Origin of the sequence: Aeromonas sp. ANP5, from assembly GCF_963870295.1 — a bacterium.
Taxonomy (GTDB): Bacteria; Pseudomonadota; Gammaproteobacteria; order Enterobacterales; family Aeromonadaceae; genus Aeromonas; species Aeromonas veronii.
The window spans coordinates 1-56,629 of sequence record NZ_CAWMRY010000030.1; the positions used below are offsets into that span (position 1 = coordinate 1).

At 58.6% G+C, this 56,629-nt stretch carries 52 protein-coding genes and 1 pseudogene (1 of these 53 cut by a window edge); 34 read left to right on the forward strand and 19 right to left on the reverse strand.

Annotated features, from left to right (window positions below):
• Window positions 1-184: 184 nt before the first annotated feature.
• From AACT07_RS16115 to barA, 4 genes are all read right to left on the reverse strand, one after another.
• Window positions 185-652, reverse strand: coding sequence for a Dps family protein (locus tag AACT07_RS16115; protein ID WP_005362843.1), 468 nt, complete (start codon window positions 650-652; stop codon window positions 185-187).
• 154 nt (window positions 653-806) lie between these two features.
• Window positions 807-1,694, reverse strand: a complete 888-nt coding sequence (locus tag AACT07_RS16120) for an N-acetylmuramoyl-L-alanine amidase (RefSeq protein WP_069528877.1) — start codon at window positions 1,692-1,694, stop codon at window positions 807-809.
• 34 nt (window positions 1,695-1,728) lie between these two features.
• Window positions 1,729-2,208: a YehS family protein gene (locus AACT07_RS16125; protein ID WP_069528879.1), complete on the reverse strand. Its 480-nt coding sequence runs from the start codon at window positions 2,206-2,208 to the stop codon at window positions 1,729-1,731.
• A gap of 89 nt (window positions 2,209-2,297) precedes the next feature.
• A complete protein-coding gene (gene barA / locus AACT07_RS16130; RefSeq protein ID WP_069528881.1) occupies window positions 2,298-5,015 on the reverse strand; it encodes a two-component sensor histidine kinase BarA in 2,718 nt (905 codons plus the stop codon).
• 153 nt (window positions 5,016-5,168) lie between these two features.
• On the opposite strand from barA, the gene rlmD reads away from it, so the two are divergent.
• From rlmD to eno, 5 genes are all read left to right on the forward strand, one after another.
• Window positions 5,169-6,491, forward strand: a complete 1,323-nt coding sequence (gene rlmD / locus AACT07_RS16135; protein ID WP_069528883.1) for a 23S rRNA (uracil(1939)-C(5))-methyltransferase RlmD — start codon at window positions 5,169-5,171, stop codon at window positions 6,489-6,491.
• Window positions 6,492-6,802: 311 nt separating this feature from the next.
• Window positions 6,803-9,016 carry a GTP diphosphokinase gene (gene relA, locus AACT07_RS16140; protein WP_005335588.1) on the forward strand — a complete coding sequence of 738 codons (2,214 nt, stop codon included), beginning with the start codon at window positions 6,803-6,805 and terminating at the stop codon, window positions 9,014-9,016.
• Between the two features lie 73 nt (window positions 9,017-9,089).
• On the forward strand, window positions 9,090-9,887 hold the full coding sequence (mazG, locus tag AACT07_RS16145) for a nucleoside triphosphate pyrophosphohydrolase (protein ID WP_043821669.1): 798 nt from the start codon (window positions 9,090-9,092) through the stop codon (window positions 9,885-9,887).
• A 141-nt stretch (window positions 9,888-10,028) separates the two neighbouring features.
• Window positions 10,029-11,666, forward strand: coding sequence for a glutamine hydrolyzing CTP synthase (pyrG, locus tag AACT07_RS16150; protein ID WP_005335584.1), 1,638 nt, complete (start codon window positions 10,029-10,031; stop codon window positions 11,664-11,666).
• Window positions 11,667-11,755: 89 nt separating this feature from the next.
• Window positions 11,756-13,057 carry a phosphopyruvate hydratase gene (eno, locus tag AACT07_RS16155; protein WP_005335583.1) on the forward strand — a complete coding sequence of 434 codons (1,302 nt, stop codon included), beginning with the start codon at window positions 11,756-11,758 and terminating at the stop codon, window positions 13,055-13,057.
• A gap of 123 nt (window positions 13,058-13,180) precedes the next feature.
• Here the strand turns inward: eno and AACT07_RS16160 are convergent, their stop codons facing one another.
• Window positions 13,181-13,666, reverse strand: coding sequence for a GNAT family N-acetyltransferase (locus tag AACT07_RS16160; protein ID WP_047437842.1), 486 nt, complete (start codon window positions 13,664-13,666; stop codon window positions 13,181-13,183).
• Window positions 13,667-14,047: 381 nt separating this feature from the next.
• Between AACT07_RS16160 and AACT07_RS16165 the strand changes: the two genes are divergently transcribed.
• Both AACT07_RS16165 and AACT07_RS16170 read left to right on the forward strand, forming a co-directional pair.
• Window positions 14,048-14,710 carry an HTH domain-containing protein gene (locus tag AACT07_RS16165; RefSeq protein WP_136501700.1) on the forward strand — a complete coding sequence of 221 codons (663 nt, stop codon included), beginning with the start codon at window positions 14,048-14,050 and terminating at the stop codon, window positions 14,708-14,710.
• Between the two features lie 14 nt (window positions 14,711-14,724).
• Complete coding sequence (locus tag AACT07_RS16170) at window positions 14,725-15,438, forward strand: DUF3307 domain-containing protein (protein WP_290438963.1); 714 nt, start codon at window positions 14,725-14,727, stop codon at window positions 15,436-15,438.
• Window positions 15,439-15,741: 303 nt separating this feature from the next.
• Here the strand turns inward: AACT07_RS16170 and AACT07_RS16175 are convergent, their stop codons facing one another.
• Together AACT07_RS16175 and AACT07_RS16180 are read right to left on the reverse strand one after the other, a co-directional pair.
• Window positions 15,742-16,215 (reverse strand): hypothetical protein, encoded by a 474-nt coding sequence (locus tag AACT07_RS16175; RefSeq protein ID WP_204524414.1) that lies wholly within the window; start codon window positions 16,213-16,215, stop codon window positions 15,742-15,744.
• Window positions 16,216-16,314: 99 nt separating this feature from the next.
• Window positions 16,315-16,743 carry a VOC family protein gene (locus tag AACT07_RS16180; protein ID WP_047439466.1) on the reverse strand — a complete coding sequence of 143 codons (429 nt, stop codon included), beginning with the start codon at window positions 16,741-16,743 and terminating at the stop codon, window positions 16,315-16,317.
• 481 nt (window positions 16,744-17,224) lie between these two features.
• On the opposite strand from AACT07_RS16180, the gene AACT07_RS16185 reads away from it, so the two are divergent.
• Window positions 17,225-18,400, forward strand: a complete 1,176-nt coding sequence (locus AACT07_RS16185) for a retropepsin-like aspartic protease (RefSeq protein ID WP_069528885.1) — start codon at window positions 17,225-17,227, stop codon at window positions 18,398-18,400.
• A 39-nt stretch (window positions 18,401-18,439) separates the two neighbouring features.
• Here the strand turns inward: AACT07_RS16185 and AACT07_RS16190 are convergent, their stop codons facing one another.
• Window positions 18,440-19,036 carry an MliC family protein gene (locus AACT07_RS16190; protein WP_069528886.1) on the reverse strand — a complete coding sequence of 199 codons (597 nt, stop codon included), beginning with the start codon at window positions 19,034-19,036 and terminating at the stop codon, window positions 18,440-18,442.
• Window positions 19,037-19,222: 186 nt separating this feature from the next.
• A complete protein-coding gene (locus AACT07_RS16195) occupies window positions 19,223-19,588 on the reverse strand; it encodes a DUF2061 domain-containing protein (protein ID WP_069528888.1) in 366 nt (121 codons plus the stop codon).
• Between the two features lie 191 nt (window positions 19,589-19,779).
• Between AACT07_RS16195 and AACT07_RS16200 the strand changes: the two genes are divergently transcribed.
• A complete protein-coding gene (locus tag AACT07_RS16200; protein WP_069528890.1) occupies window positions 19,780-19,986 on the forward strand; it encodes a hypothetical protein in 207 nt (68 codons plus the stop codon).
• 104 nt (window positions 19,987-20,090) lie between these two features.
• Here the strand turns inward: AACT07_RS16200 and AACT07_RS16205 are convergent, their stop codons facing one another.
• Genes AACT07_RS16205 through AACT07_RS16215 form a run of 3 tightly spaced genes read right to left on the reverse strand, consistent with a single transcriptional unit; the run spans window position 20,091 to window position 23,303 of the window.
• Window positions 20,091-20,945, reverse strand: coding sequence for a 23S rRNA (adenine(2030)-N(6))-methyltransferase RlmJ (locus AACT07_RS16205; RefSeq protein WP_069528892.1), 855 nt, complete (start codon window positions 20,943-20,945; stop codon window positions 20,091-20,093).
• Window positions 20,939-21,400: a DUF2390 domain-containing protein gene (locus AACT07_RS16210; protein ID WP_069528894.1), complete on the reverse strand. Its 462-nt coding sequence runs from the start codon at window positions 21,398-21,400 to the stop codon at window positions 20,939-20,941. The genes AACT07_RS16205 and AACT07_RS16210 overlap by 7 nt, the downstream gene beginning before the upstream one ends.
• Entirely contained in the window at window positions 21,393-23,303 is a 1,911-nt protein-coding gene (locus AACT07_RS16215; protein WP_069528895.1) for an ABC transporter ATP-binding protein, read from the reverse strand. The genes AACT07_RS16210 and AACT07_RS16215 overlap by 8 nt, the downstream gene beginning before the upstream one ends.
• 154 nt (window positions 23,304-23,457) lie before the next feature.
• On the opposite strand from AACT07_RS16215, the gene AACT07_RS16220 reads away from it, so the two are divergent.
• Entirely contained in the window at window positions 23,458-23,871 is a 414-nt protein-coding gene (locus AACT07_RS16220; protein WP_058056643.1) for a CBS domain-containing protein, read from the forward strand.
• 117 nt (window positions 23,872-23,988) lie between these two features.
• On the opposite strand, the gene AACT07_RS16225 is transcribed toward AACT07_RS16220, so the two are convergent.
• From AACT07_RS16225 to AACT07_RS16235, 3 genes are all read right to left on the reverse strand, one after another.
• Window positions 23,989-25,650 (reverse strand): hypothetical protein, encoded by a 1,662-nt coding sequence (locus AACT07_RS16225; RefSeq protein ID WP_069528897.1) that lies wholly within the window; start codon window positions 25,648-25,650, stop codon window positions 23,989-23,991.
• 168 nt (window positions 25,651-25,818) lie between these two features.
• Window positions 25,819-26,286, reverse strand: coding sequence for a hypothetical protein (locus AACT07_RS16230; protein ID WP_069528899.1), 468 nt, complete (start codon window positions 26,284-26,286; stop codon window positions 25,819-25,821).
• A 54-nt stretch (window positions 26,287-26,340) separates the two neighbouring features.
• Window positions 26,341-27,717, reverse strand: a complete 1,377-nt coding sequence (locus AACT07_RS16235; RefSeq protein ID WP_069528901.1) for an aminotransferase-like domain-containing protein — start codon at window positions 27,715-27,717, stop codon at window positions 26,341-26,343.
• 116 nt (window positions 27,718-27,833) lie between these two features.
• On the opposite strand from AACT07_RS16235, the gene AACT07_RS16240 reads away from it, so the two are divergent.
• The 8 genes from AACT07_RS16240 (at window position 27,834) to AACT07_RS16275 (ending at window position 35,922) form a co-directional block, all read left to right on the forward strand.
• Window positions 27,834-28,430: a LysE family translocator gene (locus tag AACT07_RS16240; RefSeq protein ID WP_005335536.1), complete on the forward strand. Its 597-nt coding sequence runs from the start codon at window positions 27,834-27,836 to the stop codon at window positions 28,428-28,430.
• A 125-nt stretch (window positions 28,431-28,555) separates the two neighbouring features.
• Entirely contained in the window at window positions 28,556-29,146 is a 591-nt protein-coding gene (locus AACT07_RS16245; RefSeq protein WP_021229517.1) for a LysE family translocator, read from the forward strand.
• Window positions 29,147-29,272: 126 nt separating this feature from the next.
• The gene (locus AACT07_RS16250; protein WP_069528904.1) at window positions 29,273-29,971 is read left to right on the forward strand and encodes an aspartate/glutamate racemase family protein; all 699 of its coding nucleotides are present in this window, start codon (window positions 29,273-29,275) and stop codon (window positions 29,969-29,971) included.
• A gap of 130 nt (window positions 29,972-30,101) precedes the next feature.
• Window positions 30,102-31,208 (forward strand): 1-acyl-sn-glycerol-3-phosphate acyltransferase, encoded by a 1,107-nt coding sequence (locus AACT07_RS16255; RefSeq protein ID WP_005362790.1) that lies wholly within the window; start codon window positions 30,102-30,104, stop codon window positions 31,206-31,208.
• Window positions 31,209-31,522: 314 nt separating this feature from the next.
• Window positions 31,523-31,993 carry a YhcH/YjgK/YiaL family protein gene (locus AACT07_RS16260; protein ID WP_019445320.1) on the forward strand — a complete coding sequence of 157 codons (471 nt, stop codon included), beginning with the start codon at window positions 31,523-31,525 and terminating at the stop codon, window positions 31,991-31,993.
• A 221-nt stretch (window positions 31,994-32,214) separates the two neighbouring features.
• Complete coding sequence (locus AACT07_RS16265; RefSeq protein ID WP_069528906.1) at window positions 32,215-33,414, forward strand: acetate kinase; 1,200 nt, start codon at window positions 32,215-32,217, stop codon at window positions 33,412-33,414.
• A 143-nt stretch (window positions 33,415-33,557) separates the two neighbouring features.
• Window positions 33,558-34,799, forward strand: coding sequence for a mechanosensitive ion channel family protein (locus AACT07_RS16270; RefSeq protein ID WP_040068363.1), 1,242 nt, complete (start codon window positions 33,558-33,560; stop codon window positions 34,797-34,799).
• A gap of 187 nt (window positions 34,800-34,986) precedes the next feature.
• On the forward strand, window positions 34,987-35,922 hold the full coding sequence (locus tag AACT07_RS16275; RefSeq protein WP_069528908.1) for a L,D-transpeptidase family protein: 936 nt from the start codon (window positions 34,987-34,989) through the stop codon (window positions 35,920-35,922).
• Window positions 35,923-35,991: 69 nt separating this feature from the next.
• Here AACT07_RS16275 and AACT07_RS16280 read toward each other — a convergent pair whose 3' ends face one another.
• Window positions 35,992-36,885 carry a VirK/YbjX family protein gene (locus AACT07_RS16280; RefSeq protein ID WP_069528909.1) on the reverse strand — a complete coding sequence of 298 codons (894 nt, stop codon included), beginning with the start codon at window positions 36,883-36,885 and terminating at the stop codon, window positions 35,992-35,994.
• 326 nt (window positions 36,886-37,211) lie between these two features.
• Here AACT07_RS16280 and putP point away from each other — a divergent pair, with 326 nt between their 5' ends.
• From putP to rpoS, 10 genes are all read left to right on the forward strand, one after another.
• Window positions 37,212-38,729 carry a sodium/proline symporter PutP gene (gene putP, locus AACT07_RS16285; protein ID WP_005354514.1) on the forward strand — a complete coding sequence of 506 codons (1,518 nt, stop codon included), beginning with the start codon at window positions 37,212-37,214 and terminating at the stop codon, window positions 38,727-38,729.
• Between the two features lie 208 nt (window positions 38,730-38,937).
• Window positions 38,938-39,255: a cell division protein FtsB gene (ftsB, locus tag AACT07_RS16290; protein ID WP_005335520.1), complete on the forward strand. Its 318-nt coding sequence runs from the start codon at window positions 38,938-38,940 to the stop codon at window positions 39,253-39,255.
• Window positions 39,248-39,940: a 2-C-methyl-D-erythritol 4-phosphate cytidylyltransferase gene (ispD, locus tag AACT07_RS16295; protein ID WP_069528911.1), complete on the forward strand. Its 693-nt coding sequence runs from the start codon at window positions 39,248-39,250 to the stop codon at window positions 39,938-39,940. Before ftsB ends, ispD begins: the two co-directional genes overlap by 8 nt.
• Window positions 39,941-40,086: 146 nt before the next feature.
• Window positions 40,087-40,563, forward strand: coding sequence for a 2-C-methyl-D-erythritol 2,4-cyclodiphosphate synthase (gene ispF, locus AACT07_RS16300; RefSeq protein WP_005335518.1), 477 nt, complete (start codon window positions 40,087-40,089; stop codon window positions 40,561-40,563).
• Entirely contained in the window at window positions 40,563-41,621 is a 1,059-nt protein-coding gene (gene truD, locus AACT07_RS16305; RefSeq protein WP_069528913.1) for a tRNA pseudouridine(13) synthase TruD, read from the forward strand. Before ispF ends, truD begins: the two co-directional genes overlap by 1 nt.
• Window positions 41,602-42,363 (forward strand): 5'/3'-nucleotidase SurE, encoded by a 762-nt coding sequence (surE, locus tag AACT07_RS16310; RefSeq protein WP_069528915.1) that lies wholly within the window; start codon window positions 41,602-41,604, stop codon window positions 42,361-42,363. The genes truD and surE overlap by 20 nt, the downstream gene beginning before the upstream one ends.
• A gap of 7 nt (window positions 42,364-42,370) precedes the next feature.
• The gene (locus AACT07_RS16315) at window positions 42,371-42,988 is read left to right on the forward strand and encodes a protein-L-isoaspartate(D-aspartate) O-methyltransferase (protein ID WP_005335507.1); all 618 of its coding nucleotides are present in this window, start codon (window positions 42,371-42,373) and stop codon (window positions 42,986-42,988) included.
• Window positions 42,985-43,566, forward strand: a complete 582-nt coding sequence (locus AACT07_RS16320; protein ID WP_021229508.1) for a YqaA family protein — start codon at window positions 42,985-42,987, stop codon at window positions 43,564-43,566. Before AACT07_RS16315 ends, AACT07_RS16320 begins: the two co-directional genes overlap by 4 nt.
• Window positions 43,567-43,575: 9 nt before the next feature.
• Window positions 43,576-44,646 carry a LysM peptidoglycan-binding domain-containing protein gene (locus tag AACT07_RS16325; protein WP_069528917.1) on the forward strand — a complete coding sequence of 357 codons (1,071 nt, stop codon included), beginning with the start codon at window positions 43,576-43,578 and terminating at the stop codon, window positions 44,644-44,646.
• Between the two features lie 45 nt (window positions 44,647-44,691).
• Complete coding sequence (gene rpoS, locus AACT07_RS16330; RefSeq protein WP_005335504.1) at window positions 44,692-45,675, forward strand: RNA polymerase sigma factor RpoS; 984 nt, start codon at window positions 44,692-44,694, stop codon at window positions 45,673-45,675.
• A gap of 77 nt (window positions 45,676-45,752) precedes the next feature.
• Here the strand turns inward: rpoS and AACT07_RS16335 are convergent, their stop codons facing one another.
• Window positions 45,753-46,790, reverse strand: a complete 1,038-nt coding sequence (locus tag AACT07_RS16335) for an alkene reductase (protein ID WP_069528919.1) — start codon at window positions 46,788-46,790, stop codon at window positions 45,753-45,755.
• 199 nt (window positions 46,791-46,989) lie between these two features.
• On the opposite strand from AACT07_RS16335, the gene AACT07_RS16340 reads away from it, so the two are divergent.
• Entirely contained in the window at window positions 46,990-47,556 is a 567-nt protein-coding gene (locus AACT07_RS16340) for a TetR/AcrR family transcriptional regulator (RefSeq protein ID WP_005335495.1), read from the forward strand.
• 58 nt (window positions 47,557-47,614) lie between these two features.
• Here the strand turns inward: AACT07_RS16340 and AACT07_RS16345 are convergent, their stop codons facing one another.
• Window positions 47,615-48,568 carry a LysR family transcriptional regulator gene (locus AACT07_RS16345; protein WP_069528920.1) on the reverse strand — a complete coding sequence of 318 codons (954 nt, stop codon included), beginning with the start codon at window positions 48,566-48,568 and terminating at the stop codon, window positions 47,615-47,617.
• A 155-nt stretch (window positions 48,569-48,723) separates the two neighbouring features.
• Between AACT07_RS16345 and aguA the strand changes: the two genes are divergently transcribed.
• Window positions 48,724-49,821, forward strand: a complete 1,098-nt coding sequence (gene aguA / locus AACT07_RS16350; protein WP_069528922.1) for an agmatine deiminase — start codon at window positions 48,724-48,726, stop codon at window positions 49,819-49,821.
• Window positions 49,822-50,087: 266 nt separating this feature from the next.
• A complete protein-coding gene (locus tag AACT07_RS16355) occupies window positions 50,088-51,791 on the forward strand; it encodes an amidase (protein WP_069528924.1) in 1,704 nt (567 codons plus the stop codon).
• Between the two features lie 200 nt (window positions 51,792-51,991).
• Here the strand turns inward: AACT07_RS16355 and AACT07_RS16360 are convergent, their stop codons facing one another.
• Window positions 51,992-53,236, reverse strand: a complete 1,245-nt coding sequence (locus AACT07_RS16360) for a hypothetical protein (protein ID WP_069528926.1) — start codon at window positions 53,234-53,236, stop codon at window positions 51,992-51,994.
• Between the two features lie 1,048 nt (window positions 53,237-54,284).
• Here AACT07_RS16360 and AACT07_RS16365 point away from each other — a divergent pair.
• The 3 genes and pseudogenes from AACT07_RS16365 to AACT07_RS16375 form a co-directional block, all read left to right on the forward strand.
• On the forward strand, window positions 54,285-54,494 hold the full coding sequence (locus tag AACT07_RS16365; RefSeq protein ID WP_253182271.1) for a hypothetical protein: 210 nt from the start codon (window positions 54,285-54,287) through the stop codon (window positions 54,492-54,494).
• A gap of 192 nt (window positions 54,495-54,686) precedes the next feature.
• A pseudogene (bla, locus tag AACT07_RS16370) lies at window positions 54,687-55,313 on the forward strand (subclass B2 metallo-beta-lactamase); the annotation flags it as partial.
• A gap of 215 nt (window positions 55,314-55,528) precedes the next feature.
• A protein-coding gene (locus AACT07_RS16375) for a hypothetical protein (protein ID WP_069528931.1) crosses the window boundary here: on the forward strand, window positions 55,529-56,629 show its 5' portion. It continues 171 nt past the right edge of the window; 1,101 of the gene's 1,272 nt are visible here — the first part of the coding sequence; the start codon lies at window positions 55,529-55,531; its stop codon lies off the right edge, out of view.

Consider the following 56,629-nt stretch of genomic DNA (forward strand, 5'->3'; position numbering starts at 1 on the left):
CGGGACACAAAAACAAAAAAAGCCGCCCAAACAGGGCGGCAAGCGGGTGGATAAAAGGAGAGACAACTCAGGTTTGCAACAGAACATAACAATCAGACGGATTGGGCCGTGGTCTGGTCAGGAGCTTTCGGCCCGGTACTTACTCAAGCCAGCATACGTACGCTGTAGCTGGCTTGGTTCACTATCAGGCCAGATAAGCGCGCAGCATCCAGACCAGTTTTTCCTGCTGCTGCACATAGTCGGAGAGGATAGAGGCAGTGCCCTCATCACCAGCTTCGGCGGCCTGACCCAGAATACGGCGCTGGGCGACCAGCAGTTCGCGGAAGCTATCCAGCAGGGATTCGACACAGGCGCGGCCATCGTGCAGCCCTTTTTGCTCTGGGATGGCAGAGACTTTCAGGTAGTCGCTGAAGCTGTGCATGGGCACGCCATCCAGGGTCAGGATCCGCTCGGCCAGCGCATCGACTTTCAGCAGCAGGTCGTTGTAAATCTCTTCAAATTTCAGGTGCAGTTCGAAGAACTGGTTGCCACGGATATTCCAGTGGAAGCCGCGCACGTTCATGTAGAGGATCTGGTAGCTGGCCAGCAATTTGTTCAACTCGGCTGCCAGGGCTTGTGATTGAGCAGTATCAAGACCAATCGGGCTTTTCATCATTCACCTCCAGATTTGGAAATCGGTTTGAAATTCTCTTTCGGAACGCAGTCAGAGTAACGCCTTGCAAAATGCAGGGACAATTGCTTGTACCTAACTGTTTGATAGCTAATGGCTATCAAACAGTACGCAGCAACGGGGCAATGGATGAGGATTAGGGGAAGTATTTTTCGAGTAGCGCCATCAGGATGGCCTGACACTCGCGGTCCGGTTTGCTATCGACCTTGCTGGCGCGAAAGTGGAGCTGAAAAGCGCCCATGACGGCGCGGCTCTGCTCATCCCACTGGCCGCTCCGGGGCAGGCCATAGCCATAGCGGGCCAGCTGCTGCTGCCACATGGCCGCATCCCAGTCGGGCAAGGGACTGGCCAGCAACTCGGCCACCCGACCTTCATCGGGCCAGGCGCCGACCCCGTACGTCAGATAGAGCTGGCGCCAGGGGAAGTGAGGGCCGGGATCCTGCTTGCGCTCGGGGGCGACATCGCTGTGGCCCAGCACCTGGGTCGGTGGAATCTGGTAGCGAGCGATCAGCTCCCGACTGAGTGCGCCGACGGCGGCAATCTGCTGCGGGGTATAGGGTTGCCAGCGGCGGGCATCGGGGGCCAGCGGCTCATCTTCTGCTGGATAGCCGAGGTTGACGATCTCGATGCCAAGGGAGCTGGCATTGAGCCCGGCATATTGGTGCCAGCGGCTGCGTCCCGCGTGCCAGGCGCGCGCGCTGTCCGGCACCAGCTGATAGACCGGTAGCGGGGTCTCCTGGCTGTCGCGGGGGATCAGGTAGTGGGCGCTTACCTTGTGCTCCGGCTCGGTCAAGAGGCGCAGGGAATTGGCATCATCTTCATCGGTGTAGTGGAGGATCAGAAAGGCGATCCGCTCGTTCTGGTTGGCGCTTTGATAGCGGGTCGAGAGCTGGTACTTGGACGGGGTACAACCACCCAGCAGCAGAACCAGTGGCAGAAAGAAGAGGGGAAGAAGACAGCGCCAGCGCCATCCCCCTGCCGCAGCCAGGCTGCTGAACGTGGGAGGTGTGAGTCGCTGGCACATGTCGAAGGCTCTGTCTGGTCAGTCGCGCGGCTGGTTAGCCGCGGTATTTGGCAGTGAGACCGAGCAGGAAGTTGCGCAGGATCTGATCCCCGCAATCCTGATAGTGCTTGTGATCCTTGGAGCGGAACAGGGCACTGAGCTCGGACTTGGAGAGGTTGAAGTCGGCGAGCTTGAGGGTGCCGAGCATATCCTCTTCCTTGAAGTTGAGACCGATGCGCAGCTTGCGCAAGATCATGTTGTTGTTGATCCGGTTCGGGATCACCTGGGCCGGTGCATCTTCGCGCACGCCGCGGCGGGCGATGATGAAACCGTCGAGGAACTGGCTCAGAGCCGAGTCGGGACAGGCGACATAGCCTGCCTCTTGCTCTTCACCTTCCGCCGCCTCTTTCATCAACCAGCTGTGCAGCTGGGCGTGTGTGACCGTCAGGTTGCCCTTGGCAAACATCTCGACCATCTGGTCGTTGCTGATGGTGAGGGCGTAGCGCAGACGGCGCAGAATATCGTTGTTGGTCATGCTGACTCCTGTGTAAACGGCGCAACTTTACCATCTGGCGGCTCTCGCGTCAGAAAAAGCGGGGGCCGATACAGTTCAGGTCAAGCTCATCAAGCTTTGCCGAGATAGCGGGGCGCCTCATGGCGCACCAGTTCCAGCGCATCTTGCAGCTCCAGCAACTCGGGTTCCAGCTCGCTGACCGGCACGCCGTCGCGTAGCTGTTGCTCCAGCTGGGAGAGCAGCCGTTGCAGCCCCGGCACCCCGGAATAGGCACAGCCGCCGTTGAGGCGATGGAGCTGGGCCAGCACTTCGCTATCTTCAATTTGGCCAGCCAGCGCGCTATCCAGCACCGGCTCGACCTCGTCAAAACTGGCCAGCAGCATGGTCAGCATCTCTCTGGCGAGATCCTCTTTCCCCGCCGCCTGCCGCACAGCCAGTGCCCAGTCGATCTGCTGGGCACCATCATTCTGGTGGCGACGATGGGCAAAGTCGGTGATGAGCTGGGCCAGCATGCTCTCGTCGATGGGCTTGGCCAGATAGTCGTCCATCCCCTGCCGGATCAGCCGCTCCCGTTCGCCGGGGATGGCGTGGGCGGTCACCGCCACGATCGGGGTGGTGGTGTTGAGGGATTGGTTGCGGATCGCCTGGGTGGCGCTGATGCCATCCATGATCGGCATCTGGATATCCATGAAGATGATGTCGAACGGCTGGCTCTGGGCCTGCTTGACCGCCTCCTTGCCGTTTTTGCACACCACCACCTGACTCACCATCTCCTTGAGCATGGCGGCAATCAACTTGAGGTTGGCGGCGTTGTCATCCACCGCCAGCACCTTGATCGGCTGCAATTGGCGCGGTGCAGGCTGGGCGGGCAGCTTCTGGCGGCTCGATTCCGGCGAGAGCAGGGCGTGCAGCAGCTTGCGGTGGTTGACCGGTTTGGAGAGACAGTGCTGGGCGCCATGGGCCAACATAGCTTCATAGAGCGCCGGCTCGTGGCTGCTGAGCAGCACTATGGTGTTCTGCTGCTGGCCGTTCAATCTGTCGAGACGGCCGATCACCTGCTGCGGCGTATGCAGGGTGCTGCTGCCGATGATCACCATCTCCTGCTCGCTCATTTCGGGCCAGGGATCATCGCTAGTCAGTGGGTGCACGTCGAGGTGCCACTCCGCCAGCAGGGCGAGCAGAGAGGCTTGCGCGAAGGGATCCGGTTCCAGCAGCCAGAGCCGTTTGCCACGGATCCGATCCAGCGGCAGTTGATCGGTCTGGGGCAGGGGGGAGACCTCCACATCCAGACTGAAGGAGAAGATGGAGCCCTTGCCGAGCTCCGATTCGAAGCGGATCTGGCCGCCCATCTGCTGCACCAGCTTCTGGGTGATAACGAGGCCCAGGCCCGTGCCGCCATAACGGCGGGAGATGGAGGAGTCGGCCTGATTGAAGGCCTGGAACAGCTGATGTTGCTGCTCTTGGGAGATGCCGATGCCGGTATCGCGGATCTCGACGTTGAGCCTCACCTTGTGGTTGCCACTGCCGGTCTGCTCGATATGGACATCCACGTTGCCCTGTTCGGTGAACTTGATGGCGTTGCCGGTGAGGTTGGTCAGCACCTGTTGCAGACGCATGGGGTCGCCGGTGAGGTAGTCCGGCACATCGGCATCCACCCGCAGGGAGAGCTCCAGTTGTTTGTCGTGGGCGCTGGGGCCGAGCAGGTGCATGGTCTCGTTGAGGGTGTCGCGCAGGCTGAACGGGATATGCTCCAGCTGCAGCTTGCCCGCTTCCAGCTTCGAGAAGTCGAGGATGTCGTTGATGATGCCAAGCAGGTTGCGCGCCGACTTCTCGATGGTCTGCATGTAGTCGGTCTGGCTCGGGGTCAGGCTGGTTTTCAGCAACTGGCGGGTAAAACCGATGACCCCGTTGAGCGGGGTACGCAGCTCGTGGGACATGTTGGCCAGAAACTCCGACTTGACCCGCGCCGCCTCTTGCGCCCGTTTCTTGGCCATGTCGAGTTCGACGTTCTGGATCTCGATCTGCTCCAGCGTTTCGCGCAGGTCAGAGGTGGCCTGATCGATATTCTGCTGCATCTCTTCGTGATATTCGGAGAGCGCCTTGGCCATGGCGTTGATGCCGTTTTTCAGCATATCCAGCTCGCCGGTGAGCTGGCCGCTGACCCGGGTATCGAGCCGCCCCTCCCTGATCTTGTGCACCGCCTGCACCATGTTGGTGATGGGCTGGGTCACGCTCTTGACCAGCCGGAAGCCAAACAGGGTACTGAAGGCGACCCCGATGAGCACCATGATCACCGCAAAGAAGGTGTCGCGGTACTGCAGCAACATGGCCCTGTCGGTTGCCATCTGCATCGAGATGTAGCCGATCATCGGCGGCTCCACATCGCTTGGTAGCGGAAAGCCATCCAGACTGGTTTCAGCCTGGATCGGGGTGCGCAAAATGATGTCGTCCCCCTGAAACGTCACGCTGGTCAAATCCGGAATTGGTTCGCCATCGGGCAGCCTGAGCCGGGTGAAATCCCGGTGGTAGTTCGAGGTAACGAACAGCTGGTTGTCCTGGGTGAAAACCGCGATGGACTTGATGAAGGGGGAGTTCTTGCGATGGGTCAGGCCAATCAGCCGCTTGAGGGATTCTCGGCTGTGCTGGGTCATCCCGTATTCACTGGCGATCGCCAGCGGTTCGATGATGTTGATCCCCTGATCAATGAGGTTGTTTTCCAGCTGCTGGTAGCGGTGGAAGGTGAAGTAACCGGCCATCAGGCCACCGATGATCAGGGTCGGCAGGATGGTGAAGGCGAGAACGCGTGCTCTCAGGCCATATTTGGTCATACGAACAGGCCACCAGTGAACAGTGTTGGCGATAAGGTTGATGGCAATACACGGGCTCTGTGGCCGTATTTGGTCATACTATTATTCTTGTGGGACAATACCCGGCAGCAGATTCCACAATCATGACATAGCCACCTATAGGCACCAAGTTTTATGGCCCAGTTTTTCAAGCCCCAAAAGAAGTCCACCCAGCTCCAACGCATTGAATTTACGATAGACACCCTCGATCACCACTGCGTCGGTATCGGTCGCCATCAGGGCAAGGCGATCTTCGTCGAAGGGGCGCTGCCCGGCGAGACCGTCAAGGCACGCATCACCGAAGAAAAAAAGCAGTATGGTCACGCCGCCTTGCAACAGGTGGTGACCCCGGCGGCCAATCGTATCGCCCCCTTTTGCAGCCACTATCGCGAGTGCGGCGGTTGCAGTGCCCAGCACATGTCGGTTGCCGATCAGCAAGCCGCCAAGGCGGCCGGACTGGTCAGCCTGTTCGAGCGGTTGGGCAACATCAAGGCGCCTGCGCTGGAGCCAGTACTGACCGGTGAAGATCGTGCCTATCGCCGGGTCTGTCGTCTGGCCATCAAATTTGACAAGAACGGTCGCTGCACCCGGGTTGGTTTCCGCCGTCGCAACAGCAACGATCTGGTGGAAATCGAAGGGTGCCCGGTACTGGCCGAACCGCTCTCGGCGCTGATTGCCCCGCTGCGTGAGTGCCTCAATCGCTTGAAGAGCCAGCGCGAGCTGGGCCATGCCGAGCTTATCCAGGCCGAGCAGGGGATCATGATGCTGCTGCGTCACACCGGCCGCCCTAATGAGGCGGATCGCGCCCTGCTGGTGGAGTTTGCAAAAGCGCAGGGGATCGACCTCTATCTGCAGGCGGCCGATGATCGCATCGAAGCGCTGCAGCAACAATTTTCCCCATCCTATTCGCTGGATGGCCTGTCTCTTGCATTTGCTCCCGGTGATTTCATTCAGGTCAACGGCCCCATCAACCAGAGCATGGTTGAGCAGGCGCTGACATGGCTCGGGGCGAGCAAGGATGACAAGGTGCTCGATCTCTTCTGCGGCATAGGCAACTTCACCCTGCCGCTGGCCCGTCAGGCTCGCGAAGTGGTGGGTGTGGAAGGTGAACTGGCCATGGTGCAGCGGGCCGAAGAGAACGCCCGTCGCAATGGCATCACCAATGCCCGTTTCTACAAGGCCGACCTGAGCGATGACATCGTCGGCATGTCCTGGGCGCGGGAAGGGTTTGATCTGGTGCTGCTGGATCCGGCTCGTCCCGGCGCGCTGGAAGTGATGGGACACGTCGTGAAACTTTCACCCAAGCGGGTGGTCTACGTCTCCTGTAACCCGGTCACCCTGGCGCGGGACAGTCAGGTACTGGTGAAAGGGGGTTACCGTCTGGTGCGCCTCGGCATGCTCGACATGTTCCCTCACACCGGTCATCTGGAGTCCATGGCGCTGTTTGAACGGGAGTAAATGACTCATCAGTTCGGCGATGCCGGATAGGTCATCCGGCATGTTCGTTACTCTTTGAGCAGGTGTGTATATGAAGTAATCCTGCTCATCGGTACGGCGATGCGGATGTGTAATCTGGCATGTCTGCGGCTGTTTGAGCTGGTGTGATTGGGGTAATCTAGACCCTCGTCGTTCGGCAGGGCCTGTTGGTGCGCTCTATTGTCTTTCTGGACAATATGCCTTGAAAAGTGCGCTGGATATCCCCATTTGAGGCAATCTCATGAGGGGAGAAAGTGACAGCTTTCGGCCCGATAATTTAAAGGATTGATACCATGGTTGCGGTTCGCGATATTCATTTGAAAGACAACTTCACCCTGGAAGAGTGGGTCAGCTCGCTCTCCTTGAGTGACAGTGAAAAGGATCAGCTGCGAACCGTCTACCAGTATTGTCTGACGCTCGGTGACGAGGCGCTGACCAGCAAGCTGCTGGTACGCGGCATCGAAATGGTGGGCATCCTGCAGATGCTCAGCATGGATATCGGTACCCTCAAAGCCGCCATCATCTACCCCTTCGTCGAAGCCGGTCTCATCAGCCAGGAGCGGATGGACGAGGACTTTGGCTCCAAGATCGCCAAGCTGGTGGAAGGGGTGCTGGAGATGGAGGCCATCCGCTCCCTGCAAACCCTCCATCGCAGCGAAACCTCGCCGGAGCAGGTCGACAACGTGCGTCGCATGTTGCTCGCCATGGTCGAGGATGTGCGCGCCGTGGTGATCAAGCTGGCGGAGCGGATCGCCTGCCTGCGGGAAGCGAAGACGGCAGATGAAGAGACCCGGGTGCTGATGGCCCAGGAGATCACCAACATCTATGCGCCGCTCGCCAACCGTCTGGGCATCGGCCAGCTCAAGTGGGAGCTGGAAGATCTCGCCTTCCGTTACCTGCACCCGGATACCTACAAACAGATCGCCAAGCAGCTCGACGAGAAGCGGCTCGACCGCGAGCGCTATATCCGCGAGTTTGTGCAATCCCTGCGTAATGGGTTGAAAGAGGCGGGAGTTGACGCCGAGGTGTACGGTCGGCCGAAACATATCTACAGCATCTGGCGCAAGATGCAGAAGAAGCACCTCGAGTTCAACGAGCTGTTCGACGTGCGCGCGGTGCGGGTAGTGACCAAGCGGCTGCAGGATTGCTATGCGGCGCTCGGTATCGTCCATACCCAGTTCCACCACATTCCTCGCGAGTTTGACGACTATGTCGCCAACCCCAAACCCAACGGCTACCAGTCAATTCACACCGTAGTGGTGGGGCCGGAGGGCAAGACCGTCGAGATCCAGATCCGTACCGACCAGATGCATCAGGATGCCGAACTCGGCGTCGCGGCGCACTGGCGCTACAAGGAAGGGGCACAGGCAGGCGGCAAGGCCAACACCTTCGAAGACAAGATCGAGTGGCTGCGCAAGCTGCTCGCCTGGCAGGAAGATCTCTCCGAGAGCGGCTCCCTGCTGGAAGATCTGCGCAGTCAGGTGTTCGAGGACAGGGTCTACGTCTTCACCCCGAAAGGGGATGTCATCGACCTGCCGGCAGGCGCCACCCCGCTTGATTTTGCCTATCACGTCCACAGCATGATCGGCCACCGCTGCATCGGCGCCAAGATTGACGGCCGCATTGTGCCGTTCACCTACGCGCTGCAGACCGGCGATCAGGTGGAGGTGATCACCCAGAAGGAGCCGAACCCGAGCCGCGACTGGATGAACCCCAACGCCGGCTTCCTGCGCTCCAGCCGGGCGCGGGCCAAGGTGGCGACCTGGTTCAGAAAACTGGATCGGGACAAGAATATCGTGGCCGGTCGCGAGCTGTTCGAGAAGGAGCTGGATCGCCACAACCTCAGCATGTCCAAGATCGACAAGGGCAACATGCTGCGCCGCTTCAATCTGGAGAGCACCGACGATCTGCTGGCCGGTATTGGCAGCGGCGATATCCGCATCAACCAGGTGCTCAACTATCTCGACACCTGCTACAACAAGCCGACGGCGGAAGAGGAAGATCGCCGCCTGTTGGAGAAGCTGGAGCAGAAGGCCAATGCGCCGATGCGCCACAAGCCCAAAGACCACATCGTGGTGGAAGGGGTCGGCAACCTGATGACCCATATTGCCCGCTGCTGCCAGCCCATTCCGGGGGACTCCATTCAGGGTTTCATCACCATGGGGCGCGGGGTGTCCATCCACCGGGAAGATTGCGAGCAGTTGAAAGAGTTGTCACGGCGCAACCCCGAGCGGCTGATCGATGCGGTGTGGGGGGAGAACTACTCCGGCGGCTATGGCCTCACCATCCGGATCATCTCCAACGATCGCTCCGGCCTGCTGCGCGATATCACCACAGTACTGGCCAACGAGAAGATCAATGTGATGGGGGTGCGCTCACGCTCCAACGTGCGCGAGCAGACCGCCGAGATCGACATGGAGCTGGAGATTTACAACATCAACGCCTTCAACCGGGCGTTGGCCAAGCTCAGTCAGCTCAACGATGTGATCAGCGCCAAGCGGCTTTGATATCGAACCGACCGGCCCCAGTGGCCGGTCTGCATTTACGACCCTTTTTGAATAAATCGAAAGCGAATATCCCATGTCCCAACGTTACGATCTGCCCCAACTGCTCGACATCATGGCTCGTTTGCGTGACCCGCAAAACGGCTGCCCCTGGGATCTGAAACAGGACTTCCAGACCATAGTGCCGCACACCCTGGAAGAGGCCTACGAGGTGGCCGATGCCATCGAGACCGAGGATTGGCAGGGGCTGAAAGGGGAGCTGGGGGATTTGCTATTTCAGGTGGTGTTTTACGCCCAGCTGGGTAAGGAGCGTGGGCTGTTTGACTTTGCCGATATCGTGGATACGGTGAGTGAAAAGCTCATTCGTCGTCACCCCCACGTTTTTTCCGATGCAGATCTCTCCAACGAGCAGGCGGTAAAAGCGAACTGGGAGGCGGAAAAGGCCAAAGAGCGGGCGGCCCTCGACAAAGAGAGCGTGCTGGACGACATTCCGCAGGCGTTGCCTGCCCTGACCCGCGCCGCCAAAATTCAGAAACGCTGCGCCACCGTCGGATTCGACTGGAAGACGTTGGGGCCTGTGGTGGACAAGATCCACGAAGAGATCGACGAGGTGATGGAAGAGGCATTGATGGCCGATGTGGACGAGGCGCGGGTGAGCGACGAGCTCGGCGACCTGCTGTTTGCTACCGTCAATCTGGTGCGTCATCTGGGCAAGGATCCGGAGCAGGTACTGCGCGGCGCCAATGCCAAGTTCGAACGTCGTTTTCGTCAGGTTGAGCAGATAATCGCCGCAGAAGGCTTGAAAATGACCGATTGCACCCTCGAAAAGCTCGATGCCGCCTGGGATAAGGCGAAGGAAACCGAGCAAAGTTGATTTGGCGCAAGATGGGGGGGCGGTGAGCCTGATAGATTTTTGCTCATTGTTTGGGAGAGGGGTTTTTGGTATACTGTTTCCCCGTCCTGCTTCATCCCCGAAGCACCCCTTAAAATTCCCTAAACTTCTTTCAGGTTCAGCATGACGACCAAATATATTTTTGTTACTGGTGGCGTTGTTTCATCCCTCGGCAAAGGCATTGCCGCAGCTTCTCTGGCAGCCATTCTGGAAGCCCGTGGTCTGGATGTGACCATCATGAAACTGGACCCGTACATCAACGTGGATCCGGGCACCATGAGCCCGACCCAGCATGGTGAAGTGTTCGTAACCGAGGACGGGGCCGAAACCGATCTGGATTTGGGCCACTACGAGCGTTTCATCCGCACCAAGATGACCCGTCGCAACAACTTTACCACCGGCCGTATCTACGCCGACGTACTGCGTAAAGAGCGTCGTGGTGACTATCTGGGCGCCACCATTCAGGTTATCCCGCACATCACCAACGCCATCAAAGAGCGGGTGATTGCCGGTGCCGAAGGCCATCAGGTTGCCATCGTCGAAGTGGGCGGTACCGTAGGTGACATCGAGTCCCTGCCGTTCCTCGAAGCCATTCGTCAGCTGGCTGCCGAAGTGGGCCGCAACAACGCCATGTTCATGCACCTGACGCTGGTTCCTTACCTGGCTGCTGCCGGTGAAGTGAAGACCAAGCCGACCCAGCACTCCGTGAAAGAGCTGCTCTCCATCGGTATCCAGCCGGATGTGCTGATCTGCCGCTCCGACCGTGCCATTCCGGCCAACGAGCGCGCCAAGATTGCCCTGTTCTGCAACGTGCCCGAGCGCGCCGTCATCTCCATGAAAGACGTCGACTCCATCTACAAGATCCCGGCACTGCTCAAGTCCCAGAATCTGGACTCCTACTTCACCGAGCGTTTCGGTCTGGAGTGCAAAGAAGCTGACTTGTCCGAGTGGGAACAGGTTATCTACGAAGAGGCCAACCCGACTGGTGAAGTAACCATCGGTATGGTCGGCAAGTACGTCTCCCTGCCGGACGCTTACAAGTCCGTCAACGAGGCGCTCAAGCACGGTGGTCTCAAGACCCGTCACTCCGTCAACATCAAGTACATCGACTCTCAGGATATCGAGACCCGTGGCGCCGAGCTGCTGGAAGGTCTGGACGCGATCCTGGTGCCGGGTGGCTTCGGTGAGCGCGGTGTGGAAGGCAAAATTCTGGCTGCCCAGTATGCCCGCGAGAACAAGATCCCCTACCTGGGTATCTGCCTCGGCATGCAGGTTGCCATGATCGAATTCGCTCGCAACGTGGCGGGCATGGAAGGGGCTCACTCCTCCGAATTCAAGAAAGATTGCGCGTATCCGGTCGTCGGCCTCATCACCGAGTGGGTGGATGAAGAGGGCAACGTCGAGACCCGTACCGAGAAGTCTGATCTGGGCGGTACCATGCGTCTGGGTTCCCAGCTCTGCCACTTGGTCGAAGATTCCAAAGTGCGTCAGATGTACGGCAGCCCGACCATTTACGAGCGTCACCGTCACCGTTACGAAGTAAACAACAAGCTGCTGCCGCAGATTGAAGCGGCAGGTCTGAAAGTGACCGGTCTCTCCGCCGACAAGAAGTTGGTGGAAATCATCGAGATCCCGGATCACCCCTGGTTCGTGGCTGCGCAGTTCCACCCGGAGTTCACCTCTACTCCTCGTGATGGCCACGCTCTGTTCGCCGGTTTTGTGAAGGCGGCAGGCGAGTATCAGAAGCGTAATTTGAAGTAATTGAAAATAAATGCGGTTGGGGCACTGTGCCACAGCCGCTTTTTTTGGCATATTTTTGTTGTTTTTTTACGAAACCTGAGGAAATACACATGTCCAAGATCGTTAAAGTGATCGGTCGTGAAATCATCGACTCCCGTGGTAACCCGACCGTAGAGGCCGAAGTTCACCTGGAAGGTGGTTTTGTTGGTATGGCAGCCGCTCCGTCTGGCGCGTCCACCGGTTCCCGCGAAGCGCTGGAACTGCGTGACGGCGACAAGAGCCGTTTCCTGGGTAAAGGCGTGCTGAAAGCCATCGAAGCCGTAAACGGCCCGATCGCTCAAGCTCTGCTGGGTAAAGATGCCAAGGACCAGGCCACTGTCGACCAGATCATGATCGACCTCGACGGTACCGAGAACAAATCCAAGTTCGGCGCCAACGCCATCCTGGCTGTTTCCCTGGCTAACGCCAAAGCTGCCGCTGCTGCCAAAGGCATGCCGCTGTACGCCCACATCGCCGAGCTGAACGGCACCCCGGGTGTTTACTCCATGCCGCTGCCGATGATGAACATCATCAACGGTGGTGAGCACGCCGACAACAACGTCGACATCCAGGAGTTCATGATCCAGCCGGTTGGCGCCAAGACCCTGAAAGAAGCCGTTCGCATGGGCGCAGAAGTGTTCCACAACCTGGCCAAAGTGCTGAAGTCCAAGGGCTACAACACTGCAGTTGGTGACGAAGGTGGTTTCGCTCCGAACCTGAAATCCAACGCCGAAGCGCTGGAAGTTATCGCTGAAGCCGTTGCCGCTGCCGGTTACAAACTGGGCACCGACATCACCCTGGCTATGGACTGCGCTGCTTCCGAGTTCTACGACGCAGAGAAGAAAGAGTACAACCTGAAAGGCGAAGGTCGTGTCTTCACCTCCAACGGTTTCTCCGACTTCCTGGCTGACCTGACCACCAAGTTCCCGATCGTCTCCATCGAAGATGGCCTGGACGAATCTGACTGGGAAGGCTTCGCCTACCAGACTGCTGAACTGGGCAAGAAAATCCAGATCGTTGGTGACGACCTGTTCGTAACCAACACCAAGATCCTGAAGCGCGGTATCGACAACGGCATCGCCAACTCCATCCTGATCAAGTTCAACCAGATCGGTTCCCTGACCGAAACTCTGGCTGCCATCAAGATGGCCAAAGACGCTGGCTACACTGCCGTCATCTCCCACCGCTCCGGTGAGACCGAAGACGCGACCATCGCCGACCTGGCTGTTGGTACCGCTGCTGGCCAGATCAAGACCGGTTCCATGAGCCGTTCTGACCGTGTTGCCAAGTACAACCAGCTGATCCGTATCGAAGAAGCTCTGGGTGCCAAAGCTCCTTTCCGCGGTCTGAAAGAAGTTAAAAACCAGGCTTAATTTGCTGGTTTGCCAGCCTCGGCTGGAATGAAAAAAACCGGAACCCCTGGGTTCCGGTTTTTTTATGCCTGCTCCTTGCCGCAACGCCCTGAGAGGCGAGGGCGTTGTGCCTCTGGTCTCGGGTCAGATAAAGGGGAGCGTGCGCTGATAGCGCCCTGCATGCGCCTTGAAGCCCAGCTTTGCAAACAGGGCGATAGAACGGACATTATCTGCATCGATATCTGCGGTGAGGCTGGTGACTCCCAGTGTGCTGGCGTGGGCGAACAACAATCCCAGCGCTTCCGACATAAACCCTCTGTGCCAATAGGCCGCATTGAGCAGGCAGCCCACCTCGCAGCAATGGCCCGCCTCACTGAAGCTGTGCAGGCCACAGGTGCCGATCACCTTGTTGCCCTCCCGCTCGACAATCGCCCACTCCAGTGACTCACCTGTTTGTTCCAGCCGCACCACGCTCGCCATCATCTGCACCACCATGGCGGGAGAGGTAAAGCAGGGATCAGAGGCAAACGCCATGGTCAGTGGATTGCCATAAATCTCGAACAGATCGGCGGCATCCTGCGGGCCAATGGTACGCAGTACAATCCGAGAGCCGGTTAAGTCTGGCTTCATAAATCTCCTTTGGATGTGTTACACCAGCAAAGCTACAGGTGAATAGAGATGCCATCTGAAAGTCGGCTCAGAAAGGTGGGTGTCCCAGATTTGTTGCTACTAGAAGAAGTAAAACAAACACGTTACCACTAGAGGAAGTAACGTAAACACGTTACTACTAGAGAAAGTAACACAATCACGTTACTACTAGAAGGAGTAACACAAACACGTTACCACTAGAAGAAGTAACACAAACACGTTACTACTAGGGGAAGTAATACAAAAACGTTACTACTAGGAAAGGTAACACAGACACGTTACCACTATAAAAAGTAACACAAACACGTTACTATTGAAGCTAAGTAGCAATACAGCACTACTTATGTATATGAGAGTTTAGATATGGAAGAAATAGAACAAGAAGAACGAGTCAGACCTATAGCAGTAATAAGTGGAGACATTGTACGCTCTACTGAACTAGAGCACAGTATGTATGAAGACCTACTCTATACTTTGCATAATCAGCTATCATTGATTCGTTCTCTAAATCCAAACAACAAGTTCGAAGTTACTAGAGGCGATTCTTTTCAAGTTCTAGTCCAAGATATCGAAAATGCAGCCACATACGCACTATTACTGAGAACTAGCTTAAAAAGTAGAAATAGTAATTATGATTGTAGAATAAGTCTTGCTATAGGACATGATGTATCTATACGACATACAATAGGTAGTTCAACAGGTGATGCTTTCACTTTATCAGGAAGAGCACTAGACAAGATGACCACAGACACATTGAAAGTGTCGACCCCAGTGCAACCGTTCAATGAACATTTTGATCTACTAACTAAATACTTAGATAACCAGGTATCAGGGATGACAGAACGCCAATGCGCGATAATATATATTGTCCTTAAAAATCAACACTCCCTTACACAGAAAGAAATAGCGGAGTTATTGGGCGTGAATAGAGTATCAGTGAACCGCTCAATAAAATCAGCAAACCTAAATTTAATAACTGAATATACTCAATTATTCTCGCAAAAAGTAAGAGAGTTTTTCCTTTGAATACATTCTTCATTTTGTTCCTATTTCTTGTCATTGTACATGTAATGGTCGACTTCTATTTTCAACCTGAATCATGGGTTCAAGACAAAAATGATAATAAAACAAAATCTCACAAGCTATATATTCATTCAGCAATACACGCTTTAGTTTCCTGCATCCCAGTATTATTTATCACAACAGATTGGCGTTCTATTAGCTGTATGTTAATTATTATTGGAGTTTCTCACTGTCTAATCGATCTTGCGAAGACATACTTAGGAAAAGACTTACGTTACTTCATTCTTGATCAAATACTACACATAGCAGTCTTGGCTGCGGTCGCTTTACATATATCTCAATTAGAGCTGCCTTTATCAGTAATGAAGGATATTGTTATTACTAAAAGCACTCTAGCAATTGCACTTGCTTATACTGTAATTTTTAAGCCCACTTCGATTATCATTTGTTCTATTTTATCTAAGTATACGCCAGATGCGAATGAGGAAAATAAAGGCTTGATTTCCGGAGGGGCTATTATCGGATATTTAGAACGAACGTTAATTTTAACTTTCACTATAGCTGGGCAATTTTCAGTCATTGGATTCGTATTAGCTGCTAAGTCGATATTCAGATTTGGTGAATTAAACAACGCAAAAAATCATAAACTAACAGAATACGTTCTATTAGGTTCATTACTTTCAGTAGCGATTACATCGATTATTGGATTGGTCGTAAAGAACTTTATTTAGGGAGCCTAACGCCTGCATTTGCGGCTGGTTTGGAGTGCAGCGGAAAACCAGTCCGCCAACGTGCGTTTGTTAGGTATTTTTTAAATACTCTTTTTGCAATGAGATACCTTGGACACCCATCCTTTGGGTTCTGGCTATGCTGCGCCTTGCTCAGAAAGGTGGGTGTCCAAGATTTGTTACTACTGGACGCCGATCCCGGGGGTTGATCTCATTGCTGAATGGTCAATAAATAGACTGGTGAGTGTCCCAGATTTATTTGTAGCGCAGCGAAAAATTTGTCCGGATGCAGCGCCTTGTTATGTTTTATTTCAGCAGCGACTTCCAATCTATAAAATCTACTGTATTTTCAAATAGCTCTTTATCCAAAAAACGATTCTTCCTTTTCAATCGGACTTCGCAGTGCTCCACGGCACTTCGCATACTTTTTGCAAGATCTATATTTGATGACGATACTGAAAAAGGTTCGGCGCAATAGCTATCCGATATTTGTTCGAATATCTTTTTCCTCGTTCGAGTCTTTTTTACAGCATCAGTCTCTGTATAGTCGCACCTAATCTGGTTGCTCCCGTATCTATAAAACCGCAAGAAACCTATTATTTCGTTGTATCTCCAATCGCCGCCAAACTGCTTTTTCAGATATGCGTCACTCATAGGTGCTTGCATCTTGGAGTTTATTTCATTCTTATAGTCGCTTAATTTTTTGTAATAATCGTTTTCAGTTAGCCGGTATACGGGTATTTCAAATAGATATTTAGTCGTTAACACCGCTTTCCCCATCAATGTAGATACCTTGGACACCCATCTTTTGGGTTCGGGCTATGCTACGCCTTGCTCAAAAAGGTGGGCAAAATGGTGGGTGTCCCAGATTTGTTAGTCTCAAAAAGTAATTACTACAGATCCCGCACTACGCTTTGCCTCACCGTGATAAACCGCTTCGATATTATTGCCGTCCGGATCAAGGACAAAGGCGGCGTAGTAGCCGGGGTGATAATTGCGCTCACCGGGGGCGCCGTTATCTTGGCCACCATGGGCCAGCGCGGTTTGATAAAAGCGATCCACCATAGCGCGATCTTTTGCCTGAAAGGCGAGATGGTGGCGACCAGTCAAGACCCCCAGCGCGGCGGGGCTGTCGACAGAGGTGACAAACAGTTCGTCTGCCCAGAAGTAGCCCTCACCTGTGCCGCCCAGCGGAATATCGAGGGTGGTGAGAATGGCCGTATAAAAGCGCTGGCTGGCGACCAGATCTTTGACCACCAGCTGGATATGGTCGATCAAGCGACCACGATGCAGGGTTTGTGTTTCCATACACCACCTTGATTTGCATGTTGTGGATGAGCCAGCGGCTTGCCGGTCAGTTTGTTTGGATCAAAAAGGGACCGGGCGAGATATGGCATGGCTACCGCCCTGAATTTCAGCCTCCAGTCTGCTGCGTTTAACCAACGGGATGGGGTTGGCATGGCTCATGGGAGACTCCGACGAGGCAAATGTTGCCAAATGGCAATATTAACCATGGCGCTGTGGAGAGAAAGCTCAATATTGAGAATTTCTGTGCAAGATCAATAAATTAATCAAATGTCACCCACGATTGATGACGCGCCGATATAGCGTGAACAGCCATTCTTTATCAATCCCCATAGAATATTCATGGTCATATCTGGCTTGAACCAGCATAAAACTCTTTGTTATTGTCCGCGCTCCCCGCTGAAACAGCTTATTTATCTATAAATCAACAAGATAGCATTATGCGGTGGCGTCGCGGGGGCATCTGCTATCGGGAAGGAGAGTTATGAAGTCGCAGTTCAAAGTGGCGCTGGCCATGTTGGCCCTGTTCGTCGTCCAAGGCTGCACAGCCCCGGATTCATCCGCCAAACGCAATGCACCCGGCCCGGTGCTGACAGTGCATTACGAAAGTGCGCCCCTGATCCCCGTCACCATTGCGGGTGAGCAGTACCAGTTTTTGCTGGATACCGGGGCCAGTATCACCTTTATCGATCGTCGTCTGGCCAGCCGCTTCAAGGCGCTGACCTTAAGCGAATTGCCCAGGGCCTATCAGGCTGATTTTGCCACTGTGAACAGCGTTTCGAGCCAACTGGGCAGCGAGCAGCTTGGCTTTGTTGAGCCGCAGCCCTTCTCGGTGGGGTCGGTCACCATTGATGACAGCGAGCTGTGGGCAACTATTGATTTCGATCTCTTCTCCCAGTCTCTTGGCAGCCGTATTGATGGCATCCTCGGGATCGACACCATCCGCCGTTTCAACTGGGTGTTTGATCGCGACAGGCATCAGCTCACGGCTTCGCTGACGGCACCGTCGGCAGCCACGTTCGAGCGTTGCATCGGCTATGAAGACAGCTATAACCGCTCCCCGGCAGTGTATCTGACCCACGGTGAGAGCAGCGTGCGCATGTATCTGGATACCGGGGCCGATCAGAGCTATGCCGACCATGCCTTTATCGACTTTATGGCGAGCCAGAAGGCGATCTCTGGCGAAGATGCGATGCCACGCAAAGGGGTGGACGCCAGCGGTATGGTGGAGGGGCGTGAACATATCCTCACCGGCCTGCATTTTGATGAGCGCCAGCTCGGTGAGCTGCGCGTGTCGGAAAACAGCAATGAGCAGTATGGTCTGGGGCTGGATTTTGTTAACCGCTTCAATCGCTTTGCGATCATGCCCGGGCGGATGATGCTCTGCTACGACGCCGACAGCCTAGCGCGCAAAGTGCCGCCAGTCCTGCGCAATATCGGGGTGCGTTTTGATGGCGAGCATCTGCAGGTCTACTACAGCGACGAACGGGATCTTGCCCCCTATGGTCTGGCCAACGGCGACATTCTGGAACAGATCAACGGGGTGGCTTATCGTCCCCTCGAGATCGACAAGGTGCGTGAGCTGCTCAGCACCAGCAAGCCGGGGTCGCTCAAGTTGCGGATTGTGCGGGAAGGAAAACCGCTGGATATCGCCATCTAGTCAAGGTGGGGGCGGCAAGACGAGCCGCCCCTATGAGCCTCAGCCCTTGGTCGGATTTTCCATGCAGGTGAGGGTTGGCTGGCCGTAACGCTCCAGCGTGGCGTCGTCCCCCTTGGTGAAGAAGGTGAGGTTTTGCCCTTCATAACGGGCGCCGCTGGCGCTGGGGGCTTCATAGGCGAGCACTTGTTGCTGCTTGTCGCCCTCACTCAGGTTGATCACCGCGGCGGGCAGCTTGGCATCGTTATAGAAGTAGGTAGAGAGAGTGACGTTCTTGCCACATTGGTAGTTGACCGGAGCCGGCACCATCAGCTGGCCGCCGCTGATCTGCAGTTCGGTGATCCGCAGCAGGTAGTTATCTTCCACACACTGGCGCAGATCCTGCCCCTTCCAGCAGTCGTTACGCCCCTTGATCCAGCCGCGCTGCATGGCGCGCTCTGTCTTGAGCTGTTCGGGAGAGAGCGCAGCAATCGCCTTGGGGTAGAGGGCCGCCAGTTCGTTATCAAGGGCGGCCAGTTGGGCATCCTTGCAGATCAGAGTTTCGACCGACCCGGAGGCTTTGGTGCAGTCAAAGGAGGGGGTTGCGGCACTGGCCAGCAGAGGGGCAAACAGCAGGGTGGCAAACAAGGTCTTGTTCATCGATAGATTCCAGCAATGAGGAGGGCATATCTGCCTACTACAGCACACTCTTCAGGGCAATGCAGCAGGGGAGCTGAGCCCACTTGCACTGCTGAATGGCTGCCAAACGGAAAAACCCGACACTCCTGGCCGGAATGTCGGTTTTTTTGTGGCCGCGATAAAGGGGGCGGCGGATTGCCCGGTCGATCAGACCAGCGCCAGTTGCTGACTGCGGGCGCGCCACAGCCGCTCGTGGAAGAAGAACACCACGGTATTGATGGCCGGTTCGATCATCGCCATCACGCCGCCGGTGAGCAGCTCGCCGCTCAGCAGGAAGGCCACTCCGAAGGCCACCGAGAAGTGGACCACCGCGAAGCTGCTGGTCTTGGCCTGCAGGCTGTGATTTGGCTTGAGTTTGTGCCAGCCAAGGTCATGAAAGTAGAAGGCGACCGTGTTGACGGCGGGCTCGATCAGGGCGATCAGGCTGGCGGTCAGCAGCTCACCGGTCAGCAGGTAGGCCACGGTAAAGGCGACACCGAAGTGCAGGATGGCAAAGCTGATGGTCTTTTTCATGATGGCGGCTCCCTCTGTTGATGATGAGAGTATCCGCCGAAATGAGATTAAATGAAAACTATTCTCATCTATTGCCTGAATAGAGAGAACCTATCAACGGGCGAGTGGCCGGTGCGGTTCAGCGGTTGCCAATCGCAACCAAGGCGATAAAGTACAGGTTCTTCACACTTGCCCATGAAAAAGGATCTTTCATGAATATCAATGCCACTCTGCTTGGCCAGTTCATTGCGTTGCTGATGGTCATCGTCGGCCTCATCGCCTGGCGACTGGCGCGCCGCAAGAGCGAGCATCCGGCGCTGATCACCCTTATCTGCTCCCTGCTCTGTCTGTTTCCGCCCTTTGGCCTGCTGGCCCTGTTGCTGGTTGCGCTGAAACAGGATCTGCCCGTCCGCTCATAGGACGCGCAGGTTCAGGCTGCCGCACACACCGGCCGCACCAATAGAAAAAGCCCCGTGATGGGGCTTTTGCTATTGAACTCGGTGAGCGCCGTGTGGGCGGGGGATTAACCTTCGGCCTTGTTGAGCCACTCCACCTTGTACCGGGCGCCTGTGCCCTGTGCCAGCTTGGCACACAGCGGTTTGAGGAAGGCTTCAATCTGCTCGTCCAGCATCCAGGGCGGGCTGATGATCAGCATGCCTGAGCCGTTCATACCCCAGTCGGCGGTCTGACCGGCGACTTCCAGCTCGGCCACCAGCACGTTACCGAAGTTTTCCCGCTTGATGGCGCGCAGCATGTCTCGGGATTTGTCCGCCTCCTGCCCGAGGATCGGATACCAGAGGGCGTAGATGCCGGTCGCCCAGCGTTTCTGCGCCTTTTTCAGGGTATCGACCACGGCGAAGTAATCTTCCTTGAGCTCATAGGGCGGGTCGATCAGCACCAGCCCGCGGCGCGGGGTGGGTGGCAGCAGGGCGATCAGCCCCTCGAAGCCGTCACGGTGGTGTACGGCGACGCGAGGGTCATAACCCATGTTGGCGCGCAGATCTTCGACCTCGTTGTTGTGCAGCTCCATCAGTGCCAGCTTGTCCTGCTCGCGGGTGAGGCGACGGGAGAGCTCCGGCGAGCCGGGGTAGTAGTGCAGCTGGCCATCGCTGTTCATCTCTTCGATGACGCCGAGATAGGGGGCCATGGCAGACCACTGGGCCCGATCGTCCCACAGGCGGCCGATGCCGTCGGCATACTCGGCCTTCTTCTGGGACCAGTCGCCGCGCAGGTCGTAGAGACCGCCACCGGCATGGGTGTCCAGTACGATGAAGGGTTTCTCCTTCTTCTTGAGGGACTCGATGATCAGGGCCTGAACGGCGTGTTTCAGCACGTCGGCATGGTTGCCGGCGTGAAAGGCGTGGCGGTAGCTCAGCATATTAGATCTCTGAGGGGGCCCTGCTGGGCACCCAGTAACGATAGATAGTTCAACAAATTGCGGCTGTTGCCGCGAAACAGGGAGAGGCTGCGCAGGGTCTGCAGCAGGACGCCCTGTTGCAGCCGCTCCAGCTCCAGTTCGTGGGCCAGCATCGACTGATATTGCTGCTCGTCGAGTCGCGTCTTGGCGCTCTGGCGCAGGGCGCGCCACGGGGTCAGCACCGCCTCGGTCTGCACCAGCGCCGGTTGCAGGTCGGTCAGATCGACCACGATGCCGAGTTGATCGAGCCGGTGCAGCAGCAGCGCCAGATTGACGTTGCCCCCCTGCTCCTGCACGGTGAGCCAATCCTGGCTGCGCTCACCATAGACCTTGCCGCTCCAGTGCCAGAAGCCGATCGGCGTCGGCAATTCGTGGACCGCGATTCGCTCGCTAGCCATCAGCTGTTCGTCACGCAAAGAAGGCTTGCTCCATGGTTTCCAGCTCTTCGGAGAGGCTCATCCACTCCAGCTCCACTTCTTCCAGCTGCTCCTTGAGGGGGCCCTGGGATTTGAGCAGCTCGGAGAGCTTGGTTTTAGCGCTCTCTTCGTAGATGGCGGGGTCGGCCAGCTGGCTCTCGATGTCGCCAAGCTTGCCTTGCAGCTTCTCCATGCTCGCTTCGAGCTTTTCCAGCTTCTGGCGCAGGGGACGGGTTTGCTGGCGGAACTCCGCTTCGCGCCGTTTCTGATCCTTGCGCGCCACTGCCGAGTTGGCAGAGACGGGGCCATCCGCCGGTTTGGCGTTGGCCTCTTTCTCCTGCTCGCCGAGCCACTTGTGGTAGTCGTCCAGATCGCCGTCGAACGGCTCGACCCGGCCACCGTGCACCAGATAGAAGTCATCTGTGGTGGTACGCAGCAGGTGACGGTCGTGGGAGACCACCACCATGGCCCCTTCGAAGCCTTGCAGCGCCATGGTGAGGGCGTGGCGCATCTCCAGATCCAGGTGGTTGGTCGGTTCATCCAGCAGCAACAGGTTGGGCTTTTGCCAGGTGATCAGCGCCAGCACCAGCCGCGCTTTTTCGCCGCCGGAGAAGGGGGCCACCTTGTCGAGCGCCTTGTCACCGTGAAAACCGAAGCTGCCCAGATAGTTGCGCAGCTCCTGCTCGGTCTTGTCCGGCGCGAGGCGGGCCAGATGATCGAGCGGGGAATCGTCGAGACGCAGGGTCTCCAGCTGATGCTGGGCGAAGTAGCCGATGCTCACCCCGGCGCTCACTTCGAGCTTGCCCGACAGCGGCGGGTTGGAACCGGACAGCATCTTGATAAAGGTAGACTTACCGGCGCCGTTGCGACCGAGCAGGCCGATGCGCGAACCCGGTACCAGATTGAGTTTGATCTTCTCCAGGATCACCTTGTCGCCGTAACCGGCAGAGAGGTTCTCCATGGCGATGAGCGGGGTCGGCAGGGCCGACGGCTCGCGAAACTCGAAGCTGAACTCGGAGTCGGCGTGGGCGGGCAGGATCTTCTCCATCCGCTCCATGGCTTTCAGGCGGCTCTGGGCCTGACGGGCCTTGGAGGCCTTGTAGCGGAAGCGGTCCACATACGCCTGCATGTGGGACATCTCTCGCTGCTGCTTCTCGTACATCGACTGCTGCTGGGCCAGCTGTTCGGCGCGCTGCAGTTCGAAGTCGGAGTAGCCGCCGGTGTATTCGTTGAGCTTGCCGTTCTCGATATGGATGATGCGGCTGATGACCGAATCGAGGAAGTCACGGTCGTGAGAGATGAGCACCAGCGTGCCCTGATAGCCCTTGAGCCACTTCTCCAGCCAGATCACCGCATCGAGATCCAGGTGGTTGGTCGGTTCATCCAGCAGCAGCAGATCGGAGCGGCAGAGCAGCGCCTGGGCGAGGTTCAGGCGCATGCGCCAGCCACCGGAGAAACTGCGTACCGGCGAGCTCAGCTGCTCGTCGCTGAAACCGAGGCCGTGCAGCAGTTCTGCGGCGCGGGCGCGAATGCTGTAGGCACCTATGGTATCGAGGCGACCGTGCAGCTCGGCCACCAGCAGACCATTGTCATCCTGCTCGGCCTGCACCAGCTGAGCCTCCAGCGCGCGGAACTCCTTGTCGCCGTCGATCACATACTCGAGCGCGGAGCAGTCGAGCGCCGGGGTCTCCTGCGCCACGCCTGCAATCTGCCAGCCAGCGGGCAGGCTGAAGGTGCCGCTGTCGATGGCCAGCTCGCCCCGTACCAGTGCAAAAAAGGTGGACTTGCCACAGCCGTTTTTGCCCACCAGACCCACTTTGTGGCCGGGGTGAATGGTGGCGGAGGCGTTGTCCAGCAGCTTGCGGCCGCCGCGGATCAGTTCGATTTGACTGGCAACTATCATGGGTGGGATCTGCTTGCTCAAAATGGAGGAGAAAAACTGGCGCGGATCTTACGTGAAATGGCGCTGATTTGCACTGTAGCGAAGGGCTGGCCACTGGCTGGCGCTGCAAAAACATGCCATAACAGAGAAACCAGTTTGGTTACGGGAGGTTAGCATGCATATCAGGGATATTATGACGACCCGGGTCGCCACCGTTTCAATGGATGATCGACTCAGTGTCATCAAGGATATCTTCGAGCAGGCTCACTTTCGCCACCTGCTGGTACTGGAAGAAGGGGAACTGGTAGGGGTCATCTCGGATCGGGATCTGTTCCGCGCTATCAGCCCCTATCTCGACTCCGAAGCCGAGATGAGCCGCGATACCGAAACCCTCACCAAGCGGGCCCACCAGATCATGAGTCGTCAACCCGTTACCATCGCCCCCCATCTCACCGTGCGCGACGGCGTCAAGCTGATGCTGGAGAAGGGGGTCTCCTGCCTGCCAGTGCTGGAGAATGGCGCCCTGGTCGGCATCATCAGCTGGAAGGATTTTCTCAAGGCTGCGCTGGAGAGTGATGCGCTGGTTTGAGTTTGGCACTAAGCACCATCAGCTGACAGAGAACCAACATAGAGAGAGGGGAGCCAAGGCTCCCCTCTCTCTATATTGGCTTTGCCGACAATGCCGGTTTGCACGCCGCCAGCATCATCATGGCTCGGGCTGCCCTGCGACAAGGCAGGAGGGGCCGCTGCCGGAGAGGTGCGGCTGAAGATGGGTGCGGATCTCCTGCAGGGTGCGCTGGTACTGCCGGGCATGCTGATCGAGAAACGCGGGGCTGTGCTTGAGGCGCCGCTCCAGGGTATCAACCAGCAGCGCCACCCTGGGGGCGGCCATACCCGCTGGCCAACAGTGTTGCAGCAGCTCCAGCAGTTGCCAGGCATCGCCCGGCAGGGCGGGGAACTCCTCCAGCAGTTGCAAGCCCGCTTGCAGGGCTGTCTGATACTGGCTGGCCTGCATCGACTTGTGGCGCAGTTGGCGCAGTTCGTTCAGCCGTTGTTCTCTCGCCGTCAGACGCTGGCCCAGCTCGGCCACCAGATGGTGGAACAGCTGGCGGGTCAGCGGGTGGGGCGCCACCCTGACGCGGTAGTGGGTCAGCTGGGTCAGATAGCGCTGGGCGTGGTGGGGCAAACCGCAGAACTGGCTGACCGCAAAGCCGAGCAGCAGGGTGAGGTGGTTGTTGCTCCCCTCATCCGGCTGGTGGTGGGCAATCAGGATCAGCGCCTCGTCGAAGCGGTAATCCAGCCCCAGCATCAGCGCCTGCAGCAGCTCATATTCGTGGGGTTGCAGGTGGACGGTGCGCTTGAGGTGCTCCCACTCCTGTTGCAGGGAGCGGATCCGGTTGCTGGAAGGGGCGTGCCACAGCACCGCCAGACTGGCATTGAGCATGAAGCTGTCGATGGCGAGCCGGACGCGCTGCTCGCCGAAGTGGCGCAGGGTCAGGCTGTTGGCCTGCTCCAGCACCTTCTCCTCATCTTGCAGCACCAGCCCGAGCAACATCGCCAGTTGATGCCAGCGCGGCTGATGGGGGTGGATCTGCAGCAGCTCTCCCATGGTCTCCCACGCCGCCAGCCAGTGATGCTGGTGCAGCTCGCTGGCGAGTTGCAGCTCCAGCCGGGTGGCCATCGAGACGCTGGCCTGATGGCGCTGCAAGTCGGTCCGGGCGCTTTGTAATTTGCCGAGCCCCAGCATGGCGTAGAAGAGCCCGGCCCTTGGCCAGCTCGCCTGATACTCGTTGGCACAGAGGGCATAGTGCTGGGCGGCGGTGATCCGCTCGGCTGATTGCAGCAGCAGGTAGCCCTTGAGTCGATCCAGCCAGGGGGTCAGCGAGCGATTCTCCCGTTGAAACAGCAAGTCTTCACAGAGGGCGGTAGCCAGTTGCCACTCCCGCAGCAGAATGGGGGCGGCCAGCGTATGGGTCAGGTTGCTTAACTTCACCAGCTGGCCGAGCACCGCGGTGAGCTGCTGGGTCATGAAGGGGAGAGCCAGATAGAGGGAGAAGTAGAGATCCGAGGGGAGAAACTCCTGCTCATTCTGATCGGCATCGAGCAGCAGCAATACGCAACCGGGTTGCAGCAGGCCGAGATAGTGCGCTTCGTGCAGCAGCCGGGCTCCGTCAAGATCCTGCTGCTTGTCCTGCTGACAGATGATGGCGTCGAAGGCGTGCTGTTGCAGCAGGGCCAGCAGGCCGCTGCGCTCGTGGTTTGGATGGCTGTGGTAGTGGATCCGGTCGGCGGGCACCCCCTGTTCGGTCAGTTCCCGGGTGATGGCGCTACGGAGCAGGGGATCCTCTTCGAGCAGCAGTATCGTCATGCAGGTACTTCCTGTGAGCAAACCATTAGGTTGATTATGGTAGACCCAAGAGGAACATAGGCACAGCACTCGCTGAGTGAAAAGCTGACAGTAGCCAGCAGGGTGCTGGAGGGCGCACTATGGGCTGTTATTTCAATCGGTTATGCCATCTATCAGGGCTGCAACCTGTTATTGACGAGGGCGGATCTGCGCCCCGAAGGGGCAGTCGCTCTGGCGGATCAGCCGCGACCCCTTGCCCTGTTCCCCCAGCCAGCTTAATTCCAGTTTGCCAAGGCGGCCCAGATGGCGCAGCTCGAACTCGTAGCGCTGGCAGAGGTTGTCCTGGGGCAGACTCGCCATACCCGCAGGCAGGCGATATTGATAGCGCAGGATTGGCCCATCTTCCAGCTTGCTGGTCACCGGCACCAGCCCCTCTGGGGTGGGCAGCGGCGCCCCGAGCGCACGGCGCAAACTGAGCGGCGCATCGATCGCTTTTTGATAGTGCAGGCCGTTCATCGCCGCCAGCTCCTCTTCCAGTCGTTGCAACTCTCCTTCCAGTCCATTGAGCGCGGCCCCCAGCTGCTGGTGGGTCGTTGACGAGGCGCAGCCACCCAGCAACAGGGTGGCAAGCAGCAGGGCGGCTCTGATGGGGGGCACGGCATCTCCTTGGCAATGACGATGAAGCGTGAAGGTCAGGTCGGCTGGCCCTGACTATAGCAGGGGATTGCTGGGGGGCGTCCCCTGCAGCAGTTGGGCCAGACGGGCCAGCCCCTCGCCGACCCGGGCGTCGGTGGCGGGTTGGCTCAGGCTCAGGCGCACCCCCTGCGGAGCGGCAAACTGACCGGCGGCGAAGTGTTCCCCGCTCGCCACGCCAACGTCAAGGGCGTCGGCGGCAGCAGCAAACTGCTGGCTGCGCCAGGGCTCCGGCAGCGGCAGCCAGGCGTGCATGCTGCCCGGCTGCCAGCGGGCGGCGGGCAGCAGGTGGCGCAGCAGTTCGCCACGGCGTTTGAGGATCTCTCGCTGCTGCTCGACCAGCGGCATGATCTGGCGCTGACTGACCATTTTGCAGGCGAGCTCGATCAGCAGTGGGCTCACCATCCAGCTCGACAGCCGCATGGTCTGGGCGAAGGCGCTGCGCAGGGCAGGGGGCGTCAGCACGAAGCCCACCCGCAGGCCGCCGCAGGCGATCTTGGCCAGACTGCCCAGATAGATGACCCGCTCCGGCGCCAGATTGACCAGAGGGATCACCGGTTGCTGGGGCAGCAGGCCGTTGACGTCATCCTCGATGATCAGCAGATCGTGGCGACGGGCGATGGCGACGATGGCCTCCCGCCGCGCCAGACTCATGATAGCGGTGGTGGGGTTTTGCAGGGTCGGGGTGAGGTAGAGCAGCTTAGCCCGGCGGGTACGGCAGGCGGCGTCCAGCGCTTCGGGCAGCAGCCCCTCCTCATCCATCGCCAGTCCCACCACCTGATTCTTCAGCTGGCGAGCGTTACCCAGCATACCGGGGTAGCTCAGCCCCTCGCACAGGATGGTCTCCCCCACGCAGCCGGTCGCCAGCAGCGCCAGCATGATGCCGTGCTGGGCGCCGTGGCTGAACAGCAGGCGATCCTCACTGCAGGCCACCCCTTGCTCCGCCAGCCAGTTGACGAACTGCTGGCGCTGATCCGGCCGTCCCGCTTCCTTGTCGTAGCCGAGCAGGGCGTTGAGATCCCCGTCCGCCACTTCCCCCAGCATGGGGCGAATGATGGCCGCCCGATCCAGCTGCACCGGCAGGTTTTGCCACAGCTCGATGCGGTGCCCCTCCTCCTGGCGGATCACCCACTCATTGGCGGGATCCGTGTTCGCTCCCTTGACCCAGGTGCCGTGACCCACCCGGGCGGCCAGCAGGCCGCGCCGCTCCGCCTCGCTGTAGGCGCGGGTGACGGTGCCGACGGTGACACCCAGACGATCCGCCAGGGATCGGTGGGTAGGCAATCGGGTCTGCGGTGGCAGCTCGCCATTCACGATCCCCTGTTCGATCGCTTTGACCAGCTTGAGGTAGAGGGGGCCATCGAAGGCCGTAAGGTCGGGTGTCCAGATTGTCATGGTGACAATAAATCCATTGATCAAAATTTGCTGTCAATATAGCGTGAATTTCAACCTAATAACAACCAAATAGCACACATTGTATCGATACAATGTGTCAAGCAAGGAGTCACAATATGACGATGGAGTGGTATGTCACCCTGTTCGGTTTTGCCGTACTCACCTGCGGTACGCCGGGGCCCAACAACCTGATGTTGACGGCCTCCGGTGCCAACTTCGGGGTGCGTCGCACCCTGCCACATCTGCTTGGGGTCGGATTGGGGCAGCCGGTGCTGCAACTGGTGCTGGCGCTGGGGCTTTATCCGCTGTTCGAGCGCTGGCCCTTGTTGCGGCTCGGTTTGCAGATTTTCGGCAGCCTCTATCTGCTGTGGCTGGCGTGGCGTATCGCGGTGGCCGGGGCGCCGGGGGATCCGGCCCGACGTGCCCGTCCGCTGACCATGCTGGAGGGGCTGGGCTTTCAGTTCCTCAATCCCAAGGCGTGGATGATGGGGATCTCCGCCATCAGTCTGTTCAGCCTGCCCGGTGCCAGTTACTGGTCGAGTCAGCTGGCGGTGATGGTCATGTTTGTGCTGGTGGCCCTGCCGGTCTGCTTTGTCTGGGTACTGTTCGGCCATCAGCTGAGCAACTGGATCAGCTCGGATCGGGGCTGGCGCCGACTCAACGGTTCTCTCGGTCTGCTGACGGCGCTCTGCGTGGTGATGCTCTGGTATTGAGCCGTGCTGCGCTGATGGGGAAGGTGGCCGAGAAAGAGGCATTTCTGACTTGTCGCCACGGGGTTGGCTCTGCATATTAGAAGGCTTTCCCCATAACGGGGGCGTTGCATCGACAAGAGGTTGAGATGGATCTGAACTGGTTACTGCCCCTGGCGGGGTTTGCCCTGGTCACCTGCGGCACGCCGGGGCCCAACAATATGTTGCTCACCAGCGCCGGGGCGGCGCAGGGGTTTCGCCGCACGATTCCCCTGCTGGTGGGGGTGGTGGGGGGGATCAATCTGATGATCCTCGCCACTGCGCTGGGGCTTGGCGTGGTGTTCGAGAAGGTGCCGCTGCTGCACGACGGCCTCAAGATTATCGGCTCGGCCTATCTGCTCTGGCTGGCGTGGAAGGTGGCGACCGCCAGCGGCCCAGCCGAGGGCAACCGGCCGCTCATTCCCGCCCATCAGGGGGCCATGCTGCAACTGCTCAACCCTAAGGCGTGGATGATGGCGCTCTCCGCCATCAGCGGTTTCACTATGGCGGGGGAGGCTTACTGGCCCTCCGCGCTCTGGGTGCTGGTGATCTTCTTTATTACCGGCCTCTACACCGGGGCGTTCTGGGTGCTTTTTGGTGCCCAGGTGCGGCAAATCATCCGCACTGCCCGGGGTTGGCGGCGTTTCAATCTTGGCATGGGGCTGGCGACAGCCGCCTGTGTCGGGATGATCTGGATTTAGCCCGGGGTTGACCCGGGCCTTTACCGGCTGTCTTGTTGGCCCTGCGGGGCCTTTTTTATCTCGTCAGCGTGGCCTTGCCTGCAAGGTGGCGTGGTTCTGCCCTCTCTTAGGATGAAAGGAGTTCATATGAAATGTATCGGTCTGCTGGGTGGCATGAGCTGGGAGTCCACCGTCAGTTACTATCAGGCGCTCAATCGCGGGGTGCGGGCGCAGCTTGGCGGTTTGCACTCGGCGCGGGTGCTGCTCAATAGCGTCGACTTTGCCGGTATCGAGCGGTTGCAGCATGCCGGTGACTGGCCCGCTACCGCTCGTCAGCTGGCGGCGGAGGCGCGTAAGTTGCAGGATGGCGGCGCCGATTTCTTGCTGATCGGCACCAATACCATGCACAAGGTCGCCCCCGAGATTGAGGCGGCCATCGATATCCCGCTGCTCCATATCGCCGATGCCACCGCGGCCAAATTGCGGGCGGACGGGATAACCCGGGTCGGCCTGCTCGGCACCCGCTTCACCATGGAGCAGGATTTTTACAAGGGGCGCTTGCAGGATCGCTTCGGGTTGGCGGTGCTGGTACCCGATGAGGCCGGGCGGGAGCGGGTACACAGGATCATCTATGACGAGCTCTGTCTGGGGGAGATCCGTGACGCGTCGCGCGCCGAGTATCTGGCCATTATCGCCGGGTTGGCGGCCGCCGGCGCCGAGGCGGTGATCCTCGGTTGCACCGAGATTGCCCTGTTGGTGGGGGAGGCGCAGGCGGCCGTGCCGCTCTACGACACCACCGCCATTCATGCCGAGGCTGCTGTCACCCTGGCTCTGACATCCGATTAATTAACTGGTCAGATCTCACTATTCATGCTTGTCTCATACCCCTTGCCACAAAAGCGTGTAAAATTGCGCCCTGAATTTTCCCCGGCCAACGCGGGTTGGCTGCGGTTTCCTAGCATGCAAGGCTGACATTGTGACTGAAGTAGATAGATTCGCGGATATTCGCCCCTACCGCGATGAAGAAGTGCCGGCAGCCATCGAACGGCTGATCCAGGATGATGAATTTATCGGCGCCATCGCCAAGTATCGTTTCGGTTCCCTGATGAGCTGGCTGGGTTGGGCCATCCGCCCGATGATCCGCCTGTTCCTGCGCCGCAAATGGTCAAAAGTGACCACTGTGCATCAGGTCCAGATGGGGGTCACCCGGTACATGTCCCGCATGATCGCCACCTCCACCAAGGGGGTGACCTTCTCCGGGATCGAGCATCTTAAGAAAGAGCAGGGCTATCTGTTTGTCTCCAACCACAGAGACATCGCCATGGACCCGGCGTTTGTTAACTGGGGGCTGCACACCCACGGTTTTGATACCGTGCGTATCGCCATCGGTGACAACCTGCTGCGCAAACCCTGCGCCACCGAGCTGATGAAGCTCAACAAGAGCTTTATCGTCAAACGCTCTGCCAAGGGGCCGCGAGAGATGATGAAGGCGCTCGGCGAGCTGTCTGCCTATATTGGCAACTCGGTTCACGAAGGTCACTCCATCTGGATCGCCCAGAAGGAAGGGCGCGCCAAGAATGGCGATGACAAGACAGATCCCGCCATCCTCAAGATGTTCTACGTCGACGGCAAGAAGCAGAAGATCGACTTCGTCGACTACATGCGCAGCCTCAATATCGTACCGGTCAGCATCAGCTACGAGCTGGACCCGACCGACAAGGCGAAGGCGCGCGAGCTCTACGAGAAGTCGGTCAACGGCAGCTACGAGAAGGGCGAGTTCGAGGATATCGAGAGTATCGTCGCCGGTATCGTCGGCATGAAGGGGCGGGTACACGTCTCCTTCGGCGCGCCGATCACCGAGGGTTTCAGCGATCCGGACGAACTGGCCGCGCTGATCGACAAGGCGATCTGGAGCAGCTACCACCTCTTCCCCAGCAACTATCTGGCGGCCGATGTCTCCGGCAAGGCCAATACCATCGAACAGGCGGCCTTCCTGACTCGTCAGTCAGAGGTGCCGGAAGAGCACAAGGCGATCTGGCGTGCCATGTACGCCAAACCGGTAGAAAACGCCAAAAAGGCTTGAATGAAACCGGTTGTTAAACGGTTTTGCGAAAAAAACGGGCGCTGATGCGCCCGTTTTTGCGTCTGGTCAAAGTCGAGGGGGAAAGGGTGGTGAATAATATGGTTTCAGCTGGTACGATCACTATGAAAATGGGATTATGTCTCTTGGCAAGGTGCTGACGAGTGTGTAACAGTGCCCATATAGCTGAACATGAGCAAAAGCTCTAAACCGGTTTGCACGGATTGCAGACGGCATTATTGAAGGACCTGTCACAGGTCCTTTTTCATTGGCTGGCAAAGATGCCGCCCAGATATACCTAACAGGAAACAGACGCCATGATCACCGGTAGCCTGAACACCCTGCAGCGGACGCCGCTGCCCGCCCCGCTGGCCCGCATCATGGCCGAGGTGGTGAAGAGCGTGGCTCACTGGGGTGACGCTCCGCTCGGCAAGACCGAGATCGATGGCCTGAACCTGTTCTGTCTGGTGAGCGAGGATCTGACCGAGCCAGCCGCGGATCGCCGTGGCGAATTCCATCAGCAGTATCTCGATATCCAGCTGCTGCTGCGCGGTGAAGAGTGGATAGGTGTGGGCCCCCACGACTACGTGAGCGACGGCGCCGACCATCCCCATCCCGACCTCTGGTTTGTCGATGACGAGCAGACCAGCTATCTGGCGCTGCAACCAGGCGATTTCGCCATCTTCTGGCCGGGCGAGCTGCACCGCCCGCTCTGTACCTTCAACCAGCCCGCCAAGGTGAAGAAGCTGGTGGTCAAGGTACACAAGGATCTGCTGGCTATCGCCTGAGCATTCCCATTGAGGCGAGCCCTGCGCAGCTGATGCGTTGAGACTCGCAAGCATTGAAACCAGTGATACGCACCACAAGTTGCGATGACTCTTTCAAGAGCAAGAATTGAAAAATTGGACGCACCCTCCTGCGACCATAAGCCCCCGGCAGGGGAATCCCATCCTCTTTTGGATGACACGACACTGTCGGCATAAAGCCGAAGCACAGGAAGATGTAGAAAATGAGCAAGTTGGTATTGATCCTTAACTGCGGTAGCTCTTCCCTGAAATTTGCCGTAATGGACGCCGAAACAGGTGAGGACATGCTGTCCGGCCTGGCCGAATGCTTCAATCTGGATGATGCACGTATCAAATGGAAACTCCACGGGGTCAAGGGCGAAGCCATGCTGGGAGCGGGTGCCGCTCACCAGGAGGCCCTCGACCATATCGTGGGTCACATCCTGCCGCAGGATCCGACTCTTGCCGAGCAACTGGTGGCCATCGGTCACCGAATCGTACACGGTGGCGAGCAGTTCTCCCGCTCCGTGCGCATTGATGACGGCGTGATCGCCGGTATCGAAGCCGCCATTCCGTTCGCCCCGCTGCACAACCCGGCGCACCTCATCGGTATTCGCTCCGCGCTGAAAGTGTTCCCGCAGCTGTCCGAGAAGAACGTGGCCGTCTTCGACACCGCCTTCCACCAGACCCTGCCGCAAGAGGCCTACCTCTATGCGCTGCCGCACAAGCTCTACCGCGAACACGGCATCCGTCGTTACGGTGCCCACGGTACTTCTCACCGCTACATCGCGGAAGAAGCGGCAAAAGAGCTGGGCAAGCCGTTGAATGAACTGAACATCATCAACTGCCACCTGGGTAACGGTGCCTCTGTCTGCGCCATCAAGAACGGCGAATCCGTTGACACCTCCATGGGGCTGACTCCGCTGGAAGGTCTGGCGATGGGTACCCGCTCCGGTGATATCGATCCGGCCGTGGTCTTCTTCATGCACGACCAGCTCGGTTACAGCGTGGAGCAGATCAACCACACCCTGACCCGTGAGTCCGGTCTGCTGGGGATGACAGAAGCGAGCAGCGACTGCCGCTATGTCACCACCAACTACGCCACCGACGCCGGTGCCAAGCGTGCGCTGGATGTCTTCACCTACCGTGTGGCCAAGTATGTCGGTGCCTACGCCGCTGCGATGGACGGTCGTCTGGACGCCGTGGTCTTCACCGGCGGTATCGGTGAGAACGCCGCCATGGTGCGCGAGATGGTGCTGAACCGCCTGGCTCTGTTCGGCTTCAAGGTGGACAAAGAGGCCAACAACGCCGCGGTACTGGGTGGCGAAGGTCGCATCACCACCGCCGACAGCCGTTGCGCCATGGTGATCCCGACCAACGAAGAGCTGGTCATCGCCCGCGATGCCCTGAGCCTGGTCTGCTAAGTCAGCCTCGCTTTGAAACAACGCCCGGCCTGTGCCGGGCGTTGTCATTTCTGGCGTTCACCGATTTGACATGGGGGAGGGGAGCGGTACCCTGACCACCACTGTTTTTGCAGCCAGCGGGCTGCCCGGTTCGGGAGAGAGCAATGAAAGAGGCGTTTTTTAACTGGTTGTCGGGTCTTGGGGTGGAAGTGACCAACCTGATGGCGCTGGTGATCGCGCTGGGCTTTATCGTCATCACCTCGTTGCTGCTGCACATGGCGCTGCACCGGGTGCTGCTGGTCCGGCTGGTGGGGATCCTCGGCAAGGCCAAGCAGGTGTGGCTGCCGCCCCAGCTGCAACAGCGCCTCTTCAACCGGCTCGCCTTTGTGCTGCAAGGGGCCGTGCTGCTCGGTCAGGCGGAGATCTGGCTGCCCCGCCAATCGGATAGCCTCAAGCTTATCGAGATGGTGGCCCAGCTCTGGATTTTGCTGTTCCTGCTGCTGGCCTTCTTCGCCCTGCTCGACTGCCTGTTGTCGGTGAGCCGTTACACCCGCCTTGGTCGGGATTTGCCCCTGCGCGGCATCTTCCAGGGGGCCAAGCTGGTAGGCAGCATTCTGGTGGGCATCCTGATGATCGCCCTGCTGCTCGGCAAGTCGCCGCTGTTCCTGTTCAGCGGTCTGGGTGCCATGACCGCAGTGCTGATGCTGGTGTTCAAGGACCCTATCCTCGGGCTGGTGGCGGGGATCCAGCTCTCCGCCAACCGGATGCTGAGCGTCGGTGACTGGCTGCAGATGGACAAGTACGGCGCCGATGGCGAGGTGACCGACATCGGGCTTACCACGGTCAAGGTATCGAACTGGGACAAGACCATCACCACCATTCCCACCTATGCCCTGATCTCCGACTCTTTCAAGAACTGGCAGGGGATGACCGAGTCGGGGGGCCGCCGCATCAAGCGCAGCGTCAATATCGACATGACCAGCGTGCGTTTTCTGACGGCCGAGGAGCAGTTGCAGCTCAAGCAGGCGCAGCTGCTGGCACCCTATCTAAGCCGCAAGGAGCAGGAGCTGAGCGCTTACAACCAGCAGCTGAGCGATGCCCTGAGCTGCCCCATCAACGGCCGTCACCTCACCAACCTCGGCACCCTGCGCGCCTATCTGGATGCCTACCTGCGCGCCCACCCCGGCATTCGCAAGGACATGACCCTGATGGTGCGCCAGCTGGCACCCACCTCAGACGGTTTACCGCTGGAAATTTACTGCTTCACCGCGACTACCGCATGGGCCGATTACGAAGGGATCCAGGCCGATATTTTCGACCATATCTTCGCCATCATTGAGCAATTTCATCTGCGGTTGCATCAATCTCCCACAGGTTACGATATGCGTGCCTGGCAACGGGGATAAACAGGGAAATGGGGCGGGTCGGGGATGCGGAAAAAACCGCATATTAATCATCGACCCGTCGCCACTTGTCAGTTGAAATTTGCCGTGCAGAGGAGAAAAATGGCGGCCTTCTCTTCGCGCCCCTGATCCCCTCTTGATCAGCTGCCAGCCCAGAGACGTCACTTCAAGTCATCATCATGGGAAAGTTATGAAGCTCCTTCGCAATAGTGTGGCAACACTCTGCTACAGCCTGCTGCTGACCGCTGCGCCGGTTTTCGCTGTTGAAGCTGTTGAATATGCTCTGCCTGCGGCCAACAGCCGTCTGGTAGGGGAAAATCTGGAATACGTGGTTCCGGCCGAAGAGAACGGCCAGCCGCTGGAGGCCATTGCGGCCAAATTCCAGCTGGGGCTCACCAACATGACCGAAGCCAACCCCGATGCGGATCCCCTGCTGGTACAGACCGGCGAGAAGCTGGTGATCCCCCAGCAACTGATCCTGCCGGATGCACCCCGTGAAGGGATCGTGCTGAACGTGGCCGAGATGCGCCTCTACTACTACCCCAAGGGTAAAAAAGTGGTGGAAGTGCTGCCTATCGGCATCGGCCAGCTCGGCACCGACACCCCGGAAAACTGGGTGACCAGCGTGCAGCGCAAGAAAGCGGGCCCGACCTGGACCCCGACCGCCAAGATGCATGCCGAATATGCCGCCCGTGGCGAGAGCCTGCCTGCGGTATGGCCGGCCGGCCCTGACAACCCCATGGGTCTGTTTGCCCTCTACATCGGCAAGATGTATGCCATCCACGGTACCAACGCCAACTTCGGCATCGGCCTGCGGGTGAGCCACGGCTGTGTGCGCCTGCGCAACGATGACATCGCCTATCTGTTCAAGCAGGTACCGGTCGGTACCCGCGTCCAGTTCGTCAATCAGCCGATCAAGGCCTCTCTCGAGCCCAACGGCGTCCGCTATCTGGAAGTGCACCAGCCGCTGTCGCGCAGCGAAGAGGAGTTCAACTCCAAGCTGCCGGCACCGCTGCCGATGACCCCGGCGGTGACCCGCTTCATTGCCCACGCCGACAGCGACTCCCAACTGGTGAAGCAGGCGCTGGAGCAGCGCAACGGCATGCCGATGGCGATCAACCGCTAACGGCAAATTCCCGTCATGACAAAGGGCGAACAGCATGCTGTTCGCCCTTTTTGTTTCTGCTGCATTGACTCAGCTTCGCAGCAGATTTGCCTGCAGCTCGCTGCCGAGCTGATCGAGCAGATGGTAGCGAGCCTTGTAGCTGGCCCGCTTGCGGGAGGGGATCTCCTCCAGCGTCTTGCGGGGCACTTCCAGCGGCAGGCTCATCCAGAGTTCATCCTGCACGCAGCCCTGATGCTCCTGCCACAAGCCGTCGAGGTCGAACTTGACCCGATCGGCAGTGCGTTTGCTGCTCTGATAGACGTGGCTTTGGGTGCGGATCCCGAGCAGGCTCTTGCACGCCAATCCCCGGGCCAGCTCGGCGGCCATATAGACCAGCAGGGACATGGGGCGCAGCCCGCCGCACGCCTTGGTGACCAGCTTGATCTCCTCGCTCTGCCCCTTGCCGCCCTGCAGCGAGCAGATTTCGAGGGTCGGGTTCGGTGCGGGGCGCAGATTGAGGGCCATGTAATAGAGCGCCGCGTCACCCAGCTTGAGGGTCAGGCTCATCTCCCCCTCTTTGCCCATGTGGGTTTGGTAATCCAGTTGCAGGGTCAGGGGGGCCGTCAGCTTGTCGCTCTGCCACTGGGCCAGCAGCAGGCCGCGCCCGCTGTAGATCGCCAGCTGTTGCGCCTTGGGCAGCTGGCGAGCCAGCTGCTGGTAGTGGCCGCTGATAAGCCCGGCTCGCAGGCGCTTGCTGAGCCCCTTGTGGCGATAGGGGTGGATCGGCTTTTCCAGAATATCGGGGAAGCGGCTGATCGCCTGCGCTAGCAGCGGTTGCTCCTGCTGCTGGCGATAGAGGGCGCGGGCGCCGGGATTGAGCCAGAGACGCCCCACATACTTGGCCCGTCGGATGAGATGACCCGACTCCTCCACCGGATGAAGGCGGCGGGCGAGGGTGCGCAGGTGTGACAGATGAGATGACATGGTGCCGACCTCTGACTGGTGTGATGAGACAGGGCGGGGAGTGTAGGAGCGGGGCGCCGGCTTGTAAAAAAATGGATAGTAACAAAATGTGAAAACATAACGCTCAGTAGCGGCGGGCGCTGCGAGGTGACCGTCACGGCCACGGCAGGAAATCTGGCGCCATCCTCTTGATGCGGCAGATGATTTGATGCGCAAAGGTTTTTATTGTGTTTTGTGTTTGTTAAAAGTGGTTGAGCTGGCGCGAACGGCTGATTAAGCTAGGCCGGTTTTTTAGGGATGAGCCCGTCACCAGAGCGGGCAGAAAATGACACAAAACGGAGTTTTGCATGACAGCTAGCACACCCATGTTAATCACCTTCCTGGTGTATATCCTCGGAATGGTGTTGATCGGCTTCGTCGCCTATCGCGCCACCCGCAACTTTGATGACTACATTCTGGGCGGTCGCCGGATGGGGAGCTGGGTGACCGCTCTCTCTGCCGGCGCCTCCGACATGAGCGGCTGGTTGCTGATGGGCCTGCCCGGCGCCGTCTTTGTCAGCGGCATCTCCGAGAGCTGGATCGCTATCGGTCTGGTCATCGGTGCCTACCTCAACTGGCGCTGGGTAGCGGGCCGCCTGCGGGTACATACCGAGAAGAACCGCAACGCCCTGACCCTGCCGGACTATTTCACCTACCGCTTTGAAGATCACAGCAAGGTGCTGCGCATTCTCTCGGCGCTGGTGATCCTGCTCTTCTTCACCATCTATTGCGCCTCCGGCGTGGTGGCCGGTGCTCGTCTGTTTGAGAGCACCTTCGGCATGGATTACAACACCGCCCTCTGGGTCGGTGCCGCCGCCACCATCACCTACACCTTCTTCGGCGGCTTCCTCGCGGTGAGCTGGACCGACACGGTGCAGGCGACCCTGATGATCTTCGCCCTGATCCTGACCCCGGTCTTCGTCATCATCGCCGTCGGCGGGGTGGACAGCGCCATGATCGAGGTGGCAGCCAAGAGCGCCACCAACCTCGACATGTTCAAGAATCTGGATGTGATCGCCATTGTCTCGCTAATGGCCTGGGGCCTTGGCTACTTTGGTCAGCCCCACATTCTGGCCCGTTTCATGGCGGCGGATTCCCACCACTCCATGGCCAATGCCCGTCGCATCAGCATGACCTGGATGGTGTTCTGCCTCGCTGGTGCGGTGGCCATCGGCTTCTTCGGGCTGGCCTACTTCGCCCGCTTCCCGGAAGTGGCAGCTGGGGTGACCGGCAACCCGGAGCGGGTCTTTATCGAGCTCTCAAAGATCCTGTTCAACCCCTGGATCGCCGGGGTGCTGCTCTCCGCCATTCTGGCGGCGGTGATGAGCACTCTAAGTTGTCAATTACTGGTCTGCTCCAGCGCCATCACCGAGGATCTCTACAAGCCGTTCCTGCGCAAGAACGCCTCCCAGCGTGAGCTGGTGTGGGTGGGTCGCCTGATGGTGCTGCTGATCGCGGTGATTGCCATCGCCGTCGCCATGAATCCGGAAAACCGGGTGCTGGGGCTGGTGAGCTACGCCTGGGCCGGTTTCGGTGCCGCCTTCGGTCCCGTGGTGCTGCTCTCCGTGCTGTGGCCGCGAATGACCCGCAACGGCGCGCTGGCCGGCATGCTGGTCGGTGCCATCACCGTCATCGTCTGGAAGCAGTTCGGTTGGCTGGGGCTGTATGAGATCATCCCGGGCTTCCTGTTCGCACTGCTGGCCATCGTGGTGGGCAGTTTGCTGGGCGAAGCGCCCTCAAAAGCGATGCTGGAGCGTTTCCGCGATGCCGAGGAGGAGTACAACACTCCGGCCGAGAGCGCGGGAGAGCCGGTCGCGGTGAACTGATCCCCCTTACCGCTTTCTGATTGAGAGCCCCGCCCCCGGACAAGGAGTGCCCTGGTTGGCCATCCTTGCACCGGTTTGGCGGGGCTTTGTGCTATCTGATTCACTCTTGGGCACTTTTTTATGTTCGGCCGGTGTCTCCCGGGTGCTCGCTTTCTTTTGTCTTGGCACCGAATATGGGACACTAGGCCGCCTGAAGGAGACCTAGTGCATGCGGCTATTCACCCTGATCCTGATCCTCCTGCTGGGGGGACTGCAATATGACCTCTGGCTGGGGAAGAACGGGCTATCCGATTATCAGAACCTGTCGGAGGCCATCTCGCAGCAACAGCGGGACAACCAGACTCTCAAGGATCGTAACGACCTCATTTACCGCGAGATAGATGATCTCACCTCTGGCCTCGAGGCCATCGAGGAGTTGTCGCGCAACGATCTGGGTTACATCAAGCAGGGGGAGACCTTCTACCGGATCATCCCCAAAGAGAAAGACAAAGAGACAGCGCCGGACGATGAGCCCTACGATGACTGATGCCAGCCGGGTATCCGGCCTGACGGCGATCGTCCCTGCCGCCGGTATCGGCAGCCGGATGGGGGCCGATTGCCCCAAGCAGTACCTGCAACTGGCGGGTAAAACCATTCTCGAACATACCCTGGAGCGGCTGCTCTCCCACCCGGCCATCGCCCAGGTGATCGTGGCGCTGGCGCCCCATGACCGCTGGTTCGAGGCCCTGCCCGTGGCGGCCGACCCGCGCATTGTGCGGGTAGAGGGAGGCGCCGAGCGCGCCTTTTCCGTCCTCAATGGTCTCCATGTGGCGCAAGGGGAGTGGGTGCTGGTGCACGATGCGGCCCGCCCCTGCCTGACTCACGGCGATCTCGATGCGCTGATTGCCGCGGCCATGAACTGCGGCGGTGCCATTCTCGGCAGTCGGGTGCGCGATACCATGAAGCGCTCCGATGGGGAGGGCAATATCATCGCCACCGTCGAGCGCGAGCAGCTCTGGCATGCCCTGACGCCGCAGATGTTCCTGACCCGTGCCCTGAAGCTGGCACTGGAAGAGGGGCTGCTGCTGGGCGCCACCATCACCGACGAGGCCTCCGCCATGGAGCGGGCTGGATTCACGGTGCGCATGGTGGAGGGGCGCGCCGACAATATCAAAGTGACCCGGCCGGAAGATTTGTCGCTGGCGGGGCTGTTTTTAAGCCAGCAGGCATAAGCCCCTCAGTCAGAACAGACCGTTCAGAGCAGAGTGTCTCGAACAAACAGGCCCGAACAAGGAGTTAGCATGATCCGGATTGGACATGGTGTGGACGTACACAAAATTGATGGGGTTGGTTTCAGCATGTTGGGAGGTTGCCGCTGATGATGCGCATTGGTCATGGTTTTGATGTTCATAAATTTGGTGGTGTTGGCCCCTGCATGCTGGGTGGCGTGCCGGTTCCCTACGAGCAGGGGCTGGTTGCCCACTCCGACGGCGATGTGGTGCTGCACGCGGTGAGCGATGCCCTGCTGGGGGCCATCGGTGCCGGTGACATCGGTCGCCACTTCCCCGATACCGCTGCCGAGTTCAAGGGGATCGACAGTCGCATCCTGCTGCGGGATGTCTTTGCCCGGGTACAGAAGGCGGGTTATGCCATCGGCAACCTGGATGTGACCATCATCGCCCAGGCCCCCAAAATGGCGCCCCATATCGACGCCATGTGCGCCGTGCTGGCCGCCGATCTGCAATGTGATTTGAACCGGGTGAACGTCAAGGCGACCACCACCGAACAGCTTGGGTTTACGGGGCGCAAGGAAGGGATCGCCACCGAAGCCGTCGTCCTACTGGTGAAACAATAATGCTGGAACAACTTGCCTATCTGCACGGGGCGCCCACTGCCCGCGGTATCCTCAAGGCCGAGGCCGCCGACTTCGTGGTCAATGAAGATCTCGGGTTTGAGCCTTGCGGTGAAGGGGAACACATCTTCGTCCGGGTGCGCAAAACCGGCGAGAACACCGCCTGGGTAGCGGGTCTGCTGGCCGATGCGGCCGGGGTCAACCGCAATGCGGTGACCTGGGCGGGCCTGAAGGATCGCCACGCGGTGACCGAGCAGTGGTTTGGCATTCACCTGCCGGGCAAGGCCGAGCCGGACTTGTCGGTTATCGAGAGCGACAGCATCCAGATCCTGCAAGCCAAGCGTCACAACCGCAAATTGCGGGTCGGCTACCTCAAGGGCAACCACTTCACCCTGCGTCTCACCGGTCTGGAACAGGCCGACGGGCTGGAAGCGCGCCTGCAGGCCATCGCCACTCAGGGCGTGCCCAATTACTATGGTGAACAGCGTTTTGGCCGCGATGGCAACAACCTGGAAGCGGCCAAGGCGATGTTTGCCGGCAAGCGGATCAAGGATCGCAACAAGCGCTCCCTCTACCTCTCTGCCGCCCGCAGCATGCTGTTCAACGCCATTGTCAGCGCCCGTATCGAACAGGGGCTGGCCCATCAGCTGCTGGCCGGTGATTGCGTGATGCTCAAGGGCAGCCACTCCATCTTCAGCGAAGAGAGCGTGACCCCCGAGCTGGAAGCGCGTCTTGCCTCCGGCGACGTGCAACTGACCGCGCCCCAGTGGGGCCGTGGCCGTTTGGCCAGTCAGGGTGCCGCTGCCGAGTTCGAACAGGGCGTGCTGGCTCCTTACAGCGATTGGTGTGACGGGCTGGAGAAAGCCGGGCTGGATCAGGACAGGCGCCCCCTGCTGCTCAAGCCGGAGCAGATGAGCTGGCAGCTGGACGGCGAGGCGCTGACCCTCTCCTTCTTCCTGCCGGCGGGCGCGTTTGCCACTAGCGTGGTGCGCGAGTTAATGCAGGCCGAAGAGGCCGATCACGGTTTCAGGAATCAGACCGATGCGAATTCTGGTCAGTAATGATGATGGTGTGCATGCCGAGGGCATTCGTGCCCTCAGCGAGGCGCTGCGCGCCTGCGGCGAGGTCATTGTGGTGGCGCCGGATCGCAACCGCAGCGGCGCGAGTCACTCCCTGACGCTGGAAGTACCGCTGCGGGTTACCCGCATTGCAGAAAACGGCTTTAATGGGTGCGAGAGCTATGCGGTGAAGGGCACGCCGACCGACTGCGTGCATCTGGCGGTCAACGAGCTGGTGCGTCCTGAACCCGACATGGTGGTGGCCGGCATCAACCACGGTGCCAACCTGGGGGATGATGTCATCTACTCGGGCACGGTCGCCGCGGCCACCGAAGGGCGCCATCTTGGCTACCCCTCCATCGCCATCTCGCTTGTAGGCAAGACCCACTTCGCCACGGCGGCCCACTATGCGGCCCTGCTGGTGAAGGGGCTGATGAAACACCCCCTGCCTGCCGATCAGATCCTCAACGTCAACGTGCCGGACTTGCCCCTCGAGCAGATCAAGGGGATCAAGACCACCCGCCTTGGCAATCGCCACCGGGCGGAGTCGGTGGTCTGCACCGAGGATCCCCGCGGTCAGCCCATCTACTGGATCGGCCCCCCCGGTAGCCAGCAGGATGCCGGTGACGGTACCGATTTTGCTGCCATCGAGCAGGGCTATGTCTCGATTACCCCCCTGACCATCGATATGACTGCCTATGACAGTCTCGCCGGTCTGGGGGCCTGGTTAGATCTGCAGGGATGAGGGTGGTGTGATAGTACAGCGCCTGTTAAATCAGCTCATTGCGCAGGATATTCGCGATTTTCGCGTGCTGGCGACCATCGCGAAAGTGCCGCGCCAGCTGTTCGTGGACGAGGCCATGGCGCACAAGGCGTGGGACAACACCGCCCTGCCCATTGGCCACGGCCAGACCATTTCGCAGCCCTATATGGTGGCGCGAATGACCGAGTTGCTGATGCAAAACAATCCGGCCCATGTGCTGGAGATTGGCACTGGCTCGGGCTACCAGACGGCGATCCTCGCCCATCTGGTGGAGCATGTGTATACCGTGGAGCGGATCAAGTCGCTGCAGTTCCAGGCCAGACGCCGACTGCGCCAGCTCGATCTGCACAATGTCTCGGCCAAGCACGGCAACGGCTGGCTGGGGTGGCCCAACAAGGGGCCTTATGACGCCATTCTGGTGACGGCGGCGGCGAGCGAGATCCCGACGGCGCTCACCGATCAGCTGGCCGAAGGGGGCCGACTGGTGTTGCCCGTGGGTGACAGCCAGCAGACCCTGCAGCTGATCGAACGATCCGGATCCCAGCTGACCAGCCGTATTCTGGAGCCGGTACGTTTTGTTCCCCTGATTGACGGAGATGTTGAGTGAAGTTGTTTTCCCGTTTGTACGTACTGGTGATGCAGTGGGCTCGCCACAAGCATGCCCCCTGGTATCTCTCCATCACCGCTTTCATCGAGTCGGTATTCTGGCCGATCCCGGTGGATGTGATGCTGGCGCCGATGGCGCTCGCCAAGCCCCACAAGGCGTGGCACTACGCCACACTGGCCACCCTCTTCTCTGTGCTGGGCGCCCTGTTTGGCTATGCCCTTGGCTATGCCCTGTGGGATCCGGTCGTGCTGCCACTGGTGGAGTCTGTGGGCTATCAGGACAAGATCGAGATTGCTCGCAACTGGTTTGAGCAGTGGGGGATCTGGGTCATTTTCATTGCCAGCTTCACCCCTATCCCCTACAAGGTGTTTACCGTGACGGCAGGGTTGTTGCAAATGGCTCTGCTGCCCTTCATCATCACCTCCCTCATCGGTCGTGGCATGCGCTTTTTCCTGGTGGCGGGCCTGATGCGCTGGGGTGGCGAGAAGATGGAACGCAAACTGATGCACTATGTTGATGTGCTCGGTTGGCTCTGTATTGGTCTGGCCGTGGTGGCCTATTTCTGGTTTAGTCGTTAAGGATCCATTATGCGTTCGCGTATTTGGCAAGGAAGCAGTGTCGTGGTGTTGTCATGGCTGCTGCTTGCCTGCTCCTCCAGTAAAAATGCAGCTCCGGTAGATGGTGTTGATGAGGGGCAGTTTGTCTCGACCATTCCGGCTCGCCAAAGCGGTGCCCAGGTCAGCGCCCCCATTCAGGGCGGCAGCTATGTGGTGAAGCGGGGCGATACCCTCTACTCCATCGCCTTCAACTCCGGCAACGACGTGCCGTCGCTGGCCAGCCTCAACAATATCAGCCCGCCCTACAACATCTATCCGGGGCAGCGACTGCGACTCGATGGTTCCAGCGCCAGTGTTGGCAGCAGCCGCAGTGCCGGTACCTATGAGGTGCGCCGCGGCGATACCCTGAGCAGCATCGGCCGACAGTTCGGCATGACACCGCAGGCGCTGGCCCAGAGCAATAACCTGAGCGCCCCCTATGCGCTGCAACCGGGTCAGGTGCTCAATGTCCAGACCGCAGGCGGCGGTTCGACCCAGATGGTGGCTGCGACTCGCCCGACAACCGTGACGCCGGTGGCCGTGAGCCGTCCCAGCAGCGGTCCGCGTCCGTTGGCCGAGCCGAGCGGATCTGGTCAGACCACGCCATTCATCTCTCAGAAATCCGTTGCTCCGGCAGCACCGAAGGAATACGCTCAGGTCAAAGAACAAAAAACAAACAACTCCCAGTCGAGACTTGCTTGGCACTGGCCCGCAAAAGGCCGGATTGTCGAGGGGTTCTCTGTTGCAGAACAGGGTAACAAGGGGATCGACATAGCCGGCCAGAAGGGGCAACCCGTCTACGCCGCCAGCAGCGGTAAAGTGGTATACGCTGGCAGTGCTTTAAGGGGGTACGGCAAGCTGATTATCCTCAAGCATGATGATGACTATCTCTCCGCTTACGCACACAACGACGAGTTGCGGGTGAAGGAAGGGGACAGCGTCAAGGGGGGCTCGGTCATTGCCAACATGGGTAGCACGGACGCGCCGGATGTGCGATTGCATTTCGAGATCCGGTACAGAGGCAAGTCGATCAATCCGATGAGCTATTTGCCAAAGCGTTAACCCCAGAGAGACCGTCTTACTCTGGTAACGTCAGGGAGACACACCATGAGCCAAGAACAACTGGTAATGCAGGATGCAGAGTTAGAGTTTGACGCTGAACCCGAATCTCACGAGGTAGAAGAGTTGCAGGAGGTAGCCGCCGAGGCGGACGAGACTATCTCCGATGAGTTGCTGGCACCTGAGCTGAACAAGGTGATGGATGCCACGCAACTCTATCTGGGGGAGATAGGTTTCTCCCCGCTGCTCACTGCCGAAGAGGAAGTCTACTACGCCCGTCGTGCCTTGCGCGGTGACAAAGCCGCCCGCAAGCGCATGATCGAGTCCAACCTGCGACTGGTGGTGAAAATCGCCCGTCGTTACAACAACCGCGGCCTGGTGTTGCTGGATCTTATCGAAGAGGGCAACCTCGGTCTTATCCGTGCGGTCGAGAAGTTCGACCCCGAGCGCGGCTTCCGTTTCTCTACCTATGCCACCTGGTGGATCCGCCAGACCATCGAGCGGGCCATCATGAACCAGACCCGCACCATCCGTCTGCCCATTCATGTGGTCAAGGAGTTAAACGTTTACCTGCGCACCGCGCGCGAACTCTCTCACCGTCTCGATCATGAACCGACCGCCGAGGATATCGCCTTCGCGCTGGATCGTTCGGTGGATGACGTGAACCGCATGCTCAAACTCAACGAGAAGATCACCTCAGTGGACACCCCCATTGGTGGTGATCGCGACAAGGCGCTGCTGGATGTGCTCTCCGACGAGCGAGGCATGGGGCCTGAGCTGGAGTCACAGGAAGATGATATGCGCAGCAGCATCGTGCACTGGCTGGAGGAGCTCAACCCCAAGCAGCGGGAAGTGCTGGCCCGTCGTTTCGGTCTGCTGGGCTACGAGCCCGCTACCCTCGAGGATGTGGGGGCCGAGATTGGCCTGACCCGCGAGCGGGTACGCCAGATCCAGGTGGAGGGGCTGCGCCGTCTGCGGGAGATCCTGCTGAGCCAGGGGCTCTCCATCGAGGCGCTATTTCGTACCAATTAAGCCCGCACCAACTAGCACGAGGGGAGCAACAGCTCCCCTCGTTTTTTATTGCCTGTCGTCTGGCGATGGCTTCGTGGTTATACCAGCTCAGCTAGCATGGTGTCGGCGTAGGGCACCAGTGCTTCGCCCTTCTTCACCTTGGCGAGATAGTCCGGGTTGGCGATAAGCGGACGGCCGATGGCCACCAGATCGAAGCGGTTAGCCTCGATGGCCGCAGCGGCGCGCTCGGCGTCGTAGTTACCCACCCCGACCAGATTGCCCTTGTAGTGGGCGCGCAGATAGTCGGAGGCGCGGCCACCCAGATAATCGAAGGTGAGGTTGTCATCGAAGATGCCGAGGTGGATATAGGCCAGCGGGCGATCGTTGAGCTTGCCCAGCAGGTAGTCGAACACGGCGCGATCTTCCGGGCTGCCCGCCAGATGGACATAGGCACCCGGGGAGAGGCGAATACCAACCCGATCACCGCCGATGCGGGTGCTGATGGCATCGACCACTTCCAGCGCGAAGCGGCTCATCTTTTCCGGGCTGCCACCATAGTTGTCGGTGCGCAGGTTGGTAGAGTGGTGCAGGAACTGGTCGATCAGGTAGCCGTTGGCACCGTGGATCTCCACCCCGTCAAAGCCCGCCTCGATAGCGTTGGCAGCGGCCTGGGCGTAATCCTGCACCAGCTGGGCGATTTCCGCCTCGGTCAGGGCACGCGGCACCTGATAGGTGAGCTCGCGCATGCGGGGCACAGTGCCCTCGTGCGCCACGGCAGAGGGGGCCAACACTTCAGCCTGATGGAAGAAGGGGTGGGAGAGGCGGCCGACGTGCCACAGCTGGGCGAAGATCTTGCCGCCCTTGGCGTGCACGGCGCTGGTCACTTTCTTCCAGCCATCGATCTGCGCCTGGGTGAAGAGGCCCGGGGTATTGGGGTAGCCCTGCGCGTCGGGGCGGATGATGACGGCCTCTGAAACAATCAGGCCGATGTCGGCGCGGCGGCCGTAATAGGCTGCCATCTGCTCGGTCGGCACCAGACCTGGGCCTGCCATGCAGCGGGTGAGCGGGGCCATCATGAAACGGTTGGCCAGGGTCAGAGTGTCATTGAGTCGATACGGCTGAAACAGGGTATTCATGATAGGTTGTCCTGAACGGGTTATTCTTGAATGTGCATTCAAGACGTTTTTTGCGTCGGGCGCAAGCTTTTTTTGAATGCGCGTTCAAGAAGGTTGGCCCGAGCGGGCGGCTGGGGTAAACTTGCCGCCCTTTCCAGCCACTCTTTATCGGCGGGCCCTGTTGCCCCTTGCCGGTGAACCATTTCCCACGGGAGGAACCATGCGCATAGCCGAGTTTGATCGGGACGAGGTACTGCGAAATGCCATGGAAGCGTTTCGCGCCAAGGGATATGCCAAGACCACCATGCAGGAGCTGGTGGCCGCCACCGGCCTGCACCCGGGCAGCATTTACGGCGCCTTTGGCAACAAGCGCGGCCTGCTGCTGGCGGCGGTGGATCACTATGTCGAGGGTAAACGCACCCTGCGCCGCTCATTGCTCGACAACCCGAGCCCGCTGGCGGGCCTTGCTGCCTATCTCGACCGGATTGTGGGGGAGGCGCTCTGCGGCTCCTGTCTGGTGACCCGCACCATGATGGAGCTGAGCGAGCAGGATGAGGAGCTGACCCAGCGGGTCAAGGGGATCTATGGCGAGCTGGAGCAGGATCTGGCCGAGTTGCTGACGCAGGCGCAGGCGAAGGGTGAACTGGCCCCGGATAGCAATATCCACACCCTCACCGCACTGCTGCTGATCAACCTGCAAGGGCTGGTCACCTTCGCCCAGTGCCGCCCCGATCGCCCCCTGCTGGACGACGTAGTTGCCCAGCTGATGCGGGCCCTGCGGGCGTAACGCGATACCGCAGAAACAACAGTGGCTCCCTTGGGAGCCACTGTTGTTTGCGGGAGGGTTACCTCGGCCCCACCAGCTCCTTCATCAAATCTTTCAGCCATACCAGCGCCGGTTGCTGGGCGTGAACGGGGTGCCAGACGCAGTTGAGGTGATAATCCGGCACGTCTGCGGGCAGCGGCAGGCTTTTCAGCGGCCAGTGGGTGGCGAGCAGCTCGGCTACCATGCTGGGCAGCACCAAGAGGTGATCGCTCTGGCTGACGATGGCGGCGGCGGACATATAGCTCTGGCTGTTGACCGAGATGGTGCGGCTAAAGCCCTGACTCTTCAGATAGCGGTCGAGGCTCGCCTCCGAGGTGCCCAGCGGCGAGTGGAACACATGGGGCATGGCGATAAGCTGCTGCAAGGTGATGCGCTCCTGCCACTGGGAGGGGTCATCCTCGGCACCGGCGGGGGCCGATTTGGCAATCGGCAGATCGGCGCGCACCAGTCCGGCCAGCGGCTCGGTGAGCCAGGTCTCCTTGCCGAGATACCCCGGCACCTGCATGTACTCGTCAAAGCCCAGCACCAGATCGATCTCGCCGCTCGCCAGCTCGGCCTCTGGCAGGGTGTCGCGCAGGATGCGGATCTCGATGGTGACCCCCGGCGCCAGCCGTCTGAGCCGCTGGATAAGCGGCGGGATCAGCACGCACTCCACGTAATCTGTGGTGCAGAGCACGAAGCGCCGCTTCGACTGGCTCGGCTCGAACTCTTCTTCCTCGGTGAGCTGCTGCTCCAGCAGCCGCAGCGCCTGCTGCACCCCGAGATGCAGCCGCTGGGCGCGCGGGGTCGGCAGCATCCCCTGCGGGGTGCGCACCAAGAGCGGGTCGCCGAGAAAGGTGCGCAGCCGGTTAAGGGAGTGGCTCATGGCGGGCTGGCTGATAAAGAGCGCTTCGGCGGCGCGGGTGACGCTCCCTTGCGTCATCAGGGCGTCAAACGCGAGCAGCAGATTGAGGTCGAGCTGGTGCAGTTTCATGGGGGGATTATTCGCCGTGTTTATGGGACAATCCATCCTATTCATTTGATGGATGGGGGCGCAACGTCTTAATCTGCGACCCACTCTTATTTTTCCGGGTTCCCGCGCCGCATCGGGCGTAAACGGGGGCCTTAATCCATGCAAGGAGCCTTGCGATGAGCATCAAGACCATTAACTCCACGCCGGCCGCCGACGGCTTCACCATGCCCGCCGAGTGGGCGCACCAGCAGGCCGTCTGGATGATCTGGCCGTTTCGCCCGGACAACTGGCGCGTAGCCGGTCGTTTCGCGCAAGAGACCTTCGCCAAGGTGGCCGATGCCATCGGTGGCGCCACCCCGGTCTTTATGGGGGTGCCAGCCCAGTTTATGGAGCAGGCTCGCGCCATCATGCCCGCCCACGTCACTCTGGTTGAAATGAACAGCGATGACTGCTGGGCCCGCGATACCGGCCCGACCATCGTCACCAACGCTGACGGCGAGTGCCGTGGGGTGGATTGGGGCTTCAACGCCTGGGGCGGACACAAGGGGGGTCTCTACTACCCGTGGAATCAGGATGAAGAGGTCGCTGCCCAGATGCTGGCCCAGCACGGCATGGCTCGCTACGATGCGCCGCTGATTCTGGAAGGGGGCTCCATCCACGTCGATGGCGAAGGCACCTGCCTGACCACCGCCGAGTGCCTGCTAAACGAGAACCGCAACCCGCACCTGACCAAAGAGCAGATCGAAGCTCACCTGCGCGACTATCTGGGCGTCACCAGCTTTATCTGGCTGGACGAAGGCGTCTACATGGATGAAACCGACGGCCACATCGACAACATGTGCTGCTTCGTGCGTCCGGGTGAAGTGGCCCTGCACTGGACTGATGACCAGAACGATCCCCAGTACGCCCGCTCCGTGGCCGCCCTCAAGGTGCTGGAAGCGGCGGTCGATGCCAAGGGTCGCAAGCTGAAAGTGTGGAAGCTGCCCCAGCCGGGCCCGCTCTACTGCACTGAAGAGGAGTCTGCCGGTGTCGAGAGCGGTACCGGTGTGCCGCGCGAGGCAGAAGGCCGTCTGGCCGGTTCCTATGTGAACTTCCTCATCACCAACGATCGCATCGTCTATCCGCTGCTGGATGCCGCCACCGATGGCGAAGCCCAGCGCATTCTGGAAGAGATCTTCCCGGAGCACACCGTGGTCGGCGTACCGGCCCGCGAGATCCTGCTGGGCGGTGGCAATATTCACTGTATTACCCAGCAGATCCCCTCCGGCCAGTAAGAACCGGATGACGATCCTGCTGCGAGACCGTGATCAAGGCTCATGTGCTGCTCGGAAGCCTCACGTATGTTTATACGCTCCGGTTCCTGCGCTGCTCTTCACCTTGCTGACGGCCTCTCGCGACGGGTCGTAAACCGGTTTACGCCAGCTGAGGTTGGTATTCAAAACCCCACGCCGTGGGGTTTTATCTCTTGATGGTGTGATGGTCGCTGGCGCTGATGCGGCGATCATCATGACAAACAGTCACCCTTTTACAGGAGATCCCCATGATCGAAGTGACCGAGGTTTCCATTGCCGAGCTGCGTGCCGCGCTCGAATCAGGCCGCACCACAGCGGTCGAACTGGTCAAGGCCTATCTGGCCCGGATCGAGGCCTACAACGGCCCCGAGACTGCCACCAAACTCAACGCCGTGGTGGTCGCCAATCCCGATGCGCTGAAAGAGGCCGAGGCTTCCGATGCCCGCCGCGCCCGTGGCGAGACCCTGAGCCCGCTCGACGGCATCCCCTACACCGCCAAAGACAGCTATCTGGTCAAGGGGCTGACCGCCGCCTCCGGCAGCCCGGCCTTCAAGGATCTGGTGGCCCAGCGCGATGCCTTTACCGTTGAGCGCCTGCGCGCCGCCGGTGCCATCTGCCTTGGCAAAACCAATATGCCGCCGATGGCCAATGGTGGCATGCAGCGCGGCGTCTATGGCCGTGCCGAGAGCCCCTACAACGCCGACTACCTGACCGCGCCGTTTGCCTCCGGCTCCTCCAACGGTGCCGGTACTGCCACCGCCGCCAGCTTCTCCGCCTTTGGTCTGGCCGAAGAGACCTGGTCGAGCGGCCGTGGCCCGGCTTCCAACAACGGTCTGTGTGCCTACACCCCGTCCCGTGGCGTGATTTCGGTGCGCGGCAACTGGCCGCTGACCCCGACCATGGATGTGGTGGTGCCCTACGCCCGCACCATGAACGACCTCTTGGAAGTGCTGGATGTGGTCGTCGCCGACGATGCCGAGACTCGTGGCGATCTGTGGCGCCTGCAACCCTGGGTGCAGCTGCCCAAGGCCTCCGAGGTGCGTCCGGCTTCCTATCTGGATCTGGCTGCCAAGGCCGATGCCCTCAAGGGCAAGCGCCTCGGCGTGCCGCGCATGTTTATCAACAAGGATGAACTGGCCGGCACCAGCGAAAACCCCGGTATCGGCGGCCCGACCGGTCAGCGCATCCATACCCGCGAGACCGTGATCGCCCTCTGGGAAGATGCGCGCAAGGCGCTGGAAGCCGCTGGCGCCGAAGTTATCGAAGTGGACTTCCCGCTGGTCTCCAACTGCGAAGGGGACCGACCCGGCGCGCCGACTGTGTTCAATCGCGGCATCGTGAGCCCTGAGTTTCTCAACGACGAGCTGTGGGAGCTCTCCGGCTGGGCATTCGACGATTTCCTGCGTGCCAACGGCGATCCCAAGCTCAACAAGCTGGCCGATGTCGATGGGCCGAAGATCTTCCCCCACGATCCGGGCACCCTGCCGAACCGCGAGGGCGATCTGGCGGCGGGCATGGACGAGTACGTCAATATGGCCAAGCGCGGCATCAAGCGCTTTGACGAGATCCCCACAGTGCCGGACGGCCTGCGTGGTCTGGAGAAGACTCGCAAGCTGGATCTGGAGGACTGGATGGACGGGCTCAAGCTCGATGCCGTGCTGTTCCCCACCGTCGCCGACGTCGCCCCGGCTGATGCGGATGTGAATCCGGCCTCCGCCGATATCGCCTGGAGCAATGGCATCTGGGTTGCCAACGGCAACCTCGCCATTCGCCACCTCGGCGTGCCGACCGTTACCGTCCCCATGGGCATCATGGCCGATATCGGTATGCCGGTGGGCCTGACCTTCGCCGGTCGCGCCTATGACGACAACAACCTGCTGCGCTTCGCCTCGGCCTTCGAGTCCACCGGCAGCAAGCGTATGGTGCCGCCACGGACGCCGCCGTTGGTTTGATTGTTGTTGTGAGTTAAATGTCTCGGAGTCATTCTGAGAGAATAAAAAAACCACCCGTCACGCGGGTGGTTTTTTCAGTTGTGGTTGGTACCAGGTTATATCTAGAGCTGCAGATTCTGTGTTTGATTAACGATTACCCAATCATGCATTGAAGGTATATTTATTGTATCCACTGTATTTTAAATGGATATTTAAATGCCCTATTTATGTTCTCTCTCTAACTCGCCATCTTGATTAAGTATTTCTAATCCACTAACGTTTACAACATTGACATCTAGATCGATAGTTAGTTCGCATATTATTGGCTCAGGCAGAGAGTCAGCATATATCGTGGCCTTGAAATTGATGAGACATGGAGAACGCGAACCTATATATATAAGCAACTCTGGATATATTTCACGTTTTGGTTGAAGAGCATTCAAATCAAAACTTATTTCCCATTCTCTTGGTTTTACTTCTGACTTGTGAATGTCCACATCAATAAATCCAATGGTTCTTGCTGAACCTAAAATTTCGTATCTATTTTTTGATGGTTTTTTTTGATTGTAATCTGATGAGGAAAGTACAATTAGTTCATCACTTTCTGACTCAACCTTGATATCAATGTAGAGGTCTTTTGCACCAAGGGTTCCATTGTTTTTTAGCCAGAAATTTATAGGGAAAAATAGGTTTTTTGTTACTGCGAACTCAACATACTCACGATAATAATCCGTGTTAAATCTATCTCCACCTAATATCATCCCTTGGAAACTACCATCACTAAGTGCTATAGATGGATTATTTGAGCCGTAATCAGGGATTTTCGCGAAGTCAGTTATATTTAAAAAATTGGTTCTCACCTTTAATGAATTACCAGCTCTTTTACCAGATATGGCGTCTGTGAATTCTAATTCTATATTTGAAGAGATTTTTCCAGAAAATCCATCTGAATTGTTTGCCAATAAATTTCTAAGCTGCATCTCGATTTGTTTTGTAAATTTATCTCTGAATTCAATCAATGAGGAGTAATTTTCTACCAATCCTATTGGATATGTTTTCTTTTTAAACTCCCTTAACTCTTCTAGCTGTTTAGTATCAATATCATTTGGATCTTTTTTTGCATTGGAAAAATATAGCATGATAGGCTTTCCAGATAATGCGACTCTATCAATCTCCTCTAATGTCCCACTTTCTTTCATACCAGTATTGCTGCCTAATCGGGTCCAGAAAATCCCCATCAAAAGGTCGCAGTGATCAACCATTTGTTTGTTGATTACCTCCTGGGGACGTTTTCCATATTCAGGGGCTGTATGGGTTTCCCATCTAAGTGGAAGCAAGACTATTTGACGTTCAGCAGAATGTAGATCGTTCCACTCTTGTATTGTTTTCACTGCAATGTCTCTCTCGTCATGTACGTCAGAAGGAGATGCAATTAAAATCCTAAAAACTTTTGCTTCATAAGACATCGGAATTCCTTTTTAATTAACTTTAGAGAACTTATTGTAATATATTAAATTGGGATGTTATTATCCTGACCCGTCAATGAATATAAAGTAAATAACAACATTATTTATATCATCATAATCTGATGTTTACCGTGATCATAACGTTATTTTTGAATGCAGGGGCGTGGGTTTGAATAGCGAAGAGCATTCGGACGATCGCGAATAGGTAGTGGCTGAGAGTCCGTCGATATTCAGAGTTTCCTTGCCGGTTTTGTAATGACTTGGTGCATGGTGATAAACGGACAATTACGCTGCGCTAATCGACCCTACATGATGTGGCTTATTGTTACCTCCCCCTCATCCCCGGCCCTTCTCCCCTTGTTTGTGATCAAGAGTGGGAGAAGGGAGCAAAACGGTTCAGCTGACTGTGCTTTACGTGCGAGGTACGGGTGGGGATGGGAGTTTGGAATTGGCACGGGCCATCCCCTCTCCCTCGGGAGAGGGTTAGGGTGAGGGGCCGCTATCTGTGTTGTAGGTTCGAATAGCGAAGCGTATTCGGACGATCGCGAACAGGTCGTGGCCGATAAGCAGGTGATATTCAGAGTTTCCTGTTGGCTTTGCTATGACTCTATGCTCGGCGGTATGCGGACGATTACGCTGCGCTAATCGTCCCTACATGATGGGGCTTACTGTTTTACCACCCCCTCATCCCCAGCCCTTCTCCCCTTATTTGTGATCAAGAGTGGGAGAAGGGGGCAAATATGCTCCGCTGATTGTGCGTTGGCTCTGTGGTGCGGGTGAATATGAGTGGCTTGGAATTGGCACGGGCCATTCCCTCTCCCTCGGGAGAGGGTTAGGGTGAGGGGCCGCTATCTGTGCTGCAGGTTCGAATAACGCAGCGTATTCGGTCGTTCGCGAACAGGGGGTCGCTGCAGATTGATCCTGACTTCACCTTCTCTTCACACAACCTCATTTTCCCCTCACAAATCCCCCGTATCTTCTGCTCACTGCTTAAAAGGCCCGGCTTGCCACAGGGGTGGCGAGGGGGCGGTTGGTTCGAGGGAGCAAGATGATGAAAGGTTGGATGAAATGCGGGTTGGCCGGAGCCGTGGTGCTGATGGCGAGTTTCTGGGGCGGCAGCGTGCGGGCGGCTGGGATCGAGCTCAAGCAGGTGAGCGGCCCTGTCTATGTGGTGGAGGACATCAGGGGCTGTTGGCGTTTCGGCGCAAGCCGCGTTGCTGCGATAAATGACACCAGGCTAGGCGCAGGGCGCAGTTAATGGCACTCCCTTGACAAGTCCTGCAACAACGCATGGTGTCATTTACCGCGCAACCCGCAGGGACGGGTCCGTTTTTGCGCATCTCGTCGTTACTCGACGGCTTGTTTGGGCGACCAAACTTCGCGTCTCGTGCCTCGATCTGCGCAAAAACTGACTCCGTCGCGGTCGTGACGAAACGTCAACAGCCCCTGCCACGTCAAAGAGAACTCCATGGTCTATTTCGGGGCCAAGGGGGTGACGGTAGTGGGGGCGACCTGGACGCCGGATACCGCTCGTGAGCTGCACAAGCTGATCAAACGGGTCAGCAGCAAGCCGGTGCTGGAGGTGATCAACACCAACTACCACACCGATCGGGCGGGCGGTAATGCCTACTGGAAGTCCATCGGGGCCAAGGTGGTGGCGACGCGCCAGACCCGGGATCTGATGAAGAGCGACTGGGCCGAGATTGTCGCCTTTACCCGCAAGGGGCTGCCGGAGTATCCGGATCTGCCGCTGGTGCTGCCCAACGTGGTGCACGATGGCGACTTCACGCTGCAAGAGGGCAAGGTGCGCGCCTTCTACGCGGGCCCGGCCCATACGCCGGACGGCATCTTTGTCTACTTCCCCGATGAGCAGGTGCTCTATGGCAACTGCATCCTCAAGGAGAAGCTGGGCAACCTGAGCTTTGCCAATGTGAAGGCCTATCCGCAGACCATCGAGCGGCTCAAGGCGATGAAGCTGCCGATCAAGACGGTGATCGGCGGTCACGACTCGCCGCTGCACGGCCCCGAGCTGATTGATCACTACGAGGAGCTGATCAAGGCGGCGCCGCAGTCATAACGGCTACGCGACAGACTGGCAGCAAGCCTTGCCATTGCTGCAATCAGCAGCCATAACGGCACACCACAAAACGCCCGCTTTCAGGAAATAAGCGGGTGTTTTGCATTGGCGGCTTTTTTGGTGGCTGTGAGTGCGTGGCATTAACGCTGTTCAAGGGAGTGAGGCTTTCATAAGATGGCCCTCTCTCTTTTCCCTGAAAGTTATCCATTTTCGTTATGCAATACGCCTCTCTCGCGCGCCTCAAGCAGGCCTTTATCACCGGGATGTGGGCCTCGCTGGTCAGCATCGTTATCGGCTTCGCCTTCAAGGTGTGGCTGGCGCAGTGGGTCGCCAAGGGGGAGCTGGCGCTGTTCAACAGCGTGGTCGATTTGATCTCCCTCTCCTTTATCCTGATGACTGGTTTTCGCTCCTCCATGGTGGTGAGCTACTCCCAGACCAAGAACGATCGGGACATCATCAATATCTTTCGCTACTTCCTCATCGGCATCGTGCTGCTCACCTGGGGAGTGGTGATCCCCTATATCAAGCACGGGCTCCATATCCGGGTGGAGTATCTGCAACTGGTGGGGGTCATCTTCGGGCTGGGGCTCAAGGTCTACTTCACCAATCTGGTGGCCATGTACCGGATGTATCAGCTCTCCAACCGGGTCACCTGGCTGGAGCCGCTGGCCAATGGTCTGCTGTTTATGGCCTGTTATTTCGGGCTGGGGATGGATGCGCTCCCTTCGCTCTTTTATGGGCTGACCTTCTCGTCGCTCGCTATCGCCGGTTATATGTATGTTTCGCGCCGTCGGGCTATCGCCACCAAGCCGCTCGCCAAGGTGGCGCTCGGCCCCGAGATGGTGAGCTATGTGAAGAAGAGCTTTACCGCCTCGCTGGAGGCGGGGGCCAGTATCCTGATGATCTACATCACTGTGTTGCTCACCATCCGCCACTTCAGCATCGATGAACTGGGGGATTTTCAGGTGGTGGTGCGCCCCATCTTTACCTATATGACCACCTTGTTCGTCTTCCCCATCTACCGCTTTGTGCTGCCTGAGCTGGCGGTCAATCTGCGCAACGGTGATCACCGCCAGATCAGGATGATCCGCCGCTGGATCTTCCGCCTCTCCGCCATCGTCAGTCTGGCCTTCTTTGGCTTGATGCTGCTGGCGGGCAAACCGCTGGTGTTGCTGTTCTTCCCCGCCGACTACGTGGGGGCGGTGCCTGTGCTGTTCCACTTCTCCATCTTCTTTATCTTTATGATGCTCAACGGCTATCAGCTCGCCTATATCAAGGCTCACGGCCACTTTACCCAGAGTTTGTTGATCCGGTTG

What these genes read in the sequence shown, in the direction of transcription:
- AACT07_RS16115 (WP_005362843.1), bottom strand. Translation starts at nt 652, where the DNA reads ATGAAAAGCCCGATTGGTCTTGATACTGCTCAATCACAAGCCCTGGCA.
- AACT07_RS16120 (WP_069528877.1), bottom strand. Translation starts at nt 1,694, where the DNA reads ATGTGCCAGCGACTCACACCTCCCACGTTCAGCAGCCTGGCTGCGGCA.
- AACT07_RS16125 (WP_069528879.1), bottom strand. Translation starts at nt 2,208, where the DNA reads ATGACCAACAACGATATTCTGCGCCGTCTGCGCTACGCCCTCACCATC.
- barA (WP_069528881.1), bottom strand. Translation starts at nt 5,015, where the DNA reads ATGACCAAATATGGCCTGAGAGCACGCGTTCTCGCCTTCACCATCCTG.
- rlmD (WP_069528883.1), top strand. Translation starts at nt 5,169, where the DNA reads ATGGCCCAGTTTTTCAAGCCCCAAAAGAAGTCCACCCAGCTCCAACGC.
- relA (WP_005335588.1), top strand. Translation starts at nt 6,803, where the DNA reads ATGGTTGCGGTTCGCGATATTCATTTGAAAGACAACTTCACCCTGGAA.
- mazG (WP_043821669.1), top strand. Translation starts at nt 9,090, where the DNA reads ATGTCCCAACGTTACGATCTGCCCCAACTGCTCGACATCATGGCTCGT.
- pyrG (WP_005335584.1), top strand. Translation starts at nt 10,029, where the DNA reads ATGACGACCAAATATATTTTTGTTACTGGTGGCGTTGTTTCATCCCTC.
- eno (WP_005335583.1), top strand. Translation starts at nt 11,756, where the DNA reads ATGTCCAAGATCGTTAAAGTGATCGGTCGTGAAATCATCGACTCCCGT.
- AACT07_RS16160 (WP_047437842.1), bottom strand. Translation starts at nt 13,666, where the DNA reads ATGAAGCCAGACTTAACCGGCTCTCGGATTGTACTGCGTACCATTGGC.
- AACT07_RS16165 (WP_136501700.1), top strand. Translation starts at nt 14,048, where the DNA reads ATGGAAGAAATAGAACAAGAAGAACGAGTCAGACCTATAGCAGTAATA.
- AACT07_RS16175 (WP_204524414.1), bottom strand. Translation starts at nt 16,215, where the DNA reads ATGGGGAAAGCGGTGTTAACGACTAAATATCTATTTGAAATACCCGTA.
- AACT07_RS16180 (WP_047439466.1), bottom strand. Translation starts at nt 16,743, where the DNA reads ATGGAAACACAAACCCTGCATCGTGGTCGCTTGATCGACCATATCCAG.
- AACT07_RS16185 (WP_069528885.1), top strand. Translation starts at nt 17,225, where the DNA reads ATGAAGTCGCAGTTCAAAGTGGCGCTGGCCATGTTGGCCCTGTTCGTC.
- AACT07_RS16190 (WP_069528886.1), bottom strand. Translation starts at nt 19,036, where the DNA reads ATGAACAAGACCTTGTTTGCCACCCTGCTGTTTGCCCCTCTGCTGGCC.
- AACT07_RS16195 (WP_069528888.1), bottom strand. Translation starts at nt 19,588, where the DNA reads ATGAAAAAGACCATCAGCTTTGCCATCCTGCACTTCGGTGTCGCCTTT.
- AACT07_RS16200 (WP_069528890.1), top strand. Translation starts at nt 19,780, where the DNA reads ATGAATATCAATGCCACTCTGCTTGGCCAGTTCATTGCGTTGCTGATG.
- AACT07_RS16205 (WP_069528892.1), bottom strand. Translation starts at nt 20,945, where the DNA reads ATGCTGAGCTACCGCCACGCCTTTCACGCCGGCAACCATGCCGACGTG.
- AACT07_RS16215 (WP_069528895.1), bottom strand. Translation starts at nt 23,303, where the DNA reads ATGATAGTTGCCAGTCAAATCGAACTGATCCGCGGCGGCCGCAAGCTG.
- AACT07_RS16220 (WP_058056643.1), top strand. Translation starts at nt 23,458, where the DNA reads ATGCATATCAGGGATATTATGACGACCCGGGTCGCCACCGTTTCAATG.
- AACT07_RS16225 (WP_069528897.1), bottom strand. Translation starts at nt 25,650, where the DNA reads ATGACGATACTGCTGCTCGAAGAGGATCCCCTGCTCCGTAGCGCCATC.
- AACT07_RS16235 (WP_069528901.1), bottom strand. Translation starts at nt 27,717, where the DNA reads ATGACAATCTGGACACCCGACCTTACGGCCTTCGATGGCCCCCTCTAC.
- AACT07_RS16240 (WP_005335536.1), top strand. Translation starts at nt 27,834, where the DNA reads ATGACGATGGAGTGGTATGTCACCCTGTTCGGTTTTGCCGTACTCACC.
- AACT07_RS16245 (WP_021229517.1), top strand. Translation starts at nt 28,556, where the DNA reads ATGGATCTGAACTGGTTACTGCCCCTGGCGGGGTTTGCCCTGGTCACC.
- AACT07_RS16250 (WP_069528904.1), top strand. Translation starts at nt 29,273, where the DNA reads ATGAAATGTATCGGTCTGCTGGGTGGCATGAGCTGGGAGTCCACCGTC.
- AACT07_RS16260 (WP_019445320.1), top strand. Translation starts at nt 31,523, where the DNA reads ATGATCACCGGTAGCCTGAACACCCTGCAGCGGACGCCGCTGCCCGCC.
- AACT07_RS16265 (WP_069528906.1), top strand. Translation starts at nt 32,215, where the DNA reads ATGAGCAAGTTGGTATTGATCCTTAACTGCGGTAGCTCTTCCCTGAAA.
- AACT07_RS16270 (WP_040068363.1), top strand. Translation starts at nt 33,558, where the DNA reads ATGAAAGAGGCGTTTTTTAACTGGTTGTCGGGTCTTGGGGTGGAAGTG.
- AACT07_RS16275 (WP_069528908.1), top strand. Translation starts at nt 34,987, where the DNA reads ATGAAGCTCCTTCGCAATAGTGTGGCAACACTCTGCTACAGCCTGCTG.
- AACT07_RS16280 (WP_069528909.1), bottom strand. Translation starts at nt 36,885, where the DNA reads ATGTCATCTCATCTGTCACACCTGCGCACCCTCGCCCGCCGCCTTCAT.
- putP (WP_005354514.1), top strand. Translation starts at nt 37,212, where the DNA reads ATGACAGCTAGCACACCCATGTTAATCACCTTCCTGGTGTATATCCTC.
- ftsB (WP_005335520.1), top strand. Translation starts at nt 38,938, where the DNA reads ATGCGGCTATTCACCCTGATCCTGATCCTCCTGCTGGGGGGACTGCAA.
- ispD (WP_069528911.1), top strand. Translation starts at nt 39,248, where the DNA reads ATGACTGATGCCAGCCGGGTATCCGGCCTGACGGCGATCGTCCCTGCC.
- ispF (WP_005335518.1), top strand. Translation starts at nt 40,087, where the DNA reads ATGATGCGCATTGGTCATGGTTTTGATGTTCATAAATTTGGTGGTGTT.
- truD (WP_069528913.1), top strand. Translation starts at nt 40,563, where the DNA reads ATGCTGGAACAACTTGCCTATCTGCACGGGGCGCCCACTGCCCGCGGT.
- surE (WP_069528915.1), top strand. Translation starts at nt 41,602, where the DNA reads ATGCGAATTCTGGTCAGTAATGATGATGGTGTGCATGCCGAGGGCATT.
- AACT07_RS16325 (WP_069528917.1), top strand. Translation starts at nt 43,576, where the DNA reads ATGCGTTCGCGTATTTGGCAAGGAAGCAGTGTCGTGGTGTTGTCATGG.
- rpoS (WP_005335504.1), top strand. Translation starts at nt 44,692, where the DNA reads ATGAGCCAAGAACAACTGGTAATGCAGGATGCAGAGTTAGAGTTTGAC.
- AACT07_RS16335 (WP_069528919.1), bottom strand. Translation starts at nt 46,790, where the DNA reads ATGAATACCCTGTTTCAGCCGTATCGACTCAATGACACTCTGACCCTG.
- AACT07_RS16340 (WP_005335495.1), top strand. Translation starts at nt 46,990, where the DNA reads ATGCGCATAGCCGAGTTTGATCGGGACGAGGTACTGCGAAATGCCATG.
- AACT07_RS16345 (WP_069528920.1), bottom strand. Translation starts at nt 48,568, where the DNA reads ATGAAACTGCACCAGCTCGACCTCAATCTGCTGCTCGCGTTTGACGCC.
- aguA (WP_069528922.1), top strand. Translation starts at nt 48,724, where the DNA reads ATGAGCATCAAGACCATTAACTCCACGCCGGCCGCCGACGGCTTCACC.
- AACT07_RS16355 (WP_069528924.1), top strand. Translation starts at nt 50,088, where the DNA reads ATGATCGAAGTGACCGAGGTTTCCATTGCCGAGCTGCGTGCCGCGCTC.
- AACT07_RS16360 (WP_069528926.1), bottom strand. Translation starts at nt 53,236, where the DNA reads ATGTCTTATGAAGCAAAAGTTTTTAGGATTTTAATTGCATCTCCTTCT.
- AACT07_RS16365 (WP_253182271.1), top strand. Translation starts at nt 54,285, where the DNA reads ATGATGAAAGGTTGGATGAAATGCGGGTTGGCCGGAGCCGTGGTGCTG.